This window comes from Pontibacter locisalis (assembly GCF_042684605.1).
GTDB lineage: Bacteria > Bacteroidota > Bacteroidia > Cytophagales > Hymenobacteraceae > Pontibacter > Pontibacter locisalis.
In genome coordinates, this window is the sequence record NZ_JBHULU010000012.1 from 160,020 (window position 1) to 217,690 (window position 57,671).

Here is a 57,671-nt window from a genome sequence, read left to right on the forward strand (position 1 = left end):
CTGCTCCAGGTTATTGGTTGTTACTAAACCAAATGCTACTGGCTTATTAAACTTGAGCGAAACATTTGTTAAGCCATTCGCTACTGCATGGTTAATGTAGTCGTCATGCTTTGTATCTCCTTTGATAACCACTCCTATACAAATCACAGCGTCTATCTCTTCCTGCAAAGCCAGGAACTGTGCCCCGAGGGTAAGCTCAAAACTGCCCGGAACCGAGTTTATAAAGATATTCTCCTTTTTCGCACCATGCTTCAACAGCGTCTCTACAGCTCCCTGGCATAGTACACTTGTAATCTCATCGTGCCATTCGGCCACTACAATTCCAAAGGTCTTTTCAGACATATCTTTGAAAGTGTCCTTCTTGTATTCGTTCAGATTTTTTAATGATGTAGCCATTTAAATTCTTTTCAACTGCTGGTCATTTACTTCTGAAGCATACTTAAACTATGCTCCACTTCTTTATACTTCTTTAAAAACAGAAGCGCTTTTGCCGGTAAGACAAAAGCGCTCTTTCACAAGGCATAAGCCTCTAGATTTTATTTGTTACCTCCTGCCAACATCTCGGCACGAGCTTTATACTTCTTCGCGTCTGTTACTTCATTAGAAGCTACAAAATCAGTAATGATTTTCTCATAAGCCTCTGCTGCAGCAGCAAAGTTGTTATCTGCTTCGAAAGCGATACCGGCTTTCATCAGGTATTGTGGAGAGAAGTATGGATTAGCATTATAATCAGCTGCCTTCATATACATATCAGCAGCTTCTTTATTCTTGCCCTGCTCCAACAGCGCATCGCCTGTCAGGCTGTAAGCACGTGCCTGTAACAGGTAATCCTCAGACTCAAAATCTTGCAGATGCTCAGCAGCTTCTGCATACTGCCCCTGCTTTAACAAAGCAACACCCGCATAAAAACTAGCTAAGTTACCAGCCTCTGTTCCATCATACTCATCAGCAATTGCCAATAAACCCATATACTGCCCATCGCCATTCAAAGCTTTGCTAAGAGAGTCTGCTTCGAAATAATAAACAGCCTGGAACATGGCATTCTGAGCCTCCTGGTTCTGAGAAGAACGGTAATTGTAGTACAAGAAACCAGCTACAACAATTGCTGCAATAGCTGCGAACACACCGAGTAGCTTCGATTTATTTTTCTTCACAAAATCCTCAGACTGCGACAGGCGCTCTGCCAACGCATCCGGATTTTCAACCAGCTCCTCAAACTCGCTGTGTTTCTTGATTGTTTCTTTTGCCATTGATTTAAATTGAATTACAAATTCAAAAGTAAAAATTAAAAATGATTTGCACCAATCTTATTAACAGGTCAACAACCTATTTCTAACTTTTAATTCCTGACTTATAGATTTTTAATCGGATTAGTCCATTATATAAGGGTAGTCCGCCTCCACATAAATATCTGTATAAAGCTCTGATGGCTCAGGATATGGAGAATCCTCTGCAAATTTAACTGCTTCTGCTACCTGCTGCTTCACCTTCTCATCAATTTGATCCAGTTCTTCTTCTGTAGCCCAATTGTTCTTCAGAATTGTAGCTTTTACAGCTTCTATAGAGTCACGGCCTTTGTAATCTTCCAGTTCCTCCTTTGTTCTGTACTTAGCCGGGTCAGACATTGAGTGACCTTTGTAACGATAAGTTCTGAACTCAAGCAAAGTAGGGCCTTCACCAGCTCGCGCACGCTCAGCAGCCCTTGCAACCGCTTCGTGTACACTCTCCACCTCCATAGCATCTACCGGCTCAGAAGGAATATCGTAGCTCTCACCCAATGTGTAAAGCTCCTGCACGTTAGAAGTACGTCTTACAGAAGTACCCATGGCATAACCGTTGTTCTCGATAACGAAGATTACCGGAAGCTTCCAGGTCATGGCCATGTTAAGTGCCTCGTGGAAAGCACCCTGACGCACAGCACCATCTCCCATGTAGCAAATGCACAAGTTACCGGTGTTGTTATATTTCTCTGCAAAGGCAATACCAGCACCAAGCGGCACCTGACCACCTACAATACCATGTCCGCCAATGAAGTTTACTTCCTTATCGAAGATGTGCATAGAACCACCCTTGCCCTTAGAGCAACCAGTAGCCTTTGCGAAAAGCTCTGCCATAACAGCACCAGGATCTGTTCCTAATGCCAGCGGATGCGCGTGATCGCGGTAAGCCGTGATCCACTTATCATCTTTGGTAAGTGCAGATACAGCACCAGCCACACAAGCCTCCTGGCCTATGTACAGGTGACAGAATCCTTTAATTTTCTGCTGACCGTATAACTGACCAGCTTTTTCCTCGAAGCGGCGCATGAGTTTCATTGACTCAAACCACTCCATATATGTTTCCTTTGAAAACTTTGGTTCAGCCTGTACCTTTGCTTTCGCCGACTTCGCTTTTGCCTTTTCTTTCGTATCAGCCATGGGTAAATATCTAATCTGGTTTTTATCCGTTGCATGCTCAGGCGGAAAAGCACCTGAAACAGCGGGCAATCAGGCCCATAACGGGTTTAGCTTGCGAAATTAAGGAAAAAGAATTCAAAGTAGAAAAAATGCTCCTCGAAAATCTCAGTTTGCTGTTTTTCAAAAACTATGAAGAGGCCTCACTGGCTTTCACGGAGCACATCAATTGCTTTATCGGCGACAACGGAAGCGGTAAAACTAACCTGCTCGACGCGATTCACTACCTCTCCCTGACTAAGAGCGCCTTTCCGGGCACAGAGGCTCAAAGTGTAAAACAAGGGGAAGAATATTTTATGGTGAAGGGCCGCTTTGAGGTAGAGGGGAAAAAGCATACGGTTCAGGTAAGTATGAAGCAGGGGCAGAAGAAGGCCGTAACTCATAACAAGGTCCTGTACGAGAAGATAAGCGATCATATCGGGCAGTTCCCAGTGGTGCTTATCTCACCCTATGATACCGACCTTATCCGGGAGGGCAGTGAAGAACGCCGAAAATATTTCGACAGCCTTATTTCACAGCTCACGCACCCGTACCTGGAACAGCTAATACAATACAACTATATACTTAAACAGCGAAATTCACTGCTGAAGCAGTTTGCTGAGCGCCATTACTTTGATAAAGACTACCTGCACATACTAAACGAGCAGCTCATACCTTTTGCCGAGCAACTAACACAGGAACGGGAGAAGTTTCTGGAGGAGTTTGTGCCTGTTTTTCAGAAGCATTACCGCCACATATCAGACAGCAGCGAAACTGTTACGCTTACCTACAAAAGCCAGTCGTTGGGTGTTGACTATGCTCAGCTACTGCATCAGGCTGAGCGAAAGGACCTGGCACTGCAACGTACTACCGTAGGGCCGCACAAGGATGATTTTGTTTTTCTGATGGACGGAAACCCGGTGAAAAGCTTCGGCTCCCAGGGGCAACAGAAAAGTTATGTGATTGCCCTTAAGCTGGCTCACTTTGAGGTAATGGCTAACCGCCAGCACCACAAGCCCCTTCTCCTCCTCGATGATATCTTCGACCGCCTCGATGAGAAACGCATTACTAAGCTCATGCAAATGGTGGCAGCCCATACTTTCGGCCAGATTTTTTTGACAGATACCCACCTGGAGCGAACAGACAAAATACTCGAAGGCCTTTCAGAAAGTATCCGTAGATTTGAGGTAAAGGATGGGACTGTAAAAGCTATCCAATAACTTTTACTTAAATAATACCCGTATTTTTTAATTTACCTTACCGTGCGCTACTATAAAAAGAAAGAAGAGATCGATAGACGAAAGGCAGACATTCAGCCAATCGGAGACAGCCTGAAAGCGCTGATGAAAGCCTACAGGCTGGATGGAAAGTTAGGTGAAGTGCAGCTGGTGCAGAACTGGGAAAAAATTATGGGCAAGCCTATCGCCATGAAAACGCAGCAGCTTTACTTCAAAGACGGAAAGTTGTTTGTGCGCCTCACCTCTGCCCCCCTTAAACACGAACTCAACATGTCTAAAAGTAAGGTAATAGAGCTGCTAAATATAGAAGCTGGCAGCGATGTTGTTAAAGACGTAATCTTTCTGTAGGTGTAACAGGCAACCTCTTCTTGAAGTATAGTCAGTGTATAATTACCCATAACAATACTATACTCCTCAAATGTTCACACCTAATTTCCGCCCTGTTTCCTACTCCCAGACTACCCTCACAGAGCTCATGATTCCAAGCTATGCCAACTTTGGCGGCAAGATACACGGTGGTATCCTTCTCTCCCTGATGGACAAAGTTGCCTATGCCTGTGCTGCCAAACATGCGGGTAATTACTGTGTCACCGTATCCGTAGATGGTGTTAACTTTCTTCAGCCAGTTGAAGTTGGAGAACTTGTTTCACTGAAGGCATCGGTGAACTATGTTGGCAACACCTCTTTAATGGTAGGCATAAAAGTAGAAGCAGAAAATGTAAAAACTGGGATCATCAAACATACGAACACCTCTTACTTTACCATGGTGGCTAAAGATGAGGAAGAGCAGCCTACACAGGTTCCCGCACTCATACTTGAATCCCGTGAAGATGCCCGCCGGTTCTTAGAAGCCATTAAAAGAAAAGAATTCTCACGTCGCTACCAGATGGAGTTCTTCAATACAAAGAACATACTTAGTGTAGAAGAAGAAATGTACCTGCTACAGGATGAGCGGTGCAAGCTGGCATTCTGATCTGATAGCCTTTAGGAATGATTTTTGCCATTTCTTCTTTATATTTAAAGATTATCACCCTTTTAAAAACATACATGACTTTCAAATTAAATCTAACCCGACTCCTGACGGCGGCCATGCTGGCAGGTACATACTTTATTTCACCCACTCAAAGTATCGCGCAGGAAGTGGTGCGGCAGGATGATGATATCAAGCAGATGGTAAACCAGATCTCCGCCAAAAACCTGGAAGACCTGGTGCGCAAAATGGTAAGCTTTGGTACGCGCCATACCCTAAGCACAACCACAAGCAAAAAAGAAGGTGTTGGAGCAGCCCGGGAGTGGGTAAAGTCAGAATTTGAAAAGTATGCCCAAGCTTCTAATGGCCGCATGAAAGTAGAGATGGACAAGTTTGTGGTTAAAGCCGACGGCCGTCGTATTCCTGCTGATGTGGAGATGGCTAATGTGGTGGCTATACTACCAGGTACTGACCCGAACGATGATCGTGTAATTATAGTAGGCGGACACCTCGACTCACGTGCTACCGATGTAATGGACGCAAAGAGCAAAGCACCTGGCGCTAACGACGATGCTTCCGGCGTAGCCATGGTGATGGAAATGGCCCGTGTCATGGCTTCCAAGAAATTCCCGACTACCTTAATGTTTGTTGCTTTCCAGGGGGAGGAACAAGGGCTGTACGGATCTAAGCACTTGGCTGAGCGTGCGAAGAAAGAGGGCTGGAACCTGATCGCTATGCAGAACAATGACATTGTAGGTAACTCCTACTCTGCTGAAACCGGCCTTCATGATAACACGCGTGTAAGAATCTTCAGTGAAGGAACTCCGGCCAGTGAAACAGAGGCTGAGGCCCGCATGCGTAAGACGCTTGGTGCCGAGAATGACAGCCCAAGCCGTAACCTGGCCCGTTACATGGAAATGGTAGGTGAGAAATATGTTGATCAGATTGATGTTGTATTGGTACACCGCACTGACCGCTTTCTGCGCGGCGGCGACCATACGCCGTTTAACCAGCAGGGCTATACAGCAGTGCGAATGAGCGAAATGAATGAGGACTTCGACCATCAGCACCAGGACGTGCGCAAAGAAGATGGCAAGCAATATGGTGACCTGCCTGAGTTTATGGACTTCGAATACCTGCGCAAGAATACTGGCGTGAATCTGGCAACTATGGCCAGTTTAGCCTGGGCTCCTGCCGCACCAGAGAAAGTAGGAGTAATTACCTCAAACCTGACAAACAAAACAGATCTTAAATGGGAGGCACCATCTAAGGGTCAGAAACCAGCAGGTTATTATGTGCTGATGCGTGAGACCAGCAGCCCTAATTGGGAGAAGAAGTTCTTCGTTAAAGATACCAAAGCTACGCTGCCTTTCTCGAAAGACAATTACTTCTTTGCTGTGCAATCGGTAGATGCTGAGGGACACGCCAGCTTACCGGTACTACCTGTGCCCGTAAGGTAACGGGTAACCTGAGTTTGACTAAAAAAAGAGCGGCCGGTACTTATACCGGCCGCTCTTTTTTAGTCTCTGTTCACTAACTTATTAAATACTCCATTGGGGTCGTGCAATAGCGCCAGTTTATTTTCTTCGAATTCCTCAAAGAATTCATCCCAGCTTATTTCCTCAAAATTATCGTTATCACTGCTCTTTTTAGGAAAATGTATGCGTAATACGCCTTCGCCGCTTCCGTCATCATCAGTCCCTTTAATTACAGCAGGCACACCATCGTGCTTTTCCGCCCAAGCCATAATTTCTTTATGGTTTGTTGTTTTCTTAGCTTCGCTCATAGTTCGTACAGTTTTTAGTTTATTTACTTTGGTTACCTATACGACCTGCTTCAGTTAAAAGATAAAGGTCTAGAGAAGGCACAAAAAAACAACCCTAAGATAAGGCTGTTTTTCTAAGCATAAAGGTTGTATTCTCTTTACAATCTAGCAACTTTAGCTGCTGCAGATGTTTCTGCGGTTATGCTTGGTGTACCTTTGTAATATATGGCAGAAGCTCCTGAGGCATCAATTGCAAGTGTATCCTTTGCAAAAACTTTCACTTTGCTTGCTCCGCTGGCTCCTACCTTCACATTCTTAGCCTCCAGTTCCGAAGCATCCACATTTGAGGCACCTGACATTTCAAGGCTCACATCGTCTGCTTTACCCGCCAACTCTACTTTGCTGGCTCCGCTCATGTCAGCTCTCAGTTGCTTAGCCTCTACCGCCAGAGCCACTTTGGAGCCACCACTCATATCGATATTCATTGTATTCGTTCTGAAGGTAGACTTCCCTACTACTTTCACGCCTCCGCTGATATCAATCTTATTTAACTCTTTTACTGTGATATAAGCCTTCATTCCTTTGGTTGAGGACAGACTTTTATCGTTGTAGATATGCAGCACTCCATTTTTGACTTCTGTTTTAATGTTGTCCAGTAAGTTTTCTTCTGCTTCTAACTTTAACCCCTCATTGCTACCTTGAACAATTTCCACATAAAAACCTCCGCTTACATCTACACCTTCAAAGCCGGACACTTTCCTTGTCTGAGTTTTTACATTCCCATTTCCTCGTAGCTGCTGGGCCATCAATGGCAGGTTTAACAACAGTAACGCCATAAGAAAGACTGCAAGTGACGTAGCGTAAAATTTCTTAGTTTTCATAAATCTTATTTTTGTAATGAATAAATGTTTGTCTCTGAGAGCCGCTAAAACGTTAATCTTTTAAAGCTACTCTTGGTCTAAAGATGCAGTCTGACTTGAAAGGTTGCTTTGAAGGCTAAATATTTTACTGCTTTTAATAGATTTTATGGTACCTGCGTACTTCTTATTTCTAAATAGCCTCCTTTATGTCCCCTATTTAACAACGTTAGCTGTTAATCTTGTTTTTTTAGCCGCCAATCCTGCTGCTTCTGCTTTCCATCTAATACTTCCTGCCAAACCTATTTCCCTCTATTTAATTAGAAATAAGGTAGTTATATTTGCTGTACTAAAAGATGTTACAATTAAATAAAACTATGAAGAAGCCTTTTATCCTATTTACCCTGCTGCTATTATGCAGCACAAGTTTTGCTCAGAAGCCTGTTATCAAAGACAGCGTACGCTTTTACCTGGACACCGTGCTGACTGTTATGAGCCAGCAGTCACTCTACAAGCACAAGGTGGACTGGCAGAAGCTGCGCCATGACCTGCACCAACAAACTGCCAGCGCCAAGTCAGTACAAGAGCTAAAGCCTGCGTTTACTTCTATCTTTACCACTTTAAACGATCAGCATAGCGCTATCTACTATAAAAAAATGCAAGTTAGTATTTTAGACCCTATGGCACTCCTGCCACAGGACGAGCAGTCGAAGCAGCTAACGGAGCGGGTAATGAAAGGGGAGTTTAAGCTGCGCAGCGAAGTGCTGGAAGGTAAGTATGGCTATATTTTAATTCCGCAAATGAATATGCCACAGGATAAAATACAGGCTTATGCCGAGAAAGTGCGTCAGAAACTGTGCGAGTTGAATCCAGGTACCCTAGACGGCTGGATCATTGACCTGCGTGTGAACACGGGTGGCAACATGTATCCGATGGCAACCGGTATCGGGCCATTAGTGGGCGAAGGCATAGTAGGTGGCGCTGTAGACGCAGATAAAAAACAAACAGCCACCTGGCGCATCATCAACACCAATTTTGCCTACGACGACTGGAAACCTACTGACTTGCCAAAAGATTGTGATGTGAAGAAAAATGTAAAAGTAGCAGTTCTTATCGGCCCTCACACAGCCAGCTCCGGTGAAACGATGGCTGTTATGTTTAAAGGCAGACCTAACACCCGCTTCTTTGGGCAACCAAGTATGGGCTTAACTACATCCAATGCCTGGCTTCAACTAACAGATGATTTCGTGTTAAACGTGTCTACATCCTACTTCGCAGACCGAAACAAGAAGGCTTATACCGGTAAGGTGAACCCGGATGTAGCGGTTGATGGCCCGGTAAACTTTGAAAACTTGAACCAAGATGCGGCAGTGACAGCAGCTTTAAAATGGCTTAAAAAGTAACTCCCCATCACCTGTTGTGCGGCAGGGGAAACTATACTTTTGAACCATGGTTTTTCAAAGGCCTGTTTATGAGTAACTGAAAGGCAGCTGTGCCCAAAGCATATGCTACAACATCCAACGCATCAGCCGTATACTTTTGTGAAATCAGGGGCAAAACCCCTTCAAAAACTGCACTGAACAGCACAAACGCAAGCAAAGAGTAACGCAGCGGTAGTACAAATCCATGGCTATTAAAATAGGCCCGTTCAGCTGCAAGAGCAATAGTAAGGGTAATCGGAAGCACCAGCAGGTCGTCGAGATGCGTGTATAGTGGCCACACATATACTTTACTTAACTCTAACAGCTGATTAAGGCCAAAGAGCAACAGGCAAAGCAAAAAAAGGGGGTGGCATAATGTCTTCACACAAGCAATAGCAAAGGCTGCTAAGCAGCTGTAGTTAACAATGCTTTTATGAAGCTAAACTTAGAAAGGGCAAATTAGTTATTCGCCTACGGAATGCTCGTCTTTGATCATGTTAAAAAAGCCACCGGCTAACATTCCGATCATGTAAAGCACCATAAGCGCCAACATAGGGGTGAGCTTGATATGATGAATACGCAGCTGATACATAAATGCTGCAACTAGAAAAACAGCTAGACTCGGGAGAAGGTGCTTGTAGAATTTTATCATGCCGGTTCTTTAAGTAAAACTATTCTATAAGAATAACTATACTCACTTTATAGCTAAAGCGTTTCAATACCCTTAAGTTATAGCTTTATACTAAATATACAAATCTATTAACCAGCCTTTTAACAATTAAACCTAATTTATTATTTTCTACTCCTGCTACTATTGTTAAACTGCAACAAGTCCTATCAATAACATAATACTACCCAGAATAAGCAGGAAAATTTCAGCAGCATTCAAGTTCTTGAACCAAGCTTTCGCGCTCTGTGGAGGCAAAGGTTCCCCACAATTTGGACAAACTTGAGCCTCTGCAGGAATCTCCGTTCCACAGTTTGGACATGTTCTGTAAGAATTTGATAAAGCCAAGTCTCTTAAATCAAGGTTAAAAGTATTACTTGTTTGTTGTTATGATAACAGCTCCTCCTACAGCCTTATTTCCATAAATGGCCACAGCTTCCGGACCTTTAAGTACGGTAATGTTTTTGATCCTTTCAGGAGTTAACTGCTGTATTTCCGGCAGAAGCTCGCTTTTAGAAGCTACTCCTACCTCTATACCATCCAAAACATATAAAGGATCTCCAACAGCAGCCACATCTGCAGAATCTAAGGGTGCTCCGTCGCTGTTGGTAACCAGCTCTTCCATGGATACCTGCCCGTTCTGAGCACTGCTCTGTATCGCTTCGTCAGGGAAATCTCCTTTTTGAAGCTGCACAGCATAGCTGTTGATAGCGTAAAGCATTTGCTGCTGTTTTTGATGTAACAGGGGCCGACCAGCTTTCAGATCCTCTTGTAACATCTGGTACGAAAGCTTACGCAAACGTACGTAGTCAAGTAGGGCAGACATTCTGCGTTGTTCGCTTTCCGGAGCATCATCAATATCCTCCAGAAGCACTTCGCTTTCTTCCCAAAGCTGTATTCCGGTTGCCACCATAGGAAGAATGGTAGCGGGATCAGGTTTATCACCTGCTTTGTCTAACGCATATAATGCCTGCATAGCCATCTCTTCTTTTTTACCTATTTCCTCCATGGCATAGGCATATCTGACTTTACCAGTAAAGGGAATTGTGTAAAAAAAGCCAAGGAGCAAAATTCCTCCTACCGCAGTCGTAATTGCAGTACCCATTGTTGTGTAACTCTGCGTAATGTAGCGCCCTGAACGAAGCAGCAATATGGCCCCTAAAACTATGCCTGCCACCAGGCCTCCTATATGTGCCGCATTATCTATACCGCCGCGCATGCCATAAGCCAGGTTTATACCTATCACAACAGCCATATTGGTTAGCATGGCGCGCTTACTCTTCCAGTCCATTTCACGCTCCAGCATCAGCACCATTAATAACATACCGAACATACCAAAAATGGCTCCGGATGCTCCCACTGACACAGAAATATCCGGGCTTGTCCACCAGAGGCTGGTTACACTACCTGCCAGTCCACAAAGAACATAAGCCAGCGCAAACTGCACCCGTCCTACCAGCGCCTCTAACTGAACACCTATCTGAACAAGGGCCATCATGTTGAACAGCAGGTGCATTATACCTCCGTGCAGAAACATACTTGTCAGCAGTCGCCACCACTCACCTGTGAGGGTATAAGGGCCAAAGTTTGCCCCCATGTCTACTAACCTTCCTGCGTCCGGATTTACTATATCCAGACCAAGCAAAGCTCCGATGATAAACACCAGTAAATTCAGGTTAAGCAGAACAGGTGTAACTGTATAGTGCGGCTGTGGCACAAACAGCATAAAGAAGTTCTTCGCTTTCTGAGCGGGCGTCTCCTTTTCAGGTACTTGCATTACCTGTTCCTCCTGCTGTAGCTGCTGTAAAAGCTGCTCCTGCTCCTGCTCAGGCACCACTACGCCTCTTTTCTGCAATTCTTCCATAGCGGCTAGCACAGCCTCCGTTTCATATTCCCAGTGTTCCTGCAGTACCGCTTGTAGCTCTTCCGTACTAAGCTCCTGCGCCTGTACAGTATAGTTATTATCCATCTGATATGCTTAATGCAGAGTAAAAATAGATAAGCCACAGTCAAGCTCAAAGCTAAACTTATTAAAGCAACAGGAAGATAACCTTCAGGGCCGTAAAAGGGTACATTCTGAACAAATAATAAGCTATGACACAGACAAAAGTTGATACAACCTGCTATACTATTAAGCGGGGCGAGAGCCCCTTGGTAGCCACTGCCATCCACAGCGGGCACAATGTGCGCCACAACATCAGCAACCTATTTGCCCTTGCGGCCGAAGAGCGCCTGCGAGAAGAGGACCCATTCACTGATCAGTGGGTTATAATTGCCGATAACCAGATTATCGGGCATAACTCCAGGTTTGAGATGGACCTGAACCGCTCTCCTGACAAAGCAATCTACAGACAACCTGAAGATGCCTGGGGGCTTACTGTCTGGAAAAACGAATTGCCTGAAGACCTGGCGGAGGAGTCTATTTCAAGGTACGACAAGTTTTATGCGGATGTAAAGCAGATGCTGACAGAGGTAAAAAACCAACACGGCTGTTTTGTTGTGTATGACCTCCATACCTACAACCACAAACGCGGGGGAGCCACAGGCCCCGCTGCAGACCCGGAGCAGAACCCTGAGGTAAACATCGGTACTGGTAACATGAACAGAGAGAAATGGGCTCCTGTGGTAGATGCTTTTACGCACACGCTGCAGTCTTACAATTACATGGGGCGCCACCTGGATGTGCGGGAGAATGTGAAGTTTGAAGGCGGTTATTTCATGCGCTGGATTCATGATACCTTCGGTGACAGTGCCTGCGTGATGAGCATTGAGTTTAAAAAGTTTTTCATGGATGAATGGACCGGTGAGCCGGACGAAGAGCAGATACAGGAAATAAAGAAGGCACTGGAACTTACTACCCGCCCTGTTTTAGAGGCTTTGGCAAAAGTGTGCCAGGTGTAACAAGTAAGGAATGGCAGAAAGTATAACCGAAGATTTTATCAGGAAAATAAAGCGCAGCCTGAAGCGGGGAAAGCGGATACACCGCCGCCTGCCCGATGGAGGACTGGTTTATATTGACAGGCCTTTGCCTTTCCTCGTGTTGTTCCGTCACCCTAAAGAGCAAACAGACCACCCCACAGCTGATTTTGTAAAAGCAAATGCCTCTTATATTATATCAAACCAAGGGCAGACAGAAGAACTGCGTAAACTGGTGCAGGAAATTGCCAAAACCATGGCCAATGAGTTTGGCGCCTTCATGCTGATAGAACTGATGGCCGCTCCTGCGCCGGATGAACCTTTATTTAAGATTTTTGGCCCGGAAAAGCAGTTACCTGCCACGCTGAAGGTTCTCACAAAAGAACTTGAAGGTATAAAGATAAGTGGTGTACGCACTACCGTAGAAACAGCCTCAAACGAACCACTACTACAGGAGCCTTACTGCCTCATGGCTGAAGAAGACCTGAAAAAGTATAGTATACTGACACTGGGCCTGCAGTTAAAGCCTGTCTATAAAGACACCGCAACCGGCAAAGTATATCCATTGCTACTGCGCACACTCCGCGAGAAGATCAGTAATGCAATAAAAAAAGCGGTTTTTGATTTTGTGCAGGTACAAACTACGCACAAGCCCGTCCATTTTCAGGCTTTAGGCCGGCAAGCAGTTAACCGGGTAGTATGGCGCATTGATAAACAACTAACCAACATCAGCGACCAGTTTCGTTTCCTGCTGTTGGTTACACCCGTCAATAACAATGAGGCATGGGAGGAATTCAGGAGAAACAAATACAATAAAACACCCACCTTCCACTACCGCCTCATGCCCATAGATGCTGATCAGCTTAAGCGCAAACTTTACAACATATCCATCGAGAAGGTGGATGACCCCACGCTGGCGTACCTGTTCCGTGATAAACGCCATGAGTTAGATAAAATGCTTACAATGCTGGCTGATCGCAATACTCCTGCTTTTCTGTACAGTAGTATGCAGCTTTACGGAGGAGTAGATGATCATTTATTGAAGGTGGCCGAAGGTATTCTGGCAGCCATACCAGAGCCTACTCGTGCGAAAGATATTGACATTATACCAGTTGAGGAGTTTGCTGCGATGGCTGAGCAGGAGATTAATTTTCTGAAAGAACAATATTCCGGCGTGGACTCCGGAGTGGATGTACGGGACGACATTGTGGGGCTGATTGTATCCAAAGGCAGGCTAAATGTAGGCACTGATGCCAAAATCCCACGTCATAGGGCCGAAGCGCTTATTCAACACGAAGTAGGCACGCATATTCTCACTTATTTTAATGGAAAGGCACAGCCACTGCAACAGCTGTACGTAGGCAGCCCCGGCTATGAGGAGCTGCAGGAAGGCTTGGCTGTGTTAAGCGAATGGTTGGTGGGCGGTTTGGATCAGGATCGCATGCGCATTCTTGCAGCCCGGGTGGTAAGCGTATACCACCTTACAAAGGGCTGCAACTTTACAGATAACTTCTGGCGCCTGAAAGACGAATATCATTTTGAAGATGAGGTAGCTTGGGATATAACTATGCGCGTGCACCGGGGGGGTGGCCTAACAAAAGACGCGGTTTACCTGCGAGGCCTTGTGCACCTACTCGACTACCTGAAACAAGGCCATGAACTAGAGCCACTGCTGATTGGAAAAATAAGGCAGGATTACATTCCAATTGTACAGGAGCTGATATTCCGTAATGTTCTCAGACCTGTACCAATAAAACCACGTTATCTTTTAGATCCGGCCATCAGGCCAAAGCTAAAACAACTAAAAGCTGGTATATCAGTATTTAACCTACTGTAAAACCAATCAGCAGAACAAAAGCAAGTTTAAACAGCACCTGAACTAACATGAATATAGGATTTATAGTAAACGACGTAAATACTGAAAAGGCCTCTTACACTACTATCTTCCTGGCGCAGCGGATGCACAACCAGGGACATAATGTATACCTGATGGGCGTGGGTGATTTAGCCTATTACCCAGATGGTTATATGGGAGCTACGGCTACGCAGGCAGACCCCAAGCACAAGTATAAGTCCTGCACCACTTACATAGAGGCCATACAGGGCGAAAAAGCAAATAAAATACGCGTAACAGCCCCTGAACTGGACGTGCTCATGCTCCGCAACGACCCCTCTTCCGAAGGCGAAGGACGTAATTGGGCACAGAATGCAGGCATAATTTTTGGTCAGTTGGCCATGCGCCACGGCGTTATTGTGCTCAACGATCCTACTTCTCTCTCTGATGCGGTTAACAAGATGTACTTCCAGCACTTCCCGGAAGCTGTAAGGCCGCGCACGCTCATTACACGGGATAAAAATGAGATAAAGGAATTCTTCAGTGAACAGAAAAACAATATTATCCTGAAGCCGCTTCAGGGCTCCGGAGGGTCAGGCGTGTTTATGGTGAAAAAGGAAGATGCCACCAACCTGAATCAGATTGTGGAGGCTATTAGCCGCGATGGCTACGTAATTGCACAGGAATACCTGCCAGAGGCCACTGAAGGCGATGTGCGCCTGTTTGTGATGAACGGAGAGGCCTTGCATCATAAAGGGAAATACTGCGCCATACGCCGTGTAAACAGCAAAGACGACATCCGCAGCAACATGCATGCAGGCGGGTCTGCCGTGGCGGCTAAAGTTGACCAGCGCATGCTGGACCTGGTGGAGCTCGTGCGGCCGAAACTCATTCAGGACGGGATGTTTTTAGTTGGCCTCGATATTGTCGGAGACAAGCTGATGGAAATTAACGTGTTCAGCCCGGGCGCCTTACCGGATGCCAGCGAAATTGAGGGCGTAGATTTCTCAGAGCCTGTTATTGCTGCACTCGAGCGGAAGGTGCATTATAAGAAAACGTACGGCATACAAATAGATAATAAAACAGTAGCGATGATATAAGCAGAAACCGCCGAAAGAGTAAAAGCTAAAGCGATAGAATAGGATCTATCGCTTTAGCTTTTTATAAGGGCAACAGAAGCCCTGTAACATATGGTGTTTTAACATTAACCCGGTGTTACAGCCATTTTCTATGTCTTCATCAAGACTTAAAGAATTTTTTTTCTGATTATTCAAAAATATAAAACACTGATAATCAGTAACTATAAAAGGGAAAGGGCAGATAGAAGAAAATTTTTGCAAAAATTTCCCGGGCTTTCTTTGCAAGAAGAAAACAATCTACTAATTTTGCACCCGATTTAAGGGGGATGGTATTGCGGAAAGCTAATCTATAAATTAGTTTTTAGAACTGCAAACCAGAAGATGATTTTTTTTCATAGTCGTTTCTCTACCCCCTCTATCAACAGCCTGAAAAGAGCCGGATTGAAATAGAGTTTAATAGTCCGGTAGGTTTGAAAGAGAAGTTTTTTACTAAAGATAAGGTTAGTTAAAGTTTAGATTAGTTTAGTTTGTTTAAGGTGAGAGAAAGCCCCGTCATATTCTGGCAGGGCTTTTCTCATTATTATAGAGGGGTATACCTCAAATTTTAAGTTAGACAAATAGCAGAAGGGCCCAGTTAGTAGCTGGGCCCTTCTGCTATTTTCAAGCCTTATCCTTTTGGCTCATACTTTGTTCATCACCAGTAGCCAGGCTACAAGTATGGCAATCGGGATGAGTGCAACAATGATTTTCCCCGCTAAAGTTGGCCTTGAGGTGCCAGTGAGCCAGGACCGCCTGCTGAAAATATAACGCAGACTCGTAATAAAAGAAGCAAGTATAAAAGACAGAAGTACTGCGTGGGTAATAAGCAATGCACCACTTAAGAAGGCATCCTGCTCCAGCGCCTGTTTGCCGGCCTCAACCGTCCAGGGGAGCAGTGCCAACAGGCAAAGAACTGCCATAACTGCACCAATCTTTTCCAGAAACAGCTTTAGCCACGATACCAGTCCAAACAAAACCATGGCTCCAACAAGCGCTGCTATAGCATAAGTAGTAGGCTCTGCACCCAGGTATCCTCTGTAAAAAAGGATAACAACGGCGTGGGCAAATCCCGTCAGGAAGTACAGTAAATATCTTGTCATAAGATACTCTACTCTTATCTGCCTAGTTCAGATACTTTTCAGGAATAGGGAAAGCTTCATTTTCCGGTGTAAACAGTAAACTGGCAATCCACCAGCGCCCTTTGTCATACACTAACTGATAGGTATTCACCCCACGATCCTCTACTTTGCCATCTTTACCGAAGCGCGTCTCATAGGTCTGAAAGGCTGTGGCAATATTTCCAAACTGCTCTACTTTCAGGCTTATCTGGTTTTCATAGAACCCCATCTTGGCGTAAGCAGGACCATTGCGTTCCGCAAAATTTTCTACCGTGGTAATCCTCACAAAGCTACTGTCGCCTTTAAAAAACACTCCTCCCATCTGAGCCCCTGGCAGGAACAAAGCTTTAAATTTCTCCATATCACGCTCCTGCCCTTTTGGGCCAGAGATGATCTGGAGGCCAGCTTTAACAATTGCCTCTACAGTTGCCACATCTTGTTGTTGTACTTTAGCTTGAGCAAATGACTGAAGACTCATCAAGCACACAAGTAATAAAAGAATGAGGTATTTTATCATTTTCTAAATGCTTTAATTTTAACGAATTGTGAACCGCACCGGCAACGTGTAACGAACATCTACATTCTCCCCTTCAAAGGTGCCGGGGGTCCAGTTCGGCATCTTTTTCACAACTCGCATTGCCTCCCTGTCAAGTTCATTGTTTACACTTTGCAACACACGAAGCCCTTCTATGCCTCCGCTTTTGTTAACTACAAAGCTTAGCACAACCATCCCTCCAATACTGCTTCGCTGGCTGTTTAGCGGGTATCGGATATTTTGACCAAGGAACATTAGCATGGCCCGCTCTCCCCCCGGAAACTGAGGCATCTCGCGGTAAGGCACGAAAGGGATTGCTGTGCCATCCTCCGCATAACACCTTCCATACTCCTGCTTTCCTTCCTTGTAAAGTTCCTCACGTTTAAGCTTTCCGCTTTCATAAAAAGTTTTTAGCTCTCCATCATACTTACCATCCTTGTAGCCAATATTGTGCTTTAAGCTGTCATTCTCGTACCATTCCATATCTAGGCCATGCAGCACCCCGTCTATGTAGGTCTGAATACCTTTCCTTTTCCCGTTTGGAAAATAAAACAACAGCTGCCCGTGCGCCTTACGCGGATGAAAAATAGAGGAATAGTTGCCTTTGCTCAGGAGAATTTGACTTGCTGAATCTGGTGCCACTCTGTACAGGCTGATCATACCGTTCTTTGCCTCCTCGTTTTCCCGCTCGAACAGCTCAATGTATTTTGCTACTTTAACTTCCTTAACCGGTACCATGTCTGCATCATAATACAGAACGTTCTTTACCTGCGCTTCCGAATTACCAATGGTAAGCAAGTGAAGGAGCAACGCCGTAGCGAGCGTTAAAAGTAATTTCATAAGTGCCGTTTTCGAGTTGAACAACTATAAGAAGTGTGTAGACTAAAGGCGTAAAGTTATTAGTTTTTATTAATTCTTTCTTGAAGTCATGCCTGATAACAGCAGCCAACTAAACATATCTATAAGCTGTTGGTATAGGTATAGCTAATAAGCTGGCAAAGGCGTAAAAATATGAGTAAGATCAGAAAAGGAGAGAAAGGGGCGGTGAAAGCAGCTGACGAGAAAAAAAGCTTTAAAGAGCAGATGGGAGCGTTAAAGAACCTGCCAAAGTTCTTCAGGCTCATCTGGGACACGAGTAAGGGCATGACGATCGGCAATGTGCTGTTGCGCCTGGTAAAGGCTTCGCTTCCTTTGGCTATGCTCTATGTAGGTAAACTAATCATAGACGAAGTTATCCGCCTCATAGACGTACCAGGAGAACAGGACCTTTCTTACCTGTGGATACTGGTGGCACTGGAGTTGGGTCTCGCCCTACTATCAGACATCATCAGTCGCGGTATAACCCTCTTGGATAGCTTGCTGGGTGACCTCTTCTCAAATCGCACATCTATAGCTTTAATTGAACACGCTGCCTCCCTTGACTTAGCACAATTTGAGGATGCCACTTTCTATGATAAACTGGAGCGGGCTCGCCGGCAAACAGTAACGCGGGTAGTGCTTATGTCGCAGGTGCTCTCGCAACTGCAGGATATTGTAACCATAGGCTTCCTGGCAGTTGGTCTCATCGCCTTCAACCCCTGGCTTATACTTATTCTTTTAGTTGCCGTTATTCCTTCCTTTTTGGGTGAGACACATTTTAATGAAAGAACATACTCTTTGTCCCGCTCCTGGACACCGGAACGCCGCGAACTTGACTACCTGCGTTATATTGGTGCTTCCGACGAGACAGCAAAAGAGATCAAAACCTTCAACTTGTCTGGCTTCCTATCCAGTCGCTTTAAGGAGTTATCAGATAGGTACTACAACCTGAACAAGAGCATCACATTAAAGCGGGCAGTCTGGGGCAGCATCCTGTCATCTTTAGGTGCCCTGGCATACTATGGTGCTTATGTATTCATATTATTTCAAACCGTAGCAGGTGCTATTACGGTTGGTACACTTACATTTCTGGCTGGCTCCTTCAACAGCATGCGGGGACTTTTACAGGGAATTATGACGCGGTTCTCACAAATTGCTGAGAGTGCCTTATACCTGCAGGACCTGTTCGACTTCCTGGAACTGAAGCCGCAGATTACCCCTCCTGTTGACCCTAAAAAGATCCCTCGTCCCATCAAGTTCGGTTTTACCTTTGAGAATGTTGGATTTAAATACCATAACAGCGAGAAATGGGCAGTACGTCACCTCTCTTTTCATTTAAGAGCTGGTGAAAAGCTGGCCTTGGTAGGTGAAAACGGCGCCGGTAAAACTACTTTGGTAAAGCTACTGGCAAGGCTGTATGAACCTACGGAAGGCAAAATCTTACTAGATGGTGTTGATCTTCGGGAGTATGACCTGAGCGATCTGCGCCACCAGGTTGGCATTATTTTCCAGGATTATGTGCGCTTCCAGATGACAGCCTCTGACAACATTGCCATTGGCCAGATCAGTAACATTTCAGACAAAGAGCGCATCCAAGGATCCGCTCAGAAAAGTCTGGCCGACCTTGTTATCCAGCGTCTACCGGACAAGTATGATCAGGTTTTGGGTAAACGGTTTAACAAAGGCGTAGAGCTATCCGGAGGTGAGTGGCAGAAAGTAGCGTTAGCCCGAGCCTATATGCGCGATGCCCAGTTGCTTATACTTGACGAGCCAACTTCTGCTCTAGATGCCCGTGCCGAGCATGAAGTTTTCCTGCGTTTCTCAGAACTCATAGAAGGTCGAACTGCTGTCCTTATTTCCCACCGCTTCTCCACAGTACGTATGGCAGATAGAATTCTTTTCCTGGAGCAAGGCCAGCTAAAGGAGTTAGGTTCTCATGAAGAGTTGCTGGCACAGAACGGAAAATATGCAGAGCTTTTTCTGTTACAGGCAAAAGGATATTTATAACTGTAGTTATTCACGTGGAACATCCTGCTGCCCTAGAACGGAAAGAACAAAGGAAGTATGAGGGAGGCCAGTATCCAGTAAATTATGTTTAGAGGTGTACCTACCTTGAGGTAATCAGAGAAGCGGTAATTACCCGGGCCATAGATCATCGTGTTGGTTTGATACCCCATAGGCGTCATAAAACTTAGGGACGCCGCATAGGCTACAGCCATAAGGAAAGGTTTTACGCTTACACCTAACTCTTTTGCTGTAACTATGGCTATAGGAGCAAGAAGTGCAGCCGTTGCATTATTAGACATAAAGTTGGTGGACATAAACGTAATGAAAAAGAAAACAGACAGAAGCGCATGGGGACCATATTCTCCTACTCCGTAAATCAGGTAATCTGCCAGTAATTTGGCAGCACCAGTCTTTTCGAGAGCTGCTCCCATTGATAGCACCCCCGCCAGCATAAATATTACCTTCCAGTCTATGGCTTTGTATACCTCAGCTATCCGGATGCACTTGAAGAGTATGAGCAGCACAACCCCTACCATGGCACTTAGCACAATTGGCATTAAATCCAAAACTGCCGCCATCACAACTCCGACACTGATAATTATCACAGGTATAATTTTACCATAGTTGTAGCTGCTTCGCTCTGTTTGAGATATGATCAGGATATCATCATTTTGTTTAAGCTTTTCTCCCTGAAATTTATCAGCAGCAATAAGAAGAACGTCTCCAGCAGATAACTTTACATGCGCCAGCTTCTCATGTATAATTTCGTTTCTGTGCCGTATGGCTAATACCGATGCACCATAGTTGTAAGATCTGAAGTCAAGGGTCTTCAACGACTTTCCTTCCAGATAAGAGTTGGGAGTAACAATTGCCTCGTAAAGCTTGCTGTCATTCATCCGGTAGTCTCTGTCCCTGAACTTACGCTCTGACTTTAAAAGGATACCTTTTTCCTCTTTCAGTAATTTTAACTTATCCACGCTACAACGCACTTTCAGAATGTCGTTGGCATGTAGTATGAGAGACGGGAAAACCTGTATACGTTCGTTATTACGGGTAACCTGCATTACCTCTACATCCAGGTTTTGCACTAATCCTGACTTATGAAGGGGTACATCTACAGAGGGAGAATCAGGTAAAAGTATGATTTCAGTAATGTAATCTCCCATGTCAAAACTCTCAGACAAATCTTCTGAGACTCCTCTGTTTGGTAGCAGGTGGCGGCCTATAAAGAACATGTACAAAATGCCGGTTAACAAAAACCAGATCCCTGCAGGGGTGAACTCAAACATTTCCAACGACTCCTCCCCTTGCGCCTCAGCAATACCACTTACCAAAATGTTTGTAGATGTACCGATCAGCGTACAAATCCCTCCCATCAAAGCACCAAATGAAAGAGGAATTAATAATTTAGACGGACTTACCTTAATATCCTGACTTACCTGTATCACCACAGGCATCAAAAGTGCTACTACTGCGGTATCATTAATGAACGCAGAGAGGCCGCCAGAGATAAGCATGAGCGAGAGAAGACAGAGCAGATAATTTTTGCGGCCTATTCGGGTTAAGGCTATCCCCACACTACTGAGTACACCTGATTTGAAGATAGCCGAACTAATGGCAAACATAGCTGCTACTGTAAGGGTAGCTGAGTTACTGAATCCTGCAAACCCCTCCGCAGGCGTAAGTATGCCTGTAACCATAAACAGTACCATCGTTAGAATTGCTACGGTATCAATAGAAAGGCGCTCTGAAACGAACAGTATAACTGCCAGCGCAATAATTCCCAGAGCTATGGCAATTTCTAATGTCATAGGTACAGTAACAGGGATTGATCCAGTGATTCTTATCCTTGAAAGTACAAATGCTTTATTGGCTATTACAATTAAGCTTGTGGTTCAGGATTTATAACTTTATGCTTGCATACGGATTTCGGGCACTAAAGCTAAGACAGGTTACTGATAATCTGATTAATGCGTTGCGTTTAACCGGCATTAAGCCATTCCTCAGCCTCATCCGCATTTAAAAAGCTGCTTATTTGCATATCACATTGAGCTATGATCTGCTGAATTTGTAAAGTGGCAATACGATCAATGGGTTCCAGCAGAGCTATTTGGGAGGCACTGTTGTCTTTTATCAGGTTATGTACTTCAAGGTGCAGGCTATTAAGAGACGGAGGATGCGTAATCATGGTACGCATGTCTAATAACAATGAAAAATCTGGGCGGGTAAGCTTTATGGCTTTTTGCCAGTCGTTTAAATATTCCGGAACAACCTCCTTGTCCTTCCAATACCCAAGCAAGGTGAGGTATATTCTGTTGCTCAACTCATCGTACTGCAATTCGTAGCAATCAGTTTTGGCAATCTGGATAATGGATGTTTCCGGGGCGGTGTGTTTGTCGGTGCTGTACATAATAGGTCTTAGTAGCATACGAATGCTACTAAGACCTGCTTTACACTATTTAAAGTAAAAGTTAAATTATGATAACTAAATAGTGAAGACTTCTACCTGGTAGGTGTAAATTAAAAATTAAGGGCAGTAGTTTCCTCAACTACTGCCCTGGAATGTATTCCGTAGTAAAATTAAATTTTGATTAAACCATTTATATCATGTACCACGCCATTCTTCACCGCCTGGTTAGCCTTTACAATTTTTATCCCGTCAACTAGGGTGTAATCTTTTTTGCGGCAGATAGTTACCTTCGTACCTGCCAAAGTTTCTACAGTTGCTCCATCTTTTAAATCTGTCTCCAGGTATTTACCTTTAAGAATATGGCCGGATAAAACAGTTCTGATCTTTTGGGCAGATTCATTCTCAAGACTCTTCAGACTTTCATCAGGAGGCGCAAGAATAGTATAAGCATCGTCTGAGGAGAGAATTGGAGTTAATCCAGCCTTTGTTAGCAGGTTTGCTAACGAAGGATGTGTATCAACCACGAACTGCAGTAACGTGCTTCTCTCCTGTGGTGCCAAGGCCACAGTATGTGCCTGCGCCTGTAGCGCACAGCAGAAAATTACAGCTACTAGTGATAGCTTTCCAAGGGTGCTTTTATATATTAAATCCACGGGTATAAAGGCTTGTTAACAGCACTTTATACGCAACAGGATTTATAACAGCCGAAAAATTAACCTGTTAAAGGAGAAGAAGCTAAACGATAGAGCAGGTTTTAAAACAAGCGCCAGTTGCTTATTTCTGTCACAAAATTTGGAAATGCCTGTGGCACTAAAATAAGGCTCAAAACAAATCCATACACAGCACCATACAGGTGGGCATCATGGTTGATGTTACCCTCCATCTTTCTACCAGAATAGTAGGAGTAAACAACATAGAGCACTCCTAGTATAAACCCTGGAATACATAAAATCGCATACAGGCAGATATCCTGCGTTGGATAAAACAGAATGCTGGAGAACACCACTGCAGCAACGCCACCCGATGCACCTAAGGCACGATAAGAAGGATCGTTTCTGTGTTTGATATATGTTGGAATATCTGAAATAATTATCCCTCCGATATACAGCAGAAGGTAGATAAGTATGCCTGTTGTTGGTCCAAAAACTATTTCAAAGGTGCGTTCTACAAGGCCCCCAAAAAAGTAGAACGTAAACATGTTAAAGAACAGGTGAGTAAAATCGGCATGAATAAAGCCGGAGGTAACAAAGCGATACCATGAATTATCTCGCTGCACAGCATAAGGCTGTAGAATCCACTTATGTATCAGCTCCTGATTCTGCCATGCATAAATAGATATTCCAACCGTAATAACAATAAGTATAAGGGTAACGCTCATAATAAATTTTAATTAGAAGGCTATGACTAGAATGATTGCGGAACAGAAATTTAGCTGTCCCTCTCCATTAACTGCAATGCCAAACCTCTTATGGTAGATTTTTTCTCTTCGGGTAGGTCAATAGCATCTAAATGCTGCAGCGCTTTATGAAAATACAAGTCGATGTGCTGCTCCGTTTGATGCCGGATGCTCAGTTGGTCATAGACAGATGTTATAGACCTTACTTTTTCCTCGGTTATACTCTCTTCTGTTCTGTTTCGCCAGCTAATGATCGTATTAAGCTGCTCCTGGTTTGCCTGCTCCAGAGCTGTTAGCATCAGGAAGGTCTTCTTATCCGAAAGGATGTCGCCTCCTACCTGCTTGCCAAATTTGTTCTGGTCACCATATACGTCCAACAGATCGTCTCGCAATTGAAATGCAATGCCGATGTTATCACCAAACAGTTTCAGATGCTCGGCATCCGTATCCGGCGCACCCTGGAGTATAGCACCTAGCTTCAGGCTGAAACCTAGCAGAACAGCTGTCTTGAGGGTAATCATTTGTATGTATTCATGAATACTCACCTTTTCGCGTAACTCAAAGTTCATATCCAGTTGCTGCCCTTCGCACACTTCAGCGGCTGTAGCACTGAATAGTCTCAGAACTTTGGCCAGCTTATTCTGCTCCACACCCAGCAATAACTCATACGCCCTCACCAGCATCACATCACCACTAAGTATAGCCGTGTTTGCATTCCACTTTTCATGTACGGTTTGCTGTCCGCGACGCAGCGGAGCCTTATCCATGATGTCGTCGTGCATCAGCGTGAAATTGTGGAAAACCTCTACCGCTGCCGCAGGTAAAAGTGTGTGTTCCACATCCTCGTCGTACATTTTTGCAGCTAATAGCACCAGTAAAGGGCGAATACGCTTGCCTCCCAGAGCCATAATGTACCGGATTGGCTCATAAAGCTCTGGGGGATTCTCGCCGTAGCGAAGCGTTGATAATGTGTGATGGATCTTTTCAGAGAGATGTGAGATATCCACAGGTCTGCTTAATGTTGTTTCAGGGTTTTTACAAGTTCAAGATCGATTGTACGGTCTGCAAGGTTGGCGCTTTTTACTTCTACCAACACTTCGTCACCAAAAGAAATAATACGTTTTGACTGGCGGCCAATGATGCGATAATTGTCAGCATCCAGGTCGTAATAATCGTCGGTCAGGTCAGACAAACGCACCATGCCTTCGCATTTGTTCTCTTCGATCTCCACAAATATACCCCATTCTGTGACACCAGACACAATTCCTTTGTATTCGTTGCCAATAGTGTCTTTCATAAACTCTACCTGCTTATACTTTATAGAGGCGCGCTCTGCATCGGCAGCACGTTTTTCCATTTCAGAAGAGTGCTGGCAACGTTCCTCATAATCTTCTTTTTCAGCTGATTTACCGCCGTCCAGGTAATGCTGCAGCAAGCGATGCGCCATCATATCCGGATAGCGTCGAATTGGCGAGGTAAAGTGCGAGTAGTGGTCGAATGCCAAGCCAAAGTGCCCTTCCGGATCAGTGCTATACTTTGCCTTGGCCATAGTTCTGATGGCCAGGTTCTGTAAAACGCTTTGCTCCGGCTTTCCTTCTATCTCTTCCGTCAGGTTATTCAGCTCCACTGAAATGTCACCATCGGGGTTAACTTTATACCCGAATTTGCGGGCAAACAGGGAGAAGGTACTAAGCTTATCTGGATCTGGTGAACCGTGGGTACGGTATACCATAGTGGGATGCTTGTTACCTTTTCCAAGGTGATACACATACTCCGCCACCTTTTTATTAGCGAGCAGCATAAACTCCTCGATCAGCTTGTGCGCATCTTTACGCTCCTTTACATATACAGATAACGGACGCCCATCTTCGTCTAGCTTAAACTTTACTTCCACTGTTTCGAAGCTGATAGCTCCGTTTTTAAAGCGTTTAGCCTGTAGCTTTTTAGCAATCCGGTTTAGTGTGTTTATTTCGTCAGCAAAGTCGCCTTCGCCTGTCTCAATTCGCTCCTGCGCCTCTTCATAAGCAAAGCGGCGATCAGAATAAATTACTGTGCGGCCATACCAGGTATCGTACAGCTTTCCATTATCATCTAGCTCAAATACTACTGAGAATGTCAGTTTCTCTTCGTTTGGCCTAAGGGAGCAGAGGCCATTCGAAAGGCGCTCCGGTAACATTGGAATGGTTCTATCCACCAGGTACACCGAGGTGGCCCTGTGGTAAGCTTCTTTCTCTAACAGGCTGCGCGGATGAACATAATGTGTTACATCGGCAATGTGCACGCCTATTTCCCAGTTACCGTTCTCCAGCTTCTGAATAGACAGCGCATCATCAAAGTCTTTGGCATCGGCAGGGTCTATGGTAAATGTGGTTACATCCCTGAAGTCACGGCGCTTGGCAATTTCACCGGCTGTTATCTTATCGGAGATAGTCTCTGCCTCTTCTTCTACTGTTTCCGGAAACTCAAACGGTAAACCAAACTCGGCCATAATGGAGTGTATCTCAGCCTCATTTTCTCCTGCCGGGCCAAACACGCGAATAACCTCACCAGTAGGGTTCTTGTCCGGATCTTTTGGCCATTCCACTATCTTCACTAATACCTTGTCTCCTGACTGCGCACCGTTCAGTCCACGTTCACCAACGAAAACATCAAAGTATAAGCGTTTAAAATCCGGCACAACGAATCCGAAGTTCTTTGACAACTCCATCACTCCTACCAGTTCGGTACGCTGTCGCTCTACTACTTCTACTACAACACCCTCCTGGCGGCCACCACGCACCGTTGGCAGTACCTCTACCTTTACCAGGTCACCGTCCATGGCATACTTCAGGTGCTCCCGGAAAACCCGGATATCTTCTTCACGCTCTTCCGACACAATGTAGGCATACTTGCTGTTTGCAAGGTCCACCCGGCCGGTGATGATATCTACTTTTAGGTTCATGATATATTTATCTTCATCAACCCTGAGCAGTTTATTTTCTTGCTTTAGTGTATGTAAAACGTTCTCTACCTGTTCACGGCCCTTCTTATCCACTATGCCCATTCTTCGGCAAATCTGGCGCTGTGTAAAAACATTATCAGGGCTATCAGAGAATATTTCCAGTACATTAGCTTTAAACGACTTCTGCACCCCTTTCCTGCCTGTTGGCTCACGTCTGGCAGAGCCTTCTCCTCTTGATGAGGTCTTTCTTTCAGATGATTTCTCGCCCCTTCCTCTGGAGCTGCTGCGGTCGTTACGGCTATCACTGCCGCTTCTTTTACTGTTTTTGCTTCTCATGAATCTTTATCAATATAGGGACAGCCAACAGAGCCGTCGCATCTATTTTTATACTTTAACTTTTAACTGCTTTATCTATTCAGTTACTACTATACGCCTGAAAAGGGTACTTGGCTAAAGTGCACTGTAATTTATAGAGAATTTTCTATATAACCGGGAAATAGAGAGTTAGATGAAGCAGAACAAAAAGAAAAAGAAAGCTCTGTTAGGTATGTGTGTAACAACCCAGCTGATTCTATCAACTACAAGTGCTACGAAAACTAAATCGAGAATAATAATATTATTATGCTATAATATAAAAATATTATATGAATTTTAGCACCTACTTAGCAGAAGATATTGCAAAAGAAGGAAAAATGTGATTGCTTTAAGAAATGGTACCGGGAAAGCCGGTACAGAAGTTCAAATAAAATTACATTAACAATGCTACTCACTATTGCTGCACTTTTTGTAGTGCCTCTATTTGTCTACTGCCTTTACCTTTTTGCAAGGGATGTTCAGCAAAGCTATTCTCTTTATAGGTTTAAGAGAAATCGCCTGAGAAACAAGAGAACTGAATAAGGTAAAATTGAACCGTTAGCCTATTAACTGTTTGCTCTACCTATTTAGTGTGTAACTATTTAAAATAATTGGAAGCCGCATCAACGGCTTCTTTTTTTTAGTAATCAGGACCGAACTTTATTTTCTCTGCTAAAGACCTTATCTCTTCCCGCTTCTCTTTCGCTTTCAGAATATCTGAAGGTTCCCCTTTGAGTACAGCGTCGAGAAGAGTTCGGGTGTACTCCTCCTGAGGATGTTCAAACAATTGCTCAGGTTTGCCCTCTTCTACGATCTGCCCGTTATGCATAACCAGAATACGATCTGCCATATACTTAGCAACAGCTAAATCATGCGTAATGAAAATGTATGTGATCTGCAGTTCCTTCTTTAGCTGGTTTAATAAATTTAGCACCTGCGCCTGCACCGATACATCCAAATTTGATACAGCTTCATCACAAATAAGGCATTTTGGCTGCAATGCAAGAGCCCGGGCAATAGATATGCGCTGCCGCTGACCACCAGAGAATTCCTGTGGATAACGATCAAAGCAAGATGAACTAAGCCCCACTTTATCAATCAGTTCCAAGGTTTTTCCACGGCGTTCTTTATCGTCAGCATAGTACTTATGCACACGCATGGGTTCCATGATTGTTTCGCCTACAGTGTGCATGGGGTTAAGCGAAGCGTAGGGATCCTGGAAGATCATCTGAAAATCGCGGCGCCTCTTGCGTAACTCTTCAGGAACTAAGCGTGTAATATCTTGGCCATCAAAGATAATGCTTCCTTTAGTTGGCTCCAATAAACGGAGCAGAGCACGTGCAAGCGTAGTCTTACCGCAACCTGACTCGCCAACCAAGGCTATTGTTTCTCCAGGCTGTACTTCAAAACTTACACCATCTACTGCTTTGATGTAACCAGTAACGCGCCCGAAAAACCCTTTCCTGATAGGGAAATGTACTTTTAGGTTCTCCACTTTAAGCAGCGGAGCTATTTGTTGTTGTTCAGGATTTGTTAAAGAAGAAGCTTCTTTACTTACTAAGTCTACCAGCTTAGTCGCTGCTCCTTTATCTCGTTCAATAACATTTCCATGATCATCTTTCAGCAAGAAATCGGATACTACAGGAAGTACAGATTGCGGCTTAACCGACAACTTTGGCTGGCAGGCTAACAGCCCTTTTGTATAGGGATGTTGTGGGTTGGTAAAAATATCCATTACACTTCCCTGTTCTACCAGCCTGCCCTTGTACATGACCAGAATACGATCGGCTATTTCGGCCACTATTCCCAAGTCATGCGTGATAAACAGCACGGCAGTATTCTCCTTCAAACGTAGTTCGTTTATCAGCTGAAGTACGCGTGCCTGTACCGTCACGTCTAGAGCAGTAGTAGGTTCATCTGCTATAAGTAAACTTGGCTCACAGGCCATGGCCATCGCTATCATTACCCGCTGCTTCTGTCCTCCAGATATTTCGTGTGGATAAGTATCAAAAATCTTCTCTGGTCGCGGGAGCTTTGCTCTCTCAAATAGTAGAATGGTACGTTCTTTGGCCTCTTTTTTGGAAAGATTGGCATGTAGCAACAAAACCTCTGCCACCTGTTTTCCACAAGTAAGTACCGGGTTCAGTGATGACATAGGTTCCTGAAAAATCATACTGATTTCATTGCCACGGATCTTTTGCATCTGCTTTTCCGGCAACTGAAACAGGTCGACTTCACCGTATGCCTTCGAATGAAACATAGCCCTCCCTCCTGCTGTACCTCCTGCGTTAGTGTTGATCAGCCGCATCAGCGAAAGCGCTGTTACGGATTTACCAGATCCGGACTCTCCTACTATAGCCACAGTTTCGCCGGGATAAACCTCAAAAGAGATGTTATCAACGGCCTTAGTTTTGCCATGCCTAGTGGAAAAAGCAGATTCCAAGTTACTGACCTGGAGTATAGGAGTTGATAGTGACAAGTTTAATTTAGATTTACACCTTTAGTAAAAGTAGCATTTTTATTTAACCTGTACAGGAAGACGAAGCAAATCTGAGGGCAAAAAAAAAGGGCCGCTCCACATGGAACAGCCCCCTTAACAGACTTATAACTATTACTTATAGACCCTGCTGTTGCTCAACAGTTGTTTTATGCTCTGGTTCGTGATGCTCCCCAAAGAAACGTTTTTGGTTAAAAAGAATCAGTAATACTCCGATAAAAATAGCTGAGTCAGCAACGTTAAAGATAGGCCAAAGCGACATTGGCTTACCACCCAATAATGGCACCCAGTGGGGTACTATACCTTCCCATATATCAATGTAGAACATATCAATAACCTGTCCATGAAACCAGGGTGTTGAAGAACCATAGGGTGCATTATCAAACCATACACCATAAAAGGTACTATCAATTAAGTTACCAATGGCACCGCCAAGGATCAGTGCAATGCACCAGATCAATCCTTTGGGGGCATGATGTTTAACCAAGTAATAGAGGTAATAGCTTATACCAAACATGGCTACAAGGCGGAATAACGTCAGGATTAACTTACCATATTCAGAACCTAACTCCACTCCAAACGCCATACCCGGGTTCAGGGTATAGTGCAGCTTCAGCCAATCACCAATTAAATGTATTTCGCCAGGCAGGCCCATTTCCATGTTGTAATGAACGATCAGTTTAACCGCCTGATCCAACACGATCACGGCCAACGCCGCCATGTAATATTTCCAGTATTTCATATTTATTCTATAAACTGCCCTTGGTGAGGCAAAAGTATGAAGACACCAGGAGAAACTAAGTTTTCCTGGTGCCTCAGAATTAAATGGCGTTGCTGTCGGTTTGAATGTTTAGCAGCACTGTATATTCGTCAATGTCAAGCACTGTAGCATCTGTTAACTCTTCTACAATGTCAAGGGTAAGAGCCTGTGTTTCGGCACAAATATAGGCACTGTAGTTAATAACAGCCTCGTTCACCTCTGGGGCTGCAAGTTGCATATAAATGTGGATTTTGTCCTGTACCTCCAGATTAGTGTCCTTCCGCAGATTCTGTATTCGATTCACAAGATCACGTGCAATACCTTCCTGCTTCAGTTCTTCCGTGATAGTTATATCAAGCGCTACAGTTAATCTTCCTTCACTGGCTACCAACCAACCAGGGATGTCTTCCGAAGTGATTTCTACATCATCTGGTGTCAGAACAGCGGTTTCATCATCTGCCAGCATGATTTCGAATCCACCTTCACGTTCCAGGTGCGCAATGTCGTTCTGGTCCATCTGCTGCACTGCTGCAGCCACCAATTTCATTTTTGGCCCGAAAACCTGTCCCAACTTCTTGAAATTTGGCTTAATCTTCTTCACCAATATATCTGATGTATCGTCAATGTATTCTATGGACTTTACATTCACTTCACTCATGATCAGATCGGCAACTGCTTCTATCTGCTGCTTCATCTTCGGATTTAGCACCGGGATAAGAATGCGCTGCAATGGCTGACGTACCTTGATCATTTGCTTTTTGCGCAGCGAGTGCACCAGCGATGAAACTGTTTGTGCCAGTTCCATACGCTCCTCAAGATCCTTATCTATATCAATTTTCTCAACCTCTGGATAGTAGGCTAAATGTACTGACACCTCTTGATGCTTGTTACTTACAGCATTTAAATCACGGTACAACTGCTCCATATAAAAAGGTGCAATCGGTGCAGCAATTTTAGCAATGGTCTCCAGACAGGTGTAAAGAGTCTGGTAAGCAGCAATTTTATCTGTGTTATACTCACCTTTCCAGAAACGCTTACGGTTCAGGCGCACATACCAGTTGCTCAGATCATCCACTACAAAGTCCTGGATTGCCCGGGCTGCACGGGTAGGGTCATAATCTTCGTAATATGCGTCTACATTTCCTACAAGCGTATTCATCTTGGATATGATCCAGCGGTCAGACTCTGTTCGCTGCGCCATTGGAACATCATCCTCCTGGTAAGTGAACTTGTCCAGGTTAGCGTAAAGTGCGAAGAATGAGTAGGTGTTTTGCAGCGTACCAAAGAAACGGCGCTGTGTCTCAACCACACCATCCGGGTTAAATTTCAGGTTATCCCAAGGCGGAGCATTGGCGATCATATACCAGCGTACTGCATCCGGACCATAGTTACCTATCATCTCGAACGGATCGATAGCATTGCCTAAACGCTTGCTCATCTTATTACCGTCCTTGTCTAGCACAAGCCCGTTGGCGATTACGTTTTTGTAAGCTACACTGTCTTCCAGCATAACTGCCAGAGCGTGCAGCGTAAAGAACCAACCACGCGTCTGGTCTACACCTTCTGCAATAAAGTCGGCCGGGAAATTTTTCTCGAACTGTTCTTCGTTCTCAAGTGGGTAATGCCACTGTGCATAAGGCATAGCCCCGGAGTCAAACCAAACATCAATAAGGTCTGTCTCTCTGTACATTGGCTTTCCGGAGCTGCTTAGTAGCACAATGTTGTCCACATAAGGGCGGTGCAGGTCATTCACCTCAACTGCCGCATCCATTACGCCAAACTCTACTGCTTTTTCTATCGCTTCATTTAACTCTGCAATCGAACCAATGCATCGCTCTTCTTCGCCATCCTCTGTTCTCCAGATTGGCAGCGGTGTGCCCCAGTAACGCGAACGGGAAAGGTTCCAATCCACCAGGTTCTCTAACCAGTTACCGAAACGGCCAGAGCCAGTTGATTCGGGTTTCCAGTTGATAGTCTTATTCAGTTCAATAAGCCTATCCTTAACGGCAGTAGTTTTAATAAACCAGCTATCCAGCGGATAGTAAAGGACCGGCATGTCTGTTCTCCAGCAATGCGGGTACGTATGCTCGTACTTTTCTACTTTAAAAGCCTTGCCATCTTCTTTTAGCTTGATGGCAATTTTTACGTCTGTTGGTCTATACTCCGGAGATGACTCATCTTCCTTTGCATAGTTCTTGACATACATGCCGGCAAAATCTGTTATCTGAGATACAAAACGTCCTTGCCTGTCCACAATTGGAACCTGCTTTCCTGATTCATCTGTAACCAAAAGTGCTGGTATATCATTTTGCGCTGCTACTCTAAAGTCATCAGCACCAAAGGTCGGAGAAATGTGCACGATACCAGTACCGTCTTCTGTTGTCACATAATCACCAATGATCACACGGAAGGCAGGCTTTTCAGGTGTTACATATGGCATCAGTTGATGATATTCCACTCCGTCGAGATCCCGGCCTTCAAATTCCTCTACAATCTGGTAAGGAATAAGCTTATCACCAGAGTTGTACTCAGTTAAAGCAATGTCAGCAGCTTTAGGATTAAAGTACCGGCTAACTAAATCTTTGGCAAGTATAACTGAGATTGGCTCATAGGTATATTGGTTATAAGACTTAACCTTAACGTATTTTATATTCTTGCCTACAGCCAGAGCAGTGTTTCCAGGGAGTGTCCAGGGAGTAGTTGTCCAGGCAAGGAAATAGACCTGCTCATCCTCATGTTCAAAAAGGAACATATTGCGGGTAATTCGCTTCACCGCAAATTGTGCTACAATAGTGGTATCCTTAACCATTTTATAGCAGCCCGGCTGGTTTAGCTCATGAGAGCTTAGACCTGTTCCTGCGGCAGGAGAATAAGGTTGGATGGTGTAGCCCTTGTAAAGATAACCTTTATCGTACAGGCGCTTCAGAAGCGCCCAGCAAGATTCGATGTACTCGTTCTCAAATGTAATGTACGGGTTATCAAGATCTACCCAGTACCCCATTTGCTCGGTTAGTGTATCCCACTGGTCTTTGAAACGCATCACCGTTTCGCGGCAGCGCTGGTTATACTCTTCTACCGTGATCTTCTTACCGATATCTTCTTTAGTGATACCCAGTTCTTTTTCTACCTGCAGCTCTACAGGCAACCCGTGGGTATCCCAGCCACCTTTACGGTTCACGTGGAACCCTTTAAGGGTTTTATAGCGGCAGAAAATATCTTTCACAGCACGAGCCATTACGTGGTGAATACCCGGCGTACCGTTTGCTGACGGTGGGCCTTCATAGAAGACAAAAGGGGTGTTGCCTTCACGGGTTGCAACAGAGCGTTCGAAGATGTTGTTCTGCTTCCAGAACGCTAATACTTCTTCGCCTACTTTGGCGTAATTCAGATTTTTATACTCGTTATACTTCACTGGTTACAGGTTTTTTATCTTCCTCCAGAATTTCTTCTTCTACTTTTAACTTAAGCTGATTCAAATCAAGCTCTTCATCCTCTTGCTCCAGGTAAAACTCGTTATAGTGTTCTATCAGCGCGTAAGGATCATGTTTATACTTGCCGCTGTCGAAGGTCATCAGCAAAGTTGGCAATATAATCAGGTTTGTGAATAATGCAATTAGTAAACTTACCGACATTAACACACCCAAGGCCTTTGTACCCCCAAATTCGGAGAACGCAAATATCACGAACCCGAAGAACAAAATAATGGAAGTATAAATCATACTTGTACCCGCCTCTGTTAAACTGGTTGTAATAGCTCTGCTCACATGAAAGCCATTTGAAAGCAACTCACTTCTGTATTTTGCCAAAAAGTGAATTGAATCATCGATAGCGATACCGAGTGCTATACTAAAGATAAGGGCAGTGCTAGGTTTAAGTGGAATGTTGAAAAAACCCATCAGGCCTCCGGCAATCAATAATGGTATCATGTTCGGTATCAGCGAAATAATCACTATCCTCATCGATTTAAACAACAATGCTATTACAATAGTTACCAACACAAAAGCTAATATTAGGCTGGAGCGAAGGTTGTTGATAAGGTACTCATTACCCTTTATGAACAGCAAGGTTGTTCCGGTAAGGCTAACGGTGGTTTTGCTGCCGGAATCATCGCGGGTAAAGACAGTGGTGTTACCTTCTTCGGTAACGGTTACTCCCTCACCACCATAAATCTCATGCAGTTCAGGCTTGATTTTTTTAAGAATAAGAGTATCAAGTTCTCTAGAACCTGCGTCAGCTACTTTTAAAGAAATACGTGCCCGTTGCCCTGTACTATCAACAAAGGAATGTAGCAAACGCTGGTTAATATCATTATTCTGCTTTGCAAGATAGCTGAAGATAAAGTTTCTTTCTGTGTTATCTGGTAATCGGTAGGAGTTGGGATCTCCTCCGTAGAATGCCTGGGTAGCTGTTTTCACCAGCCCCACTACTGAAATAGGAGCCGAGAGAATAGGTTGCGTGCGCAGAAAATTCTCCAGCTGATTCAGCTTGCTTAGGTTTGGCAGTCGCATTACACCCTGCTTTACGCCCGTGTCTACGATAATCTCCAGTGGCATCACCCCGTTAAAGTGGTTCTCAAAAAAGGTAAGGTCTGCATTCACGCTACTTTCCTCTGGCAGGTCGTCTACCATGTAAGAGACCGTCTTAACTTTATAGATACCCCACAAAGATAGCACCAGCGCCAAGGTGGTAAAGAAGTAGACCAAAGGGCGCTTACGGTGAACAATAGAATCGAAGAACTCCAGCAGTTTATTTAGTGGCCTTGCATCTAAATGCCGTAGTTGCTTATTGCTCGGAGGCGGCAGGTATGAGAATACTACCGGGATCAGAATTATACTGATAACAAAGGTTACAAAGATGTTGATACCGGCCACCACACCAAATTCATAAAGAATAGCCACGTGCGTGAACATGAATACAATGAAACCAATGGCAGTGGTAGTGTTGGTTACCAGATTCACTACTCCGATTTTACTTATTACTCGGGAAAGGGCCAGTATTTTGTTTCCATGCTTCCGGTAATCATAATGGTAGCGCGTAAGCAGGTAAGTGGAGTTTGGGATACCTATAACAACCAGTATGGCAGGGATAAGCCCTGTCAGCAAAGAAATCTTGTAGTCCAGAAGCGAAAGAGTACCCAGCACCCAGACTACAACTAAACTTATGACCAGTAGCGGGAAGATGACTGCATAAAATGACCGGAAAAAGATAAAGAGGGTTACCCCGGTCACTAATAAAGCCAACAGGAGGAACATCTTCATTTCAGCCGCTACCTTAGTAGTCATTACAGCTCGTACAAATGGTAGCCCTGCATAGTGCAGTTTTATACCTGTGCTTTTAGTAAAAGCCTGTGTGTGCTCCATCACATGATCCATAACCTCCACACGTCTGGCTGAGTTAAGGTACTCCGGATCTACAGTAACGGCTAAAAGAGTTGCACCCGTTTTATTGTTGATGATCTGTCCGTCGTAAAAACCCTGGTTACGCACCACCTGCAGTAGGCTATCCAACTGAGGCTGGGTGGCTGGCATTTTGGAAAAGATGGCAGCAGTAGCAAATTTACTTTCAGCAGTGTCTTTCACCACCTGCACCAGGTTAGGTAACGATATCACTGCCTTCACCCCCTCTACTTTAGTCAGCTTGTCTGATAAAGCTTTCAGCTTCGCAAAATTTTGAAGCCTGTATACTTTATTGTCCTGCATCCCTACTACCAGGATATTACCATCTTCACCAAAGGCCTGCTTAAAGCGTTGAAAGTATTGCATGTCCACATCATCCTGTGACACAACGTTGGCAAAATCATAAGACATTTCTGCATCCTTGGCCTGGTAAGCCATAAACGCAGTAAGGATGGTTAAGAAAATGATAAGCCTTAACCTGTTTTTTATAATGAAGATGGCAATCTTATTCCACATGGTATTCTACAATTCGGCAAAGGTAGGCAATTTTGGCTTGCCATGCGGATTTGAGCTTACAAAGCTGCTGAAATCTGTAACTTAACTGAGGCTTTACTTAAGAGCGGTATCCTTAAAAAAAGAAATAGCCCCAATAATTTGAAGCTACTCTGTATCATTCAATCCTATTTTAACTTTTCTTTTTGGAGCTGGAGGAATTGTTCTTTGGTACACAATTTGGAACTTCCTTCCCATCCTTCTTCTTCATCCCTACTGGTTCATACCCTTTCCAGCAGGGATTGTTATCTTTCAAACTGTTTTCTTTATCTGATTTCGTACTCATTACATAAGTTATATTGATTATAGTAATGTATACGGTAGTAACTTCTCAGATAACTTTGCTTTTGGTTAACCTGCTAAATAGTTTCGTTAATCATCTAAACAATACTGTTATCCCCTGTTAATAATTAGTAGCAAAACCTTCATTCTAACCTCTATTAGCAATATTTTCAACTAATTCCTAACAGGTAAAACTACAGAAGAATGAATCACTGTGGCAACATTCGGTCCTTGTTCTTCTACTGTTCCAAGTGCCATAGAAGGACTTACTAATATAACCATTAACTGTTTATAAGTTTGAGCAAAGACTTCCTTAGACTCATCTAAACCAGTTTTACTATAGGATATAAACAACCTAAATGTCTTCCTTACCGGAACAAATGAATATCTAGATAAATATATTTTACATAATTTTTGCACTTAATTTGCTTTTAGACATTCTGAGGTTGCATTTGCTGTACTTGTTCCACTCGAAAGGAGGGAGTCTGATAGTCATGAGGAAGATATGCTGATGGGATTGTAACCATATTACCATCTCGCTGAGCCCGGTAGTGTGGCGACAGGATTTCTATACCTGCTTCGTTAAACTTATCCTGAATGTTTTGGTGGATGTTAGAGTAAATAAATGCCATTTTGCCTGCCGTGAAAGTGTAGGCATTTAGTTGATAACTCACATAGAAATCATCAAGGCTGGTTTGAAGCACGAAAGGTGCCGGTGACTTTTCAACGCTTGGAGTAGCAAGGGCAGCATCTATCAAAGCTTGATGGACCTTCTGCCAGGGCACATCATAGCCAATTGTAACAGTAGTATGCAGCACCAGACCCTTTTCACTCTGCTCGCTGCAGGTAGTAAAATTAGTTGTGTGGCTATTCAGGATCATAGCATTCGGTATGGTGATGTCTTCATTTTTGATAGTCCGCACCCGTGTTACAAGTAGCGTCTTCTCAATAACATCTCCTGTTATATCCCCTATTTTAATCCGATCCCCTATTTTAAAAGAGCGCATATAGGTAAGTACCAGGCCTGCCACCATATTTGCAATAGCAGACGATGATCCTAAAGAGAAAAGGATACCTAAGAAAACAGAAACACCTTGAAACACTGCCGAATCTGAACCTGGTAAGTATGGCCAGATCACCACAAACATAAAAGCATACAGCAGGAAGCGAACAATATTATATGTTGGCTTAGCCCAGTCCTTGTAAAACCCTGGCACTTCCAGCTTCCCTTCCTCTACTTCACCTGCGAGAAAGCGCAAAAACTTAACTACATAATGTGTTACAACCACTATGACCAAAATGGTGAGCATATTAGGAATGTAGTTAATCACACCCATGCCAATCTTCCTGAGCGGGCTGATAATGTAGAGAAGAAGTGTTTCAGCATACCCCTCCGTCCAGGGAAAAATACTGAATAACACAGGCAACAGAATGTAGAAAAGTATAAAAACTGTAATGAGACGGATAAACCTTACAACTGCTAGAATAACAGCTGCCTCCCGCTCTGGCGTCAGCATTTCATAGTTTTTTACTTTCACACCTTTTAACCTCTTTCCCTGCTGCTCATCTATTTTTCTGAAGATGAAATGGAAGAGCTTGTTTACATACATTATCACGAAGTAGAAGATGATTAAAACCAATATGGCCAGGCCCACTTCTACCATGATAGTACGAAGGCTGTTTTGCCTCGCCGATTCCACTACTGATGCTCTTATTTTGGCTGCATAAAGCTCCGCGATCTCTTCTCGTGGCTTTTCTGCTATAACTGCATCAGCATCTGTAACACTTATAACGATCCTGTCGAGGTAAATTACCTCTGTTGTTAGTATGTTGTCTACCACTTTTACAGAATCCTCTGCAAAGAACCTTTCCTCCGAAAGCTCCTTTACCCTTTTACTTATTGCTGCTGCGCGCTCCTCTTTGCTAAAGGAACCTACCGGGTTAAAAATATGGAATAAGGTATCTTTTTGTAATACAACTGGTACTCCTTGTCCCTGTACGGTGATATCCGGAGAAGATTGGGCTGTGGCTCCACTCAGGGTTAAGAAAGCGAAAAGACACAATAATGCTTTGATAACTGGCATGTTATAGGATGTAGTTGATTCCTTTAAGCTACAAAAAAATTATATTTACTTTTAGAAGAAGTTGAAGCGGCCATTACTTTTTTTGAATTTATCATATTAGAACTTCATCAAAAGCACATATTTATATCTTTTGTAATACATACAGTACTAGCTTCCTACCATTCCTCATCCTATTTTATTCTCCTGTAGCTAAGGGCCAAAACAATAAAAAAGGCAGCGTAGTCAACTACACTGCCTTTCATCTTAATTTTATATTTTGATTTATGCCAATTGCTCAAATATACTTTTGAAGCTTACTGCCTTCTCAATGTAACTTCTTAACTCACTGATTGGCATACGAACCTGCTCACGGCTATCGCGGTCCCGTACGGTTATCGTGTCATCTTCCAGCGTTTGGTGATCAACAGCAATACAGAAAGGGGTACCTATCAAATCCTGACGAGTATAACGCTTTCCTATGCTATCGCGCTCTTCGTAGATGATATTAAAATCATACTTCAATGCATCAAAAACCTCTGTAGCCTTCTCGGGTAATCCATCTTTCTTCGTTAGTGGAAGAATAGCCGCCTTGACAGGTGCCAATGCTGGGTGGAATTTCAGGAAAGTGCGAGACTTAGTGCTTTCTCCTTCTACTATTTCTTCTTCTGTATAAGCATTGCAAAGCGTCATCAAGAACAGGCGGTCTGCTCCGGCTGATGTTTCGATCACATAAGGAATATAATTTCCGAATGGCTTACCGTCTTCATTCAGATCGTTGTCGAAGTATTGCATTTTCTTTCGACTAAGCTCCTGGTGTTGCGTCAGGTCAAAGTCAGTACGAGAGTGTATACCTTCTACTTCTTTAAAACCAAATGGAAAGCGATACTCAATGTCTACAGCGGCGTTTGCATAATGCGCCAACTTTTCATGATCATGGTAACGTAGGCTTTCAGCAGGAATACCAATGGCCTGGTGCCACTTTTTTCGAGTTTCTTTCCATTGCTCGTACCATTCCATCTCAGTGCCGGGACGTACGAAGAATTGCATTTCCATCTGCTCAAATTCGCGCATCCTGAAAATAAACTGACGCGCCACAATTTCATTTCGGAAAGCTTTACCAATCTGTGCTATACCAAAAGGCACTTTCATACGTCCTGTTTTCTGCACGTTCAGGAAGTTCACGAAAATACCCTGAGCCGTTTCTGGTCGCAAGTATATTGTCTGAGATTCATCGGCCACAGAACCAACCTGTGTAGAGAACATCAGGTTGAACTGACGCACCTCAGTCCAATTGGCAGTTCCGGAAATAGGGCATTTTATTCCTTCGCTGATGATCAGGTCACGAACGCCATCCAAATTCTCATCTTCCAGTAGTTTTCCCATTTCAGCAAGCAATGCTCCAGCTTCCTCTACTCTTCCTTCAGCCTCATACTGTGCTGCTTTGTCTTCTATGAGTACATCTGCCCGGTAACGCTTTTTGGAATCCTTATTATCAACCATCGGATCATTGAAGCTATCCACGTGGCCAGAAGCTTTCCAAACCAATGGGTGCATGAAAATGGCCGCATCTAAACCTACTACATTCTGGTTTAGTTGTGTCATGCATTTCCACCACAGGTTTTTGATATTGTTTTTCAGTTCTACTCCCATCTGGCCGTAATCATACACAGCCTGTAAACCATCATAGATGTCGCTGGATGAGAATACGAAACCATACTCCTTCGCATGAGAGATAATATCTTTTAACTGTGTATTTTCCACAGTTGCTTTTTCTTGTGTTGCCATGCTGCAAAGATAGTTTTTTAGAATTTTATTATGCCAATGTGGCGGTAGAGTTTTTAGGTTGCCTCAAATGGCTTCACTCCTTTACTCTTCCTAGACCCTTAGAAACAGCTCCAGGAGTAGTAGCTATCCCCAATCTTAAGCCTGTTAACAATTTCTTAACATAGCCTCTACCCTACTTCCTTCTATTTTAGGCTAACTTGCGCAGTTTTTAGTTTCTCATCCAACTTTTTATAAAATGACTAAATTAAAAAAGTCAAAGAAACCTGTTGTACCTGTCCAACCCTATAAGTTTAGGAAGCGCTACAACGTTGTTGACATTTACATTCAGAAGGAAAAGAAATTTCTTTATTTCATTGCCTTCTCCCTTATTTTGGCTGGAATAGTTTATCCTTATGCCTCTATTGCCATGTGGGTTGGCTTTGCCTTTGCAGGTTATTCCGCTATAGCTAACGACAGCATCCAGACCATAGGTACTTTCATTGTTTCCAATGAAGATAAAAAATGGTATTGGCAGTGGCTTTTCATGGGTCTTATTTTCCTCGGCACTGTTTTTTACAGCTGGTATGTTTTTGACGGTGATGTGACTTATCAACGTTTAGCATCCAAAGGCTTTGCTCAGAATCCTGATAATTTCGTTTACCTACAGCTTGCTGCTCCAATTGTTCTTTTGCTTCTGACCCGCTTCCGTATTCCGGTTTCAACTACTTTCATGCTCCTGAGTGTGTTTACCGTTAGTTCAGGTGCTATTGTTAGCATGGTAAGCAAAAGCTTAATGGGCTATGTTGCTGCCTTTGTTTCAGCTTTTATTCTTTATATCCTTCTTTCTAAGGTTATAAAGAAGTTTATCAAAGGCGAGGCTCATGGTTCCTGGATTGTAGCACAGTGGGTGATTAGTGGGTTTCTGTGGCACACTTGGCTTGCTCAGGATTTGGCTAATGTTGCCGTTTACCTGCCGCGCCAGTTAGGTGTTTGGGAATTTGCCGCTTTCGCTGGGTTTATTTTTCTGGGCCTAGGCTATATGTTTTACCAGCGGGGGGAAAAAATTCAGCATATTATCAATGAGAAGTCTGAAGTTCGTGATGTAAGAAGTGCTACCATCATCGACCTTGTTTATGCGATAATTCTTTACTACTTCAAAGAAATCAACAATATCCCTATGAGTACTACTTGGGTTTTCATTGGTTTATTAGCAGGTCGTGAATTAGGTATGCGGCTTCGTGCTCATGACAGCTCTGTTAAGTTTGGTAAAACCTTTGGCCTTATCGGCAAAGACATCTTGTCTGTAACTATTGGTTTGATCATTTCTATTATACTTGCCGTTGCAATCAATCCTGTTATTCAGGAAGAGTTAGTTAACTTCCTTTTAAAATAATTCTGATTCCTCAGTACATTACAAAGCCCGGCTATTGTCGGGCTTTTTTTGTGCATATTTAATTCGCGATAACGCTTCTATCTATAGCTAATGGCTATTTGAGGTAACTTATAAACAGCCTAATTTATTCCCCTATAGCCATTTTTGCTTTCTGAAGCACATGAAAAAAGCCCGCTTCTGATCGAAACGGGCTTTTGTATTTTACTTTATTTCTCTGGCCAAATAACCTCCAGGTTGTCATTTATAAAAACTCCAAAGTTTACTGCTATCAACTGATCGTCATCGAAATAAAGGTCTATCATTTCTTTTTCGTATGAAATACGGGTTTCCCCTGTTTCTGCCTCCTCCTCTTCCGGATTAGTAATATCATGGTCAGCAAAAAGCTGAATAACCTGATCTTTACTCATTTCAAAAATCCGATCTCCCCAAAGTTGCACCTCTCTGTTGGCTGTTTCGATGCAACTTAGCTTGTAATCATCTTCTTTATCGAAGTATAATGAGTAGCCTTCTTCCCAGTAATTCCAGGCTTGATGCTCAAACTCATCTTCTTCATCAGATTCTTCTACTTCTTCTGGCTCACCCAACAATTCTTCTACTTCTTCCATTGTCAGGCCGAACTTTATTTTACCAAGTCCTTTACCTAACCTGATGTCTTTGTTAATCATTTTAATTTGTGATTTTTTTGCAAAGATACGTGTTTAACTTATTTAGTGGTTGTAATTTACTGATAGATATGCTTTAAGAGCTATAGGTGGCAATAAATTTATCTTTCTGTTGTACATATGCTTGATTAGTTTTAGCCTGCTGCCATTTTTCTTTAAAGATTTCTGCCGATTTTGCCTTTATTGTATCCGGGTCCAGTGGTAACTCTTTTCTGCCATGCGCTCCACTTTGTCCTTTCTTATCCTCCGGTACTGCTCCCTTATACTTTTTCCCTGACTTATGGTTAGCATACCTTCTTGCTCTTGTATAACCCATTTGCAAAAACTTCCTGGCCATGTCTGCTCCTACAAAGTCATCTTCTTTCAAGTACTCAAGGAACATCTCATATATTTTTTCAGATGATTCTGCTGCTATTTCAGGTGTCTTGAAGCGCCAATGTGGCAATATTTCTGATTTGTAAGGTTCCACTAACAGTACTCCCTGTTCCCCTTTACCAACCCGGTATAGCTCTGGATTTTTCCTGAAATCTATTCTTTCAAAGTTTAAGCTATAATCAAAATCATTTTTCTGCATTCTCTTCATAGGAAACAGGTATACCCTTTACAGGTACTGTCTGATAAACTGAATATTGCTCAGGATAAATGACTATAAAGCTATTGTCTTTATAGTTTCTTGACAACACGCGAGGCACAAAATCCAGATTACTGTTATAGGATACAGTTGATTTCCTTGCCGATATTACCACTACCATATCGTCCTTGTTTAACTCCGCTTTCATATTGGCGAACTCATTCAGGCTTGTATAGGGCATGTAGTCTGCTTCCACTGTTGGCTTGGTTTCTTTCACTGCCTGTTTAAGCTTGTTTAGAGTTCTTTTACGCCCTCGGAATACTATCGGAGCACCCAACTGCTGCGACAGTAGTTTAACGCTCCTTATCCATCGCATAAAGCCTCTTTCTAATTCTGCGTTTGTTGGCACCAACACTACTATTCTTTCAGTTGTATTCAGTGGCTGTATGATTTTACATACAAGTACCATCTCGTCTGTATTATCTAGCAGATTATCCAGTACAGTTCCAAAGATTCGGTCTCTGGTAGTGATCTTTGCGTTCCAGCCTAAAACCACCTCTGTTATCATTAATTCCTTTATAGCTCTGAGAATACCACTGGATATATTTACGTCTATTTTAGAAACCAGCTGAACATCGTTATCTGTGGCGGAAGCATGGGTAATTGCCTCCTGTAACATCTTGTTCTTTTTGTATATCTCCTCTTCTGCATGCTCATTGTCTATCACCACAGCCAATGGATAAATTGGGCTTTTGTGGTCCGGGTTTCTTAACATTATGGATAAGTCCAACAGATTTTCTATTGTCTTAGGATTACTGATCGGAACCAGGATTCTATCTGGTTTCACGCTTATATCCGGTTTTCTTCTACTTTCTAATATTGCCAGCTTTCTCCCCACTTTCTCTGTTGAGAATGAGCTTACCATACTCGATACCAGGATTAGCACAACAGCTCCGTTCAGTGCGCTTTCTCCTAGCAAACCTATTTCGAATCCTGCCAAAACAACTGCTAGGGTTGCGGCTGCGTGTGCGCTGCTTAACCCGAATATCAGGTTTCGTTGGAGGATGCTAAAGCCAAACAGTTTCTGTGTCAGGTAAGCCGCTGCATATTTTGTTAATGGTGCCAGTATGACTATGGTACCTGCTATCAGCATTGCGTTGGTATCTGTAAACAGCACTGTCAGGTCTACCAACATACCTGTGCTTATCAGGAAGAATGGGATGAAAATATTGTTTCCCACAAATTCTATTCGGTTCATCAAAGCCGATGTATGGGGTATCAATGGATTTAATGCCAATCCTGCCAGGAAAGCTCCGATTATAGCCTCCATCCCTGCCAGTTCTGACAGGAAAGCAGCTGCAAAGACTACAGTCAATACAAAGATGTACTGTGCCCCCTTCTCACTTTCCAGCTGCTTGAACATCCATTTCGCTACTTTAGGGAACAGCCATAACACTACAGCTACAAAGACTATCATCTTTGTTATCATCAAAACCCAAAACCAAGTGCCTGTTTCTCCTTGTGTTGAGTTAATAATAATTGCCAATACAAATAGTACCGCAGTATCTGTCACCAAAGTTCCTCCAATGGTCAACGTTACTGCCTCATTTTTACTTAACCCTAGTCTACTTATAATTGGGTATGCTAACAATGTGTGGGGGGCAAACATACTCGCTAATAGTATGGCTGGCTTAACATCATAACCGTGCAGGTATAGAAAGACCAGTGTGCCTACAGTTATAGGGATGAAGAAAGTCAATGCTCCAAAAGCTAAGCTTCTTGCTTTATACCTTTTAAAATCTATCATGTCTATTTCCAGGCCAGCCTGGAACATGATGTACAGTAAACCTACTGTCCCGAATAAAACAATACTGGCGTCTCTATCTAATATATGGAATCCGTTTGGACCTAATATTACGCCGGCTACTATCAAACCAACTATCCCCGGGATCCGGAGTTTTCCTAGTAGCAGGGGAATTACCAATATGATTAAAAGTACCAGTGTAAAAATCAATACTGGTTCTTCAAAAGGTAATGATAAGCTCATTAACAATTTCATGCTTCTGTAGTGTTTTTATCTCTCTTAAAGATATGGATTTTCTTTTTGTTTAATTTTTGCTTCTTCAGTTAAAGCTTTTTCTCCTTTTTGAGAACCTTTTCTCCACCTTTCCACAAACTCTAATACCTAATAACTTTTTATAAAATGAATTTTAAATTAATCCTTCTTTCATTATTTAGTGTGTTTATAAGTTGATAACTCTTCTCTTTTTTGTGTAAGGCCGATAACTTGTTTATACATTTTCTGTTTTCACCATTTCTTCCACACTTCCTTTTACTTCTTTCTATTGTGTGTCAGTCCTTTATTCATGTTTTCCACTTTTTACCTGTTTCTGTGTATTTCTTTTTTAACAATTCACACAGACGTGGAAAAAGGCTTTTTATGGCCTAACTTGTTCACTCGTTTCCACTTTTTGCCTTTGTTTTGATCTTCCTGTCTTCTCCCTGAATCAGCGTGTGTAAAGTTTTCAAACCTTTACCCACCCTTTTCCACAGTTATACCCACACTCTTGTGAACTATATAAATTCCTGTCTGGTGTTGCTTCTACTTTTTACAAACCTTTGCATTTAGTGCTTTTCTATTACGTAGGTATTCCAATTTCTTTTGGTTCTACTTAAATTTTCTTCGTTCTTTTCTTCTGTTGCCTTCATTACTGTAGGCATGGTTCTATTCTTCTATATTTTATTTTTGAATAATCCGGTCTGTTTTATTCTTACAATTGATTGTACCACTTTTCGTTGTAGAGCTTTATATTTCTAAATTCTTCCTAAGAAATGTTTAAGGTTTTGAAATGATAAAACGGATTTAATTACTCCTTCCCATTTGTTATAGAGGAGCAGTGGGCTATGGTTTATGATTAGGATGAATATTAGAGAAGAGAGCTTTCTCTTTAGTTAGGGCAAAAAAAAGGGAAGGCACCTACGCCTTCCCTTTTTTTATTTGAATAAATTTAAAATTCTAGCTTTATATCCTCTAGATCCCAATTTGCTCTTACTTCTATTGGCTTTGGATATATATAAACTTTTTCCGGAGCATTTAATAAATCAGCTGTGCCTGCGTCCCATTTTTTGTTGTTGTTTTCATCAACCAACACCCTTATCAGGTAACTGCCAGGTCTCAGCTTTTTAAACTGAAACGTCTTCTTATCTTTTACTTCGCTTACGATTTTATATTCTGGTGTTAACAATTGAACAGTAAAAGAACTGTATCTAGAATCAATTTTTCCTGCCAAACTCCCTGTTCCACCTGTTTCTTCCAAAGTCATCGGTATGCCCTTAAAACTTATAGCGCCTCCTTCAACTGGTTTTATCATCGTACTATCTAACACAATGGTTAAGGGTCTGCTGCGGCCGTTTAACTGTGGTATGATAAAAGTTAGCTCTGTTCTGGTAGGATCTAGTGTTATATCTTCAGGATATTTCAGCTTTTTCAGTACTGTTGAATCAGCCATGATACTTATCGGTTCCTTACCTGTAATCTGGACAGGTGTCTCCAATTCTATCCGTATTGGCTCCCCAGTTGTATACCCTTTTGTATTGTTTACAACTTTCAATGCTGCACCTTTGATACGTTGTGCTCTCTTACCCTCAAACTTTATTTCTATTGTGTCTGCGGCTATATTCCCTGCAGAATCCACAGCAGTCAAAATTGTTTTTCCACCGTTAAAATTGCCGGTTTTAAACACTTCAGCTAATTTTCCATCAGCTCCCAATTTTGTATTAAGCGAATCTTTCGATGCTCCTAGAACCTTGACATTTATTTTTCTTATCCCTTCGTTGTAAGTAGCAACAAACCTATCTGTATAGTTTTCTCTTTTCAGAAGAATAGGTTTTTTGGTATCAAACTTTGTCAGTTGAAGCTTTACTGGCTCTGTTTTAGGTGTAATTTTTACTGGACCTGGCAAAAAGCCTATTTTTTCTTCTTCGCTGTCGTAATAAGAATTATTGTTCTTCTCTACCAATGCGTAAATTCGGTACTCCCCTTCTCGCACATTTGCTAACGCAAAGTTACCTGATGCGTCTGTGTCTGTTTGATAATAGGGTTTGTTCTTTCTGATGCTTAGAGTATCATCTGTTGGATAGAGTGCAACTATAGCCTTCTCTACAGGCTTTTGAGTTCTGAGGTTAACTACTGAACCTGAAACTTTGCTAGAATCAATATAACTTCCAGTACTGAATGACAGTTTTAAATCTTTGGCTTTATTTTTTTCAGTAATGTCTGTTATTCCTTCCCTAAAATTTAAGGTATAGGTGGTGTTTTCCTGTAGGGGCTTTTCGAATTCCAGGCTAATTTGATTCTTCTCTGTCTTTACTTTATACTTATTAGGTATGTTTGGTGTGATCAGAAGTTCCCTTGTCAAATTATTCTGTTGTACTTCCTCGTCAAAGGTCAGGGTTACCGTTTTTAAGTCTACATTGAGTGCCTGGTCTTTTGGGTTACTACTTACTAACGCTGGAGAGGTTTCATCCTTAGGCCCTCCTTCGGGAGCACTTATACTGGCACAGGACGTAGTACCCAATACTGTTGATAAAATTAGCAGAATATGCCTTTGCTTCATGAGTTAGCTGTTTTTTTAATAAAAAAGAGGCAAACTTTCGCTTGCCCTCCCTCTTTTTCCCTCAGTTGTTTTACTTCTTTTTTGCAATAAATATCAGGCTTGAATAGTCGTTGCCGTTCTTCTGTGCGTAGCTGTTTGATTTAAAACCGTTCATTACGCTGCTTATCATTTTAGTTTTACCTTCTTTATGCTTTTCGCTAAGCATACTTACATAATAAGCATCAAACTTCATTGGGAGTACCTCCTCCAATTTAAGCTTATGCTTCTTAAGCAACCGCTTCATCGTCGGCTGAGTGAAGTGATAAAGATGCCTTGGTACATCATATGCTGCCCAATTTTCCTTGTACAATTGGGCATCATGTGAATCTGCATTTGGTACAGCTATGATTATGGTACCATCTTCCTGTAACATGTCCACTAACTGGCTTATAGTTTCATTTAAGGTATGAATATGTTCCAGTACATGCCAAAGGGTAATTACATCATACTTTTCGCCTTCTAGTTCTGATATATTGGAGGCAATCAATTCCTCTGTTTCCTTGGTCGCTATTTCCCGGGCTTTTTCGCTCGGCTCTACCCCTCTTATTTCCCATCCATCCTTTTTGCATGCTGCAAGGAAGATTCCAGTTCCACAACCATAATCTAATATGGTACCTTTAGCTGGAGCACATTTGTTGATTAACTCTACTTTTTGCTTAGTAGTGATAGAACGTACTACATGATAGGCCCTGTTGATAATCCCGGCTTTTGTATTAGTATGTGAAATATAACCTTCTGATTCGTAATAATTCCCGATACTGTCTATATCTGGTCTTGGGTTGGTAAATTTGAACGTACAGTTCTCACACTCTACTATTACAAAGCTTTCCTTTGAAATGGAATTATCAGTTACTACTAAAAAATTTTTAAACTCTTCCTTACCACATATTGGGCACTGTTCCAGTCTTTCGTAGCTCATTTATTTTCCAAGGTATACCATTAAAACCGATATGTCTGCTGGCGTTACTCCACTTATTCTGGATGCCTGTCCGATAGTTTCAGGTTGAACTTTTAATAATTTTTCTTTTGCCTCCGCAGATAACGCAGGAATACTACGGTAGTTAATTTTGTCTTTGATAAGGTAGTTTTCCAGTTCGCTCATCTTGCTTGCCATAGCATACTCTTTGTCTATATAGCTTTCATATTTTACGGCTATACCAGCTTGCTCTATACTGTCTGTTTTAAATTTGCTCAAATATTCTGCTACGGCTGGTACGGCTGCTGCTATGTCTTCTATTTCAACGTTCGGCCGCTTTATTAATTGGCCGGCACGTTGTTTTTCATTAATCGGCGCTGAGCCTAAACTTTCCAGCATGCTGTTGATATCTTCTGGCTCAATCGGCTTGTTATTTAAGTAAGCTATGATTTCAGCTGTTTCCTCAATCTTCTTTTCCACAGCTTTCAAGCGGCTTTCATCTGCCAATCCTAGTTCATATCCCATCTTTGTCAGTCGGATATCAGCATTGTCCTGGCGGAGAAGGATCCTATGTTCTGCACGTGATGTAAACATACGATACGGTTCTTCTGTACCTTTATTAACCAGGTCGTCTATCAAAACACCTATGTATGCTTCAGAACGCTTTAATACAAAAGGCTCTTTTCCATTGATCTTATTATGTGCATTTATACCTGCCATTAATCCCTGGCACGCTGCTTCCTCGTATCCTGTTGTTCCGTTTATCTGGCCTGCAAAGTATAAGTTGCTAACTAGTTTTGTTTCCAGAGTCAGGTTTAACTGTGTTGGCGGGAAGAAATCATATTCTATAGCATAGCCAGGGCGGAACATTTTTGCATTCTCGAATCCTGCTATTTTACGTATTGCCTGGTATTGTACATTTTCAGGTAATGAACTGGAGAATCCATTCACATAAACCTCTACCGTATGCCATCCTTCTGGCTCAACAAAAATCTGGTGGCGATCTCTTTCCGCAAAGCGGTTGATCTTATCTTCTATGGATGGACAATAACGCGGGCCTAAACCTTGAATTCTCCCCTGAAACATTGGAGATTTTTCGAATCCCGTTTTTAGTATTTCATGAACTTCTGAATTTGTGTAGGTAATATAGCAGCTCCGTTGTTCTTTTAATGGTTCTGTATCTGTATACGAAAACTTTGAAGGCGTCTCGTCTCCGAATTGCTCCTCCATTTTACTGTAATCCAGCGAACGCCCATCTACCCGTGGAGGTGTTCCTGTCTTCATTCTGCCAGCCTCAAAACCTAATTCAATGAGTTGCTCCGTTATACCTTTTGCTGATTTTTCTGCAGCACGTCCTCCTCCTAATTGCTTCTCTCCAATGTGGATAATGCCATTCAAAAAGGTGCCGTTAGTTAATATAACTGCCTTTCCACGTATAGTTATCCCCAAGCTAGTATGAACTCCGGCAGCCTTGCCTTCCTCTACTAAAATGCCTGATACCATCTCCTGCCAAAAATCTACATTCTCCGTCTGCTCCAGAGTTAAGCGCCATTCTTCAGCAAAACGCATGCGGTCGCTTTGTGCTCTTGGGCTCCACATTGCAGGACCTTTAGATTTGTTTAGCATACGGAATTGGATCATTGTTTTATCAGTGATTATTCCGCTCATGCCACCTAGTGCATCTACTTCACGCACTATCTGCCCTTTCGCTACACCCCCCATTGCTGGGTTGCATGACATTTGGGCTATGGTGTTCATGTTCATGGTAGCCAACATTACTTTCGAACCCATCTTAGCCGCTGCAGCCGCTGCTTCGCAACCTGCGTGTCCGGCTCCAACTACTATTACATCGTATTCTGGAAACATTTATTTTGGATTTAGTGACGTTTCACGTGAAACGTCATCTGGAGATCGGTAATTCCTTTTGCTATTAAAATTTTCGCAAAGATAAGGAAGAATCTTCTTGTTTGCGCATAAGCTCCTCTTCCTCCCTGGTTTTATCCTTAAACCCAAGCAGGTGAAGAACACCATGAATGATAACCCGGTGTAGCTCGTCTTCAAATGGAACACCTAGATCGTTTGAGTTATCATTAATTCGATCTACGCTGATAAAAATATCACCTTCAACAGTGCCTTCTTCGTCGGCATTATTGAAGGTGATGATATCTGTGAGCGTATCGTGATCGAGATACTCAACGTTTATCTCGTGCAGGTAATTGTCGGAGCAGAAGATGTAGGTAAGGCTGGCTAATTCTTTTCCGTGTTGTTCAATTACTGTAGCAATCCAATCTGAAACTTTATCTGGGTTCTTTAGCTCAAACTCAATGTCTTCGCTAAAGAACTCAATTGGATGTTCCATTTTGAGATGGTATGATGTTAAAGATCAGCTGTACGCGCTTACCTTCATTAAGGAAATTAACTTCATCGCAAAGATTGCGCATCAAAAATATACCGCGGCCACCAGGGTTCTCAAGATTTTCTGGTGCTGTTGGGTCAGGCAGGTTTTCATAATCAAATCCAGGGCCTTCATCTTCTATTTCGAAAGAAAGCTGGTTTTTTTCTACCTGCAGTGTAAGGTATACGTTTTTATCCTTGTCAAACTTGTTTCCGTGACGGATGGCATTGTTCACAGATTCCGTAACAGCAACCATGATGTTACCATAGATATCATCTTCAAATTCGAATTCATCTTTAGAGTTATCTATAAAGCTTTCTATTACTCTGATGTTTTCGATTAGCGAAGGAATCTGAATTTTTACCTGATTCATATTAATCGTTAAGTGTAAAATAGGTGCTAGTTATTTGCTAATGTTCTGAAAGTACTCATTTACCTTCTGTTTATAATACGGTGATAAAGCAGGAGGTACTGTTTTAAGTAATTCAGTTTGTTTTTCTTTTGCTTTAAAATACTTCTCAAAGGATGGAGGCACCTTTCGTGCAATCTCCTGAGCTGTTTTTGCTTCACGCTTATTATCCAATTCACGCTCCTTTGCTGATTTCTCAGCTTCCAGTAATCTTGTAAGGATCTCCCGTTGGCGCATGATGGTCTGTTCAGTCAAACGTTTATTAACGAGATCAGTCTCGCTTTGTTCCATCATCTTACTGATATTTCCCAGCTGGCCGTTTTGGCCTTTTTCGCCAGGTTTTGCCCCTTGTTTTTCAAGTTCTTTAAGGGCGTTTCGGAGAGCCTCCTGCTCAGCAGCCAATTTAGCTAATTCTTCAGAAAGTGCCTTACCTGATTTGCCTCCTTTTTTTAATTCTTCGATTTTTTTGTTCAATTGTTGCTGTAATTCTCCCATATTGCCGGGTTGAGGCTTACTCCCTTTCTCTTTTCCGGCCATATTTCCCTGCATTTGTTGCATAGCCTGCTGCATCTGCTTTAGAGCGTCGTTTAACATCAAGGCAAGATTGTTCATACTCGTCATGGCCAACTGCTGCTGAGCTGTAGCTCTACCTACATTCCGATCACGGAGTTCCTGCATGCTGTTATCCATGCTTTGGTTCATAGCGGCAACTTCCCTTGTTACGAAAGACTGTATCTGGAAGACCTTCTTCGCTAAGGAGAAAAGACTATCTTCAATAACTTTAGCATTGTCTCTGAGATTTAGCTGTTGCTGCGACAACGTAATAAAACGCGGATCGCTTTGGTTAACACCTCGAAACTCCTTCATGAGCCCCTCCTGATCAAAGGAAAGTTTAATCAGGTTCTCCAGAATATCCCGAAGGTGATCCAGATTCTGTTGCATACCAGACATTCCAGCAGAACTCTTCATTTGCTCCATCTGCTGCGCCATCTTTTCCATCTTCTCCCCTGCCTTTTGCTGAGATTCGCTTGCCTTTTTATTCTGGTTCTTTTGAAGTTGTTCCTGGCTTTTCTGCATGTCTTGTTCAATGCTCTGCTGATCTTGCTTCTGTTGCTCCTCATCCATAGAGTTTGGATGCTGCAGCTTATCATTCAGCTCCTTCAGTTCTTTCATCTGATCCTTCGCATCTTCAAACTCTTTTTCAAGTTCCTTTTGCTGTTCCTGAAGTTGCTGGTTGTCTTCCTGCTTCTGTTCTGTCTTATCAGCTAATTGTTTTTGCTCTTTAGCCATTTCATCAAGTTTGTCAGACAGGTTATCTAGCTTTTGCTCGAACTGCAGCTGCTTAAAGAGCTCCATAGCACGTTCCAGCTCACGTTCAAGGTTTCGTTCGCGGTTATCTAGTTTGCTTAAGAGCTTTTGGAGTTCCTCATCATTGGGTTGTTGTTGCTGAAGAAGCTTTTCCAGTTCTTCATAAAGCTTTTTCGTCTCCGGATCAAGAAGGTCTTCCATTAGCTTTTGAAGCTGTTGTGCTTTTTCAGCTAACTGCTTGTCTTGCTCATTAAGCATGTTTTGCTTCTTACTGAGTTCTTCAAACAGCTCCTTCATAGAAGAAATATCCTGCTCCAGCTGTTTCTTTTTCTCCATCAGGTCTTCCAACTGCTTTTTATCCTGCCAGTTCAGGTCGCGCTTTGTCTTCATTTTTTCCTCTGACTTAGAAAGCTCTTTTTCCAGTTGGTTTGCCTTTTCTAAGGTTTTACTAAGTTGACTGGCAATAGACTGAGAGTTACTATCTAGCTCCTTCTGAAGTTCGCGCTTATCAGGCACTCTGAGCTCGAAACTGCGTGTGCGGGCACTTTTAATACCGTTGATGCCATCATTGTCCCACACCTGTACAAAATACTCTACTTTATCACCGGGTTGTAGTTTAAGAGCAGCCGTATTCCACTGGTAATAATAAGTTTGGTTAAGTTGTTTAGGATTGAGAGGTAGTTGGATACTTTTTGAAGTCCCTTGGGAATTTTTATCATTAATGATCCGGTACACCAGGGACAAGCGTGTAAGTCCGTAGTCATCGGATACATCTCCTCCCAATACCATATAAGAGTACAGGGCTGTATCCTGATATTGCTCCAGGCTGATCTGAGGTAGCCGGTCCGGAATCGTGTTGATCTGGTAACTGATCTGCTCTTTATTAGCACTGTGCTCGTTCTGTAGCTTAATGTTGTAGTTCTGGCTTTGGATGAATTTCTTACTGGCGCTAAAGGCATCTTCTCTTTTTGTAGCCTCTATTATCTGCTTAGGATCATCAAAAACTAAGTTAATGTTATTTGTTTCGGTCGCCTTGAAGTTCCAGTTGATTGTGCTACCCTCTGGAATAGTGGCATTACCTGTATTTTGAACATACTCAGGCTTCCTATTCAGATAAGCAGGGTACTGCACCTCCATGTAAAAGTCTTTCAGGTTTGGCCGGGAAAGCAGTTGTAACTGATAATCACCAGAAGTGAAACCCGACCCTTCTAATTGGAAAGAAATATCTTTCTGAGGCTGTTTAAAAGTATAAGTATATGTGCCATCTGCTTTTTGACTTAACTTTTGGCGCCGGCCACTATAGCTAACATAAACATCGTTCGGAACAGCTTTGCCTTCTATATTTACCTTTAACTCGAAATCCTCTCCCCTATAGGTCTGTAGTTTATCATTTTGGACCACGAATTTAAAAGGGGCTAAGGGAGTATAATGCCTCTTGTAGTTGATGATGCGTTCTGTGCCTTGTACAAAAATTGTAGGATATACCAACGCAATGAGCAAAGCAATAAGAACAGGCAAAGCTACATATTTTAAAAGCGGTTTGTTTTCCTTATAAGTAACGGCCTCTTTAAACTTGTAGCTAAGCAACTGCCCGGAGCGTTGTTCAATGCTGGCGGCAATAAGGGCATTCGTCCTGTCGAAGTTTTTTAACTGAATGGCGTTAAGTAGCTTATCGCTTATTTCCGGGTAATGAGAGCCCACCCGCAAAGCGGCCTGCTCATCTGAGAGCACCTTCCTTAACTTGGCAAGAGCAGAGATAGGAAGAGCAATCCACCGCACAAAAACATAAACAACAATAGCAACAAAGGAAAAGAGCAGGAACCCGCGAACATAAACAGGAAAGTAGAAGACGTACTCTAGTAGGCTGTAAACTATATAAATAGACAGCAGGAGCCCAACAGCAAAAATGCTTCCCCTGAGCAACATGTTCAGGTAGAATTTTTGTTTGAACTCCTGCAGCTGATGCAACAGCTGATCCAGTGCATCGTCTTTTCTCATGCTATGCTCTTTAAATAATTATTCCATGCTTGCTATAGTAGTGAATTAACTAAAGATGCTTAACGTACTGTAATATAATACGAAAAGGGTTTTAGCAGCATCTCTAAGTATAAACTAATTTCTTATCGCTTTTAGTATACTGCTTCTACGCTATCTCCAGCATTACAGGGCAATGATCAGAATGTTTGGCTTCTGTTAATATGGCTGCACGTTTTAACCTGTCCTTCAGATTTTCAGTGATCATATTATAATCAATACGCCAACCAAGATTTTTGTTGCGTGCACCTGCCCTGTAGCTCCACCAGGTATAGTTGTGTGGCTCAGGATTAAAGTGCCGGAAACTATCAACAAAGCCACTTTGAATAAACTTGCCCATCCACCTACGCTCTTCTGGTAAGAAGCCAGAGCTGTTGGCATTAGATTTAGGATTATGTATGTCAATAGCTTGGTGGCAGATATTATAGTCGCCGCTAACTACCAGGCCCGGTAAGGTGTTCTTTAAGTCACCGATGTAACCGTAGAAGTCATCCATCCACTGGAACTTGAAATTCTGGCGTTCCTCACCACTTGAGCCAGATGGCATATATACGCTCATAACAGATACATCTCCGTAATCTGCGCGTAAAACTCTTCCTTCTACATCGTAGCAGTCCATGCCACAGCCTACTTCTACGTGTTTTGGTTTCTCCTTGGATAGAATCGCTACACCGCTATAGCCTTTTTTTAAAGCCGGATGCAGATAAACATGGTAGCCCATGTCTTCAAAAAGAGCCTTATCAAATTTCGATTCATCTGCTTTTATCTCCTGAAGGCACAATACGTCAGGGTTTGCGGCTTTAAGCCACTGATCAAAGCCTTTGGTGATTGCGGCACGAATGCCGTTAACATTATAGGTAATAATTTTCATGGGTGAATATCTAATCAAATAGCTGAAGGCACCGGCTTCAGTTAATGCTTCTTAGCTTTATCTTTTGTCAAGAGCATTAATGAGGAGATCAAAAGGATATTTAGAATCTTTAATCTCATGATGGAAAAAGTTTTAAGCTTAACCTCTAGGGCAGGTAATCTCTTTCTTGAGGTTTAGGCTTCTTCAGACTGCCTGAAGTACTCAATTACATGCCACTTAAGCATATTTTCCTGCTCCCTGAGGTTAGCGAACGGAATGGATTTAACTGCTTTGTAATGGGGCCAACCCTCTTCGTCAAGACCTGAAAATTCATAAAAGCCAGAAAGGCTGAATACCTTACAAGTGGCAATGTGCATCAGGTCTTGCTTTTCTTCTTTAGTAAACTCTCGTATGCCTCTTCCGAGTTCCTGAATCCCAATTAGAAACAGGATTGCATTCATGTCTGGCTTTTTACCAAACTGCTTCATGAGCGCAGCCCGCAGCTGAGCCCAATTATGTTCCAGGTTATCTGATTCAAGGTCTAGTTTCATTCTAACTGCTGTTTATCTATAGCTGGTTACTTAAAAGATAATGATTCAGATAAGTAACCAGCTATAACCTGTAATGGACTATTCTGCGCTGCCTCTTTCTTTCAACTCTTCCCAATACTCTACGGCACGACGGAAGTGAGGGATTACTATAGATCCGCCAACTAAGTTAGCAATGGAAAATATTTCCATAATCTGCTCATCAGTTACACCTTCTTCATAGCATTTGCCCACATGGTACTTGATGCAGTCGTCGCAGCGAAGTACCATAGAGGCTACTAAACCCAACATTTCTTTTGTCTTAACATCCAAAGCACCCTCCATGTAGGTATTGGTGTCAAGGTTAAAAAAGCGTTTGATAACTTTATTGTCATAAGACATAATGCGCTCATTCATGCGCGTACGGTAGTCATTGAATTCTTCTACTAAGCTCATTGTTATGTGTTCTAATTGCTGATTTAGCGATAAAAGTTTAACTATAAAGTTACACGAAAATTACCATAATACCTTAAACCAACGCTGCCTGCCAATGTTCGATGATCTGCTTTCGTTGCTATTTCCGGAGAGCTGCTATGCCTGCGATGGGGCAATGGCACGTGGTGAAAAATTCATCTGCACCAGCTGCAGCATTAAGCTACCCTACACGGATAGTCATGTGCATGGGGCTACGGAGTTAAACCCGTTTCAACGTAGGTTTTGGGGAAAGGTGCCTGTTCGGTATTCTTTTGCATACCTGCACTTCGTTCCGAAAGGGCGGGTGCAGCGGCTTTTGCATAAGCTTAAGTACAAAGGGGCACAGGAGTTAGGCGAACACCTGGGGCACCGGTATGGCTCACTTCTCTCCGAGTACAACTACAATGATCAATTTGACCTGATTATTCCGGTTCCGCTGCATAAATATAAGCTAAGGCGCAGGGGATACAATCAGTCGGAGTGCTTTGCAAAAGGATTAGCGGTAACCATGGATTTAACCTGCCAAGGCAATGGACTAATAAGAACCAAGGAAACAGAGACTCAGACCCGTAAGAACCGCCTAGACCGTTGGCAGAATGTAGAGCAGGTGTTCCATGTGAAGCAGAAAGAGGCTATACAGAATAAGCGCATTCTGTTAGTGGATGATGTGATGACAACTGGTGCCACACTGGAAGCATGTGCAGTGGCTTTGCTGGCAGCAGGGGCACAGGAAGTAAGTGTAGTGACTATTGCGGCAGCATAAAATCATAGTCTGGTCGTTGTAGGTAAGAGATAGAACTGAATTACTGTTTATAGTTGTTGTAGCTGATAAAGCGGAAATTTTCGCACTTTTTTGAAAATGAAGAGTAGTAGATTTATAGGTAACTATAAGAGTAGCTCTGCAGCAATGCGGTTTAGCTTTAAAGTAGCCATATGGGCATTAGTTGCCTTAATTGTGGTAAGCTTATGGGCAGCAGGCCAACCTAAAGTTACTTTCGATCCTTTGGTCCTCCGTTCTGAGCCTGTGTCTTTCACTCCCAAAGAATTTTTTATTGCTGATATTGTAGATGAGCGAAAGAACAAAAAAGCAGTTGCTTATCTTTTGCCTTTACCCTCAGCTGGAACTCAACCTACCTCTGCATTACCTGTTGACTTACAGGGAGGAGGACATGCTGCCATTCTGCAGTTTGTAAAAAAGAACATGAAACAGAATTCCCAATTACGTCCTGTTATTGTGCGCCTGAAGGAGGTTCAGGTAACAGAAACAGCTGCAGCAAAGGGGCGTGTAAATGGAGTGGTAGTGGTACACATGGCATTTGATCTGGA

At 43.0% G+C, this 57,671-nt stretch carries 49 protein-coding genes (1 of these 49 only partly in view); 12 read left to right on the forward strand and 37 right to left on the reverse strand.

Translation table 11 applies throughout. The features are described 5' to 3' along the window. The 3 genes from ribH to pdhA all read right to left on the reverse strand — a co-directional run. The coding region (gene ribH / locus ACFSRY_RS08770) for a 6,7-dimethyl-8-ribityllumazine synthase (RefSeq protein WP_377505546.1) at positions 1-396 on the reverse strand (396 nt) is incomplete at its 3' end. A gap of 140 nt (positions 397-536) precedes the next feature. After that, positions 537-1,250, reverse strand: coding sequence for a tetratricopeptide repeat protein (locus ACFSRY_RS08775; RefSeq protein WP_377505549.1), 714 nt, complete (start codon positions 1,248-1,250; stop codon positions 537-539). A 120-nt stretch (positions 1,251-1,370) separates the two neighbouring features. Further along, a complete protein-coding gene (pdhA, locus tag ACFSRY_RS08780; RefSeq protein WP_377505552.1) occupies positions 1,371-2,417 on the reverse strand; it encodes a pyruvate dehydrogenase (acetyl-transferring) E1 component subunit alpha in 1,047 nt (348 codons plus the stop codon). A gap of 128 nt (positions 2,418-2,545) precedes the next feature. Between pdhA and recF the strand changes: the two genes are divergently transcribed. The 4 genes from recF to ACFSRY_RS08800 all read left to right on the forward strand — a co-directional run bounded on the left by recF (position 2,546) and on the right by ACFSRY_RS08800 (position 6,100). After that, positions 2,546-3,652, forward strand: coding sequence for a DNA replication/repair protein RecF (gene recF, locus ACFSRY_RS08785; protein WP_377505555.1), 1,107 nt, complete (start codon positions 2,546-2,548; stop codon positions 3,650-3,652). A gap of 42 nt (positions 3,653-3,694) precedes the next feature. Beyond that, positions 3,695-4,018 (forward strand): DUF721 domain-containing protein, encoded by a 324-nt coding sequence (locus ACFSRY_RS08790; protein WP_377505558.1) that lies wholly within the window; start codon positions 3,695-3,697, stop codon positions 4,016-4,018. Between the two features lie 70 nt (positions 4,019-4,088). Beyond that, complete coding sequence (locus ACFSRY_RS08795; protein WP_377505561.1) at positions 4,089-4,643, forward strand: acyl-CoA thioesterase; 555 nt, start codon at positions 4,089-4,091, stop codon at positions 4,641-4,643. A gap of 74 nt (positions 4,644-4,717) precedes the next feature. Beyond that, entirely contained in the window at positions 4,718-6,100 is a 1,383-nt protein-coding gene (locus ACFSRY_RS08800; RefSeq protein ID WP_377505564.1) for a M28 family metallopeptidase, read from the forward strand. Between the two features lie 59 nt (positions 6,101-6,159). Here ACFSRY_RS08800 and ACFSRY_RS08805 read toward each other — a convergent pair whose 3' ends face one another. Both ACFSRY_RS08805 and ACFSRY_RS08810 read right to left on the reverse strand, forming a co-directional pair. After that, positions 6,160-6,426 carry a hypothetical protein gene (locus ACFSRY_RS08805; RefSeq protein WP_377505567.1) on the reverse strand — a complete coding sequence of 89 codons (267 nt, stop codon included), beginning with the start codon at positions 6,424-6,426 and terminating at the stop codon, positions 6,160-6,162. Positions 6,427-6,563: 137 nt separating this feature from the next. Further along, entirely contained in the window at positions 6,564-7,286 is a 723-nt protein-coding gene (locus ACFSRY_RS08810) for a head GIN domain-containing protein (RefSeq protein ID WP_377505570.1), read from the reverse strand. A 353-nt stretch (positions 7,287-7,639) separates the two neighbouring features. Here ACFSRY_RS08810 and ACFSRY_RS08815 point away from each other — a divergent pair, with 353 nt between their 5' ends. Further along, a complete protein-coding gene (locus ACFSRY_RS08815) occupies positions 7,640-8,665 on the forward strand; it encodes a S41 family peptidase (RefSeq protein ID WP_377505573.1) in 1,026 nt (341 codons plus the stop codon). A gap of 31 nt (positions 8,666-8,696) precedes the next feature. Here the strand turns inward: ACFSRY_RS08815 and ACFSRY_RS08820 are convergent, their stop codons facing one another. The 4 genes from ACFSRY_RS08820 to ACFSRY_RS08835 all read right to left on the reverse strand — a co-directional run bounded on the left by ACFSRY_RS08820 (position 8,697) and on the right by ACFSRY_RS08835 (position 11,319). Then, positions 8,697-9,068, reverse strand: coding sequence for a hypothetical protein (locus tag ACFSRY_RS08820; RefSeq protein ID WP_377505576.1), 372 nt, complete (start codon positions 9,066-9,068; stop codon positions 8,697-8,699). Between the two features lie 78 nt (positions 9,069-9,146). Beyond that, entirely contained in the window at positions 9,147-9,335 is a 189-nt protein-coding gene (locus ACFSRY_RS08825; RefSeq protein WP_377505579.1) for a hypothetical protein, read from the reverse strand. A gap of 165 nt (positions 9,336-9,500) precedes the next feature. Beyond that, positions 9,501-9,698: a zinc-ribbon domain-containing protein gene (locus tag ACFSRY_RS08830; RefSeq protein ID WP_377505582.1), complete on the reverse strand. Its 198-nt coding sequence runs from the start codon at positions 9,696-9,698 to the stop codon at positions 9,501-9,503. Positions 9,699-9,723: 25 nt separating this feature from the next. Continuing rightward, a complete protein-coding gene (locus ACFSRY_RS08835) occupies positions 9,724-11,319 on the reverse strand; it encodes a rhomboid family intramembrane serine protease (RefSeq protein WP_377505585.1) in 1,596 nt (531 codons plus the stop codon). A gap of 125 nt (positions 11,320-11,444) precedes the next feature. On the opposite strand from ACFSRY_RS08835, the gene ACFSRY_RS08840 reads away from it, so the two are divergent. The 3 genes from ACFSRY_RS08840 to ACFSRY_RS08850 are packed head-to-tail and all read left to right on the forward strand — an operon-like array spanning position 11,445 to position 15,200. Beyond that, positions 11,445-12,251 (forward strand): N-formylglutamate amidohydrolase, encoded by an 807-nt coding sequence (locus ACFSRY_RS08840; protein WP_377505589.1) that lies wholly within the window; start codon positions 11,445-11,447, stop codon positions 12,249-12,251. 10 nt (positions 12,252-12,261) lie between these two features. Beyond that, entirely contained in the window at positions 12,262-14,103 is a 1,842-nt protein-coding gene (locus ACFSRY_RS08845; protein ID WP_377505593.1) for a flavohemoglobin expression-modulating QEGLA motif protein, read from the forward strand. A gap of 47 nt (positions 14,104-14,150) precedes the next feature. Then, a complete protein-coding gene (locus ACFSRY_RS08850) occupies positions 14,151-15,200 on the forward strand; it encodes a glutathione synthetase (RefSeq protein WP_377505596.1) in 1,050 nt (349 codons plus the stop codon). A 659-nt stretch (positions 15,201-15,859) separates the two neighbouring features. On the opposite strand, the gene ACFSRY_RS08855 is transcribed toward ACFSRY_RS08850, so the two are convergent. From ACFSRY_RS08855 to ACFSRY_RS08865, 3 genes are read right to left on the reverse strand one after another with little or no spacing between them, the layout of a single operon-like run. Continuing rightward, a complete protein-coding gene (locus ACFSRY_RS08855) occupies positions 15,860-16,318 on the reverse strand; it encodes a hypothetical protein (protein ID WP_377505599.1) in 459 nt (152 codons plus the stop codon). Between the two features lie 22 nt (positions 16,319-16,340). Then, complete coding sequence (locus ACFSRY_RS08860; RefSeq protein WP_377505602.1) at positions 16,341-16,853, reverse strand: hypothetical protein; 513 nt, start codon at positions 16,851-16,853, stop codon at positions 16,341-16,343. 18 nt (positions 16,854-16,871) lie between these two features. Further along, on the reverse strand, positions 16,872-17,711 hold the full coding sequence (locus ACFSRY_RS08865) for a TonB family protein (protein ID WP_377505606.1): 840 nt from the start codon (positions 17,709-17,711) through the stop codon (positions 16,872-16,874). A gap of 171 nt (positions 17,712-17,882) precedes the next feature. Between ACFSRY_RS08865 and ACFSRY_RS08870 the strand changes: the two genes are divergently transcribed. Then, on the forward strand, positions 17,883-19,736 hold the full coding sequence (locus ACFSRY_RS08870; RefSeq protein ID WP_377505609.1) for an ABC transporter ATP-binding protein: 1,854 nt from the start codon (positions 17,883-17,885) through the stop codon (positions 19,734-19,736). A 32-nt stretch (positions 19,737-19,768) separates the two neighbouring features. Here ACFSRY_RS08870 and ACFSRY_RS08875 read toward each other — a convergent pair whose 3' ends face one another. From ACFSRY_RS08875 to ACFSRY_RS08935, 13 genes are all read right to left on the reverse strand, one after another. Continuing rightward, positions 19,769-21,547 (reverse strand): SLC13 family permease, encoded by a 1,779-nt coding sequence (locus ACFSRY_RS08875; RefSeq protein ID WP_377505612.1) that lies wholly within the window; start codon positions 21,545-21,547, stop codon positions 19,769-19,771. Between the two features lie 170 nt (positions 21,548-21,717). Continuing rightward, positions 21,718-22,146: a hypothetical protein gene (locus ACFSRY_RS08880; RefSeq protein ID WP_377505615.1), complete on the reverse strand. Its 429-nt coding sequence runs from the start codon at positions 22,144-22,146 to the stop codon at positions 21,718-21,720. Positions 22,147-22,316: 170 nt separating this feature from the next. After that, positions 22,317-22,799: a fasciclin domain-containing protein gene (locus ACFSRY_RS08885; RefSeq protein WP_377505618.1), complete on the reverse strand. Its 483-nt coding sequence runs from the start codon at positions 22,797-22,799 to the stop codon at positions 22,317-22,319. Positions 22,800-22,900: 101 nt separating this feature from the next. After that, positions 22,901-23,524: a rhomboid family intramembrane serine protease gene (locus ACFSRY_RS08890; protein WP_377505621.1), complete on the reverse strand. Its 624-nt coding sequence runs from the start codon at positions 23,522-23,524 to the stop codon at positions 22,901-22,903. A gap of 50 nt (positions 23,525-23,574) precedes the next feature. Next, complete coding sequence (locus ACFSRY_RS08895) at positions 23,575-24,549, reverse strand: polyprenyl synthetase family protein (protein ID WP_377505624.1); 975 nt, start codon at positions 24,547-24,549, stop codon at positions 23,575-23,577. Between the two features lie 8 nt (positions 24,550-24,557). Further along, positions 24,558-26,819, reverse strand: a complete 2,262-nt coding sequence (gene rnr / locus ACFSRY_RS08900; protein WP_377505627.1) for a ribonuclease R — start codon at positions 26,817-26,819, stop codon at positions 24,558-24,560. A gap of 658 nt (positions 26,820-27,477) precedes the next feature. Next, positions 27,478-29,316, reverse strand: coding sequence for an ABC transporter ATP-binding protein (locus ACFSRY_RS08905; RefSeq protein ID WP_377505630.1), 1,839 nt, complete (start codon positions 29,314-29,316; stop codon positions 27,478-27,480). Between the two features lie 136 nt (positions 29,317-29,452). Beyond that, a complete protein-coding gene (locus tag ACFSRY_RS08910) occupies positions 29,453-30,076 on the reverse strand; it encodes a lipoprotein signal peptidase (RefSeq protein WP_377505633.1) in 624 nt (207 codons plus the stop codon). A gap of 79 nt (positions 30,077-30,155) precedes the next feature. Beyond that, positions 30,156-33,506 (reverse strand): isoleucine--tRNA ligase, encoded by a 3,351-nt coding sequence (gene ileS / locus ACFSRY_RS08915; RefSeq protein WP_377505636.1) that lies wholly within the window; start codon positions 33,504-33,506, stop codon positions 30,156-30,158. Next, positions 33,496-36,006, reverse strand: coding sequence for an efflux RND transporter permease subunit (locus tag ACFSRY_RS08920; RefSeq protein ID WP_377505639.1), 2,511 nt, complete (start codon positions 36,004-36,006; stop codon positions 33,496-33,498). The genes ileS and ACFSRY_RS08920 overlap by 11 nt, the downstream gene beginning before the upstream one ends. Before the next feature lie 169 nt (positions 36,007-36,175). After that, the gene (locus ACFSRY_RS08925; RefSeq protein WP_377505642.1) at positions 36,176-36,328 is read right to left on the reverse strand and encodes a hypothetical protein; all 153 of its coding nucleotides are present in this window, start codon (positions 36,326-36,328) and stop codon (positions 36,176-36,178) included. 427 nt (positions 36,329-36,755) lie between these two features. Beyond that, positions 36,756-38,408: a mechanosensitive ion channel family protein gene (locus ACFSRY_RS08930; RefSeq protein WP_377505645.1), complete on the reverse strand. Its 1,653-nt coding sequence runs from the start codon at positions 38,406-38,408 to the stop codon at positions 36,756-36,758. Positions 38,409-38,669: 261 nt separating this feature from the next. After that, on the reverse strand, positions 38,670-40,172 hold the full coding sequence (locus ACFSRY_RS08935; protein ID WP_377505648.1) for a glycine--tRNA ligase: 1,503 nt from the start codon (positions 40,170-40,172) through the stop codon (positions 38,670-38,672). Between the two features lie 235 nt (positions 40,173-40,407). Between ACFSRY_RS08935 and ACFSRY_RS08940 the strand changes: the two genes are divergently transcribed. Beyond that, complete coding sequence (locus ACFSRY_RS08940) at positions 40,408-41,544, forward strand: hypothetical protein (RefSeq protein WP_377505651.1); 1,137 nt, start codon at positions 40,408-40,410, stop codon at positions 41,542-41,544. A 206-nt stretch (positions 41,545-41,750) separates the two neighbouring features. Here the strand turns inward: ACFSRY_RS08940 and ACFSRY_RS08945 are convergent, their stop codons facing one another. The 12 genes from ACFSRY_RS08945 to ACFSRY_RS09000 all read right to left on the reverse strand — a co-directional run bounded on the left by ACFSRY_RS08945 (position 41,751) and on the right by ACFSRY_RS09000 (position 56,327). After that, a complete protein-coding gene (locus ACFSRY_RS08945) occupies positions 41,751-42,209 on the reverse strand; it encodes a hypothetical protein (protein WP_377505654.1) in 459 nt (152 codons plus the stop codon). 73 nt (positions 42,210-42,282) lie between these two features. Continuing rightward, positions 42,283-42,789 carry a DUF4385 domain-containing protein gene (locus ACFSRY_RS08950; protein WP_377505657.1) on the reverse strand — a complete coding sequence of 169 codons (507 nt, stop codon included), beginning with the start codon at positions 42,787-42,789 and terminating at the stop codon, positions 42,283-42,285. Beyond that, complete coding sequence (locus tag ACFSRY_RS08955) at positions 42,767-44,824, reverse strand: cation:proton antiporter (protein ID WP_377505660.1); 2,058 nt, start codon at positions 44,822-44,824, stop codon at positions 42,767-42,769. The genes ACFSRY_RS08950 and ACFSRY_RS08955 overlap by 23 nt, the downstream gene beginning before the upstream one ends. Positions 44,825-45,785: 961 nt before the next feature. After that, the gene (locus ACFSRY_RS08960; protein ID WP_377505663.1) at positions 45,786-47,393 is read right to left on the reverse strand and encodes an Ig-like domain-containing domain; all 1,608 of its coding nucleotides are present in this window, start codon (positions 47,391-47,393) and stop codon (positions 45,786-45,788) included. Positions 47,394-47,463: 70 nt separating this feature from the next. Beyond that, the gene (locus ACFSRY_RS08965) at positions 47,464-48,351 is read right to left on the reverse strand and encodes a class I SAM-dependent methyltransferase (RefSeq protein WP_377505666.1); all 888 of its coding nucleotides are present in this window, start codon (positions 48,349-48,351) and stop codon (positions 47,464-47,466) included. After that, positions 48,352-50,214 (reverse strand): tRNA uridine-5-carboxymethylaminomethyl(34) synthesis enzyme MnmG, encoded by a 1,863-nt coding sequence (mnmG, locus tag ACFSRY_RS08970; protein WP_377505669.1) that lies wholly within the window; start codon positions 50,212-50,214, stop codon positions 48,352-48,354. It abuts the gene before it with no gap. A gap of 64 nt (positions 50,215-50,278) precedes the next feature. Further along, positions 50,279-50,707 carry an rRNA maturation RNase YbeY gene (ybeY, locus tag ACFSRY_RS08975; RefSeq protein ID WP_377505673.1) on the reverse strand — a complete coding sequence of 143 codons (429 nt, stop codon included), beginning with the start codon at positions 50,705-50,707 and terminating at the stop codon, positions 50,279-50,281. Continuing rightward, positions 50,691-51,116: an ATP-binding protein gene (locus ACFSRY_RS08980; RefSeq protein WP_377505677.1), complete on the reverse strand. Its 426-nt coding sequence runs from the start codon at positions 51,114-51,116 to the stop codon at positions 50,691-50,693. The genes ybeY and ACFSRY_RS08980 overlap by 17 nt, the downstream gene beginning before the upstream one ends. 30 nt (positions 51,117-51,146) lie before the next feature. Beyond that, positions 51,147-54,458, reverse strand: a complete 3,312-nt coding sequence (locus tag ACFSRY_RS08985; RefSeq protein WP_377505680.1) for a DUF4175 family protein — start codon at positions 54,456-54,458, stop codon at positions 51,147-51,149. A gap of 145 nt (positions 54,459-54,603) precedes the next feature. Further along, complete coding sequence (locus ACFSRY_RS08990) at positions 54,604-55,365, reverse strand: exodeoxyribonuclease III (RefSeq protein ID WP_377505683.1); 762 nt, start codon at positions 55,363-55,365, stop codon at positions 54,604-54,606. Between the two features lie 173 nt (positions 55,366-55,538). Then, a complete protein-coding gene (locus ACFSRY_RS08995) occupies positions 55,539-55,895 on the reverse strand; it encodes a hypothetical protein (RefSeq protein ID WP_377505687.1) in 357 nt (118 codons plus the stop codon). Positions 55,896-55,973: 78 nt separating this feature from the next. Next, positions 55,974-56,327 carry a carboxymuconolactone decarboxylase family protein gene (locus ACFSRY_RS09000; RefSeq protein WP_377505690.1) on the reverse strand — a complete coding sequence of 118 codons (354 nt, stop codon included), beginning with the start codon at positions 56,325-56,327 and terminating at the stop codon, positions 55,974-55,976. 94 nt (positions 56,328-56,421) lie between these two features. Here ACFSRY_RS09000 and ACFSRY_RS09005 point away from each other — a divergent pair, with 94 nt between their 5' ends. Next, positions 56,422-57,108, forward strand: coding sequence for a ComF family protein (locus ACFSRY_RS09005; RefSeq protein ID WP_377505693.1), 687 nt, complete (start codon positions 56,422-56,424; stop codon positions 57,106-57,108). A gap of 96 nt (positions 57,109-57,204) precedes the next feature. Then, positions 57,205-57,671, forward strand: the start of a protein-coding gene (locus tag ACFSRY_RS09010; protein WP_377505696.1) for a hypothetical protein. It continues 694 nt past the right edge of the window; 467 of the gene's 1,161 nt are visible here — the first part of the coding sequence; it begins with the start codon at positions 57,205-57,207; the stop codon falls past the right edge of the window.

Coding starts and splice junctions, on each gene's coding strand:
- ACFSRY_RS08775 (WP_377505549.1), bottom strand. CDS start 1,250: ATGGCAAAAGAAACAATCAAGAAACACAGCGAGTTTGAGGAGCTGGTT.
- pdhA (WP_377505552.1), bottom strand. CDS start 2,417: ATGGCTGATACGAAAGAAAAGGCAAAAGCGAAGTCGGCGAAAGCAAAG.
- recF (WP_377505555.1), top strand. CDS start 2,546: ATGCTCCTCGAAAATCTCAGTTTGCTGTTTTTCAAAAACTATGAAGAG.
- ACFSRY_RS08795 (WP_377505561.1), top strand. CDS start 4,089: ATGTTCACACCTAATTTCCGCCCTGTTTCCTACTCCCAGACTACCCTC.
- ACFSRY_RS08800 (WP_377505564.1), top strand. CDS start 4,718: ATGACTTTCAAATTAAATCTAACCCGACTCCTGACGGCGGCCATGCTG.
- ACFSRY_RS08805 (WP_377505567.1), bottom strand. CDS start 6,426: ATGAGCGAAGCTAAGAAAACAACAAACCATAAAGAAATTATGGCTTGG.
- ACFSRY_RS08810 (WP_377505570.1), bottom strand. CDS start 7,286: ATGAAAACTAAGAAATTTTACGCTACGTCACTTGCAGTCTTTCTTATG.
- ACFSRY_RS08815 (WP_377505573.1), top strand. CDS start 7,640: ATGAAGAAGCCTTTTATCCTATTTACCCTGCTGCTATTATGCAGCACA.
- ACFSRY_RS08825 (WP_377505579.1), bottom strand. CDS start 9,335: ATGATAAAATTCTACAAGCACCTTCTCCCGAGTCTAGCTGTTTTTCTA.
- ACFSRY_RS08835 (WP_377505585.1), bottom strand. CDS start 11,319: ATGGATAATAACTATACTGTACAGGCGCAGGAGCTTAGTACGGAAGAG.
- ACFSRY_RS08840 (WP_377505589.1), top strand. CDS start 11,445: ATGACACAGACAAAAGTTGATACAACCTGCTATACTATTAAGCGGGGC.
- ACFSRY_RS08845 (WP_377505593.1), top strand. CDS start 12,262: ATGGCAGAAAGTATAACCGAAGATTTTATCAGGAAAATAAAGCGCAGC.
- ACFSRY_RS08850 (WP_377505596.1), top strand. CDS start 14,151: ATGAATATAGGATTTATAGTAAACGACGTAAATACTGAAAAGGCCTCT.
- ACFSRY_RS08855 (WP_377505599.1), bottom strand. CDS start 16,318: ATGACAAGATATTTACTGTACTTCCTGACGGGATTTGCCCACGCCGTT.
- ACFSRY_RS08860 (WP_377505602.1), bottom strand. CDS start 16,853: ATGATAAAATACCTCATTCTTTTATTACTTGTGTGCTTGATGAGTCTT.
- ACFSRY_RS08865 (WP_377505606.1), bottom strand. CDS start 17,711: ATGAAATTACTTTTAACGCTCGCTACGGCGTTGCTCCTTCACTTGCTT.
- ACFSRY_RS08870 (WP_377505609.1), top strand. CDS start 17,883: ATGAGTAAGATCAGAAAAGGAGAGAAAGGGGCGGTGAAAGCAGCTGAC.
- ACFSRY_RS08875 (WP_377505612.1), bottom strand. CDS start 21,547: ATGACATTAGAAATTGCCATAGCTCTGGGAATTATTGCGCTGGCAGTT.
- ACFSRY_RS08880 (WP_377505615.1), bottom strand. CDS start 22,146: ATGTACAGCACCGACAAACACACCGCCCCGGAAACATCCATTATCCAG.
- ACFSRY_RS08890 (WP_377505621.1), bottom strand. CDS start 23,524: ATGAGCGTTACCCTTATACTTATTGTTATTACGGTTGGAATATCTATT.
- rnr (WP_377505627.1), bottom strand. CDS start 26,819: ATGAGAAGCAAAAACAGTAAAAGAAGCGGCAGTGATAGCCGTAACGAC.
- ACFSRY_RS08910 (WP_377505633.1), bottom strand. CDS start 30,076: ATGAAATACTGGAAATATTACATGGCGGCGTTGGCCGTGATCGTGTTG.
- ACFSRY_RS08920 (WP_377505639.1), bottom strand. CDS start 36,006: ATGTGGAATAAGATTGCCATCTTCATTATAAAAAACAGGTTAAGGCTT.
- ACFSRY_RS08925 (WP_377505642.1), bottom strand. CDS start 36,328: ATGAGTACGAAATCAGATAAAGAAAACAGTTTGAAAGATAACAATCCC.
- ACFSRY_RS08930 (WP_377505645.1), bottom strand. CDS start 38,408: ATGCCAGTTATCAAAGCATTATTGTGTCTTTTCGCTTTCTTAACCCTG.
- ACFSRY_RS08935 (WP_377505648.1), bottom strand. CDS start 40,172: ATGGCAACACAAGAAAAAGCAACTGTGGAAAATACACAGTTAAAAGAT.
- ACFSRY_RS08940 (WP_377505651.1), top strand. CDS start 40,408: ATGACTAAATTAAAAAAGTCAAAGAAACCTGTTGTACCTGTCCAACCC.
- ACFSRY_RS08945 (WP_377505654.1), bottom strand. CDS start 42,209: ATGATTAACAAAGACATCAGGTTAGGTAAAGGACTTGGTAAAATAAAG.
- ACFSRY_RS08950 (WP_377505657.1), bottom strand. CDS start 42,789: ATGAAGAGAATGCAGAAAAATGATTTTGATTATAGCTTAAACTTTGAA.
- ACFSRY_RS08955 (WP_377505660.1), bottom strand. CDS start 44,824: ATGAGCTTATCATTACCTTTTGAAGAACCAGTATTGATTTTTACACTG.
- ACFSRY_RS08960 (WP_377505663.1), bottom strand. CDS start 47,393: ATGAAGCAAAGGCATATTCTGCTAATTTTATCAACAGTATTGGGTACT.
- ACFSRY_RS08965 (WP_377505666.1), bottom strand. CDS start 48,351: ATGAGCTACGAAAGACTGGAACAGTGCCCAATATGTGGTAAGGAAGAG.
- mnmG (WP_377505669.1), bottom strand. CDS start 50,214: ATGTTTCCAGAATACGATGTAATAGTAGTTGGAGCCGGACACGCAGGT.
- ybeY (WP_377505673.1), bottom strand. CDS start 50,707: ATGGAACATCCAATTGAGTTCTTTAGCGAAGACATTGAGTTTGAGCTA.
- ACFSRY_RS08980 (WP_377505677.1), bottom strand. CDS start 51,116: ATGAATCAGGTAAAAATTCAGATTCCTTCGCTAATCGAAAACATCAGA.
- ACFSRY_RS08985 (WP_377505680.1), bottom strand. CDS start 54,458: ATGAGAAAAGACGATGCACTGGATCAGCTGTTGCATCAGCTGCAGGAG.
- ACFSRY_RS08990 (WP_377505683.1), bottom strand. CDS start 55,365: ATGAAAATTATTACCTATAATGTTAACGGCATTCGTGCCGCAATCACC.
- ACFSRY_RS08995 (WP_377505687.1), bottom strand. CDS start 55,895: ATGAAACTAGACCTTGAATCAGATAACCTGGAACATAATTGGGCTCAG.
- ACFSRY_RS09000 (WP_377505690.1), bottom strand. CDS start 56,327: ATGAGCTTAGTAGAAGAATTCAATGACTACCGTACGCGCATGAATGAG.
- ACFSRY_RS09005 (WP_377505693.1), top strand. CDS start 56,422: ATGTTCGATGATCTGCTTTCGTTGCTATTTCCGGAGAGCTGCTATGCC.